Origin of the sequence: Paenibacillus sp. JMULE4, assembly GCF_013337105.1 — a bacterium.
Taxonomy (GTDB): Bacteria; Bacillota; Bacilli; order Paenibacillales; family NBRC-103111; genus Paenibacillus_G; species Paenibacillus_G naphthalenovorans.
In genome coordinates this window covers 288,357-345,241 of sequence record NZ_SGWF01000014.1, presented here as the reverse complement: position 1 = coordinate 345,241, position 56,885 = coordinate 288,357, and the positions used below count along the sequence as shown (strand labels likewise).

General features: G+C 50.3%; 58 protein-coding genes, 1 tRNA gene and 2 CRISPR repeat arrays (2 of these 61 cut by a window edge). Of the genes, 42 read left to right on the top strand and 17 right to left on the bottom strand.

All coding sequences use genetic code 11. The features are described 5' to 3' along the window. Both EXW96_RS14540 and EXW96_RS14535 read left to right on the top strand, forming a co-directional pair. Window positions 1–523: the 3' portion of a pseudouridine synthase gene (locus tag EXW96_RS14540; RefSeq protein WP_062407177.1), read on the top strand. 233 nt of this gene lie to the left of the window's left edge; 523 of the gene's 756 nt are visible here — the last part of the coding sequence; its start codon lies beyond the left edge, outside the window; its stop codon occupies window positions 521–523. A 19-nt stretch (window positions 524–542) separates the two neighbouring features. Further along, window positions 543–1,355 (top strand): Cof-type HAD-IIB family hydrolase, encoded by an 813-nt coding sequence (locus EXW96_RS14535; RefSeq protein WP_054820140.1) that lies wholly within the window; start codon window positions 543–545, stop codon window positions 1,353–1,355. A 97-nt stretch (window positions 1,356–1,452) separates the two neighbouring features. Here the strand turns inward: EXW96_RS14535 and EXW96_RS14530 are convergent, their stop codons facing one another. Continuing rightward, the gene (locus EXW96_RS14530; protein ID WP_082660651.1) at window positions 1,453–1,545 is read right to left on the bottom strand and encodes a sporulation protein YjcZ; all 93 of its coding nucleotides are present in this window, start codon (window positions 1,543–1,545) and stop codon (window positions 1,453–1,455) included. 190 nt (window positions 1,546–1,735) lie between these two features. Between EXW96_RS14530 and EXW96_RS14525 the strand changes: the two genes are divergently transcribed. Continuing rightward, window positions 1,736–2,779, top strand: coding sequence for a hypothetical protein (locus EXW96_RS14525; protein ID WP_174350829.1), 1,044 nt, complete (start codon window positions 1,736–1,738; stop codon window positions 2,777–2,779). A gap of 82 nt (window positions 2,780–2,861) precedes the next feature. On the opposite strand, the gene EXW96_RS14520 is transcribed toward EXW96_RS14525, so the two are convergent. Next, on the bottom strand, window positions 2,862–4,235 hold the full coding sequence (locus EXW96_RS14520; protein WP_062407181.1) for an RsmB/NOP family class I SAM-dependent RNA methyltransferase: 1,374 nt from the start codon (window positions 4,233–4,235) through the stop codon (window positions 2,862–2,864). A 210-nt stretch (window positions 4,236–4,445) separates the two neighbouring features. Here EXW96_RS14520 and queD point away from each other — a divergent pair, with 210 nt between their 5' ends. The 3 genes from queD (at window position 4,446) to queC (ending at window position 6,392) form a co-directional block, all read left to right on the top strand. Beyond that, window positions 4,446–4,922: a 6-carboxytetrahydropterin synthase QueD gene (gene queD, locus EXW96_RS14515; protein ID WP_062407184.1), complete on the top strand. Its 477-nt coding sequence runs from the start codon at window positions 4,446–4,448 to the stop codon at window positions 4,920–4,922. 44 nt (window positions 4,923–4,966) lie between these two features. Further along, window positions 4,967–5,626: a 7-carboxy-7-deazaguanine synthase QueE gene (locus EXW96_RS14510; protein WP_082660972.1), complete on the top strand. Its 660-nt coding sequence runs from the start codon at window positions 4,967–4,969 to the stop codon at window positions 5,624–5,626. Window positions 5,627–5,696: 70 nt separating this feature from the next. Further along, window positions 5,697–6,392 carry a 7-cyano-7-deazaguanine synthase QueC gene (gene queC / locus EXW96_RS14505; protein WP_174350828.1) on the top strand — a complete coding sequence of 232 codons (696 nt, stop codon included), beginning with the start codon at window positions 5,697–5,699 and terminating at the stop codon, window positions 6,390–6,392. Window positions 6,393–6,444: 52 nt separating this feature from the next. On the opposite strand, the gene EXW96_RS14500 is transcribed toward queC, so the two are convergent. Continuing rightward, window positions 6,445–6,702, bottom strand: coding sequence for a DUF1450 domain-containing protein (locus tag EXW96_RS14500; protein ID WP_054820137.1), 258 nt, complete (start codon window positions 6,700–6,702; stop codon window positions 6,445–6,447). A 120-nt stretch (window positions 6,703–6,822) separates the two neighbouring features. Further along, a complete protein-coding gene (locus EXW96_RS14495; protein WP_074727893.1) occupies window positions 6,823–7,275 on the bottom strand; it encodes a helix-turn-helix domain-containing protein in 453 nt (150 codons plus the stop codon). A 961-nt stretch (window positions 7,276–8,236) separates the two neighbouring features. Between EXW96_RS14495 and EXW96_RS14485 the strand changes: the two genes are divergently transcribed. After that, complete coding sequence (locus tag EXW96_RS14485; protein WP_062407187.1) at window positions 8,237–8,854, top strand: rhomboid family intramembrane serine protease; 618 nt, start codon at window positions 8,237–8,239, stop codon at window positions 8,852–8,854. Window positions 8,855–9,042: 188 nt separating this feature from the next. Next, entirely contained in the window at window positions 9,043–9,249 is a 207-nt protein-coding gene (locus EXW96_RS14480; protein WP_054820134.1) for a helix-turn-helix domain-containing protein, read from the top strand. Window positions 9,250–9,380: 131 nt separating this feature from the next. Here EXW96_RS14480 and EXW96_RS14475 read toward each other — a convergent pair whose 3' ends face one another. Further along, entirely contained in the window at window positions 9,381–10,523 is a 1,143-nt protein-coding gene (locus tag EXW96_RS14475) for a GGDEF domain-containing protein (RefSeq protein WP_137669947.1), read from the bottom strand. Window positions 10,524–10,691: 168 nt separating this feature from the next. On the opposite strand from EXW96_RS14475, the gene EXW96_RS14470 reads away from it, so the two are divergent. The 3 genes from EXW96_RS14470 to EXW96_RS14460 are packed head-to-tail and all read left to right on the top strand — an operon-like array spanning window position 10,692 to window position 16,296. Then, entirely contained in the window at window positions 10,692–11,822 is a 1,131-nt protein-coding gene (locus EXW96_RS14470) for a glycosyltransferase family 4 protein (RefSeq protein WP_062407190.1), read from the top strand. Window positions 11,823–11,848: 26 nt separating this feature from the next. Continuing rightward, window positions 11,849–13,126 carry a metallophosphoesterase family protein gene (locus EXW96_RS14465; protein ID WP_137669948.1) on the top strand — a complete coding sequence of 426 codons (1,278 nt, stop codon included), beginning with the start codon at window positions 11,849–11,851 and terminating at the stop codon, window positions 13,124–13,126. After that, a complete protein-coding gene (locus tag EXW96_RS14460) occupies window positions 13,123–16,296 on the top strand; it encodes an ATP-binding protein (protein ID WP_174350826.1) in 3,174 nt (1,057 codons plus the stop codon). Before EXW96_RS14465 ends, EXW96_RS14460 begins: the two co-directional genes overlap by 4 nt. Before the next feature lie 57 nt (window positions 16,297–16,353). Here the strand turns inward: EXW96_RS14460 and EXW96_RS14455 are convergent, their stop codons facing one another. Together EXW96_RS14455 and EXW96_RS14450 are read right to left on the bottom strand one after the other, a co-directional pair. Further along, the gene (locus EXW96_RS14455) at window positions 16,354–17,286 is read right to left on the bottom strand and encodes an EamA family transporter (protein WP_174350825.1); all 933 of its coding nucleotides are present in this window, start codon (window positions 17,284–17,286) and stop codon (window positions 16,354–16,356) included. A gap of 36 nt (window positions 17,287–17,322) precedes the next feature. Continuing rightward, window positions 17,323–18,084 carry an SDR family NAD(P)-dependent oxidoreductase gene (locus EXW96_RS14450; protein WP_054820168.1) on the bottom strand — a complete coding sequence of 254 codons (762 nt, stop codon included), beginning with the start codon at window positions 18,082–18,084 and terminating at the stop codon, window positions 17,323–17,325. A 103-nt stretch (window positions 18,085–18,187) separates the two neighbouring features. Here EXW96_RS14450 and EXW96_RS14445 point away from each other — a divergent pair, with 103 nt between their 5' ends. Then, complete coding sequence (locus tag EXW96_RS14445; protein WP_062407201.1) at window positions 18,188–18,481, top strand: hypothetical protein; 294 nt, start codon at window positions 18,188–18,190, stop codon at window positions 18,479–18,481. A gap of 32 nt (window positions 18,482–18,513) precedes the next feature. Next, complete coding sequence (locus EXW96_RS14440) at window positions 18,514–18,966, top strand: hypothetical protein (RefSeq protein WP_062407203.1); 453 nt, start codon at window positions 18,514–18,516, stop codon at window positions 18,964–18,966. On the opposite strand, the gene EXW96_RS14435 is transcribed toward EXW96_RS14440, so the two are convergent. Then, window positions 18,892–19,938, bottom strand: coding sequence for a YkvI family membrane protein (locus EXW96_RS14435; RefSeq protein ID WP_062407205.1), 1,047 nt, complete (start codon window positions 19,936–19,938; stop codon window positions 18,892–18,894). The genes EXW96_RS14440 and EXW96_RS14435 overlap by 75 nt on opposite strands. A 191-nt stretch (window positions 19,939–20,129) precedes the next feature. Here EXW96_RS14435 and EXW96_RS14430 point away from each other — a divergent pair, with 191 nt between their 5' ends. Continuing rightward, a complete protein-coding gene (locus EXW96_RS14430; protein WP_217437366.1) occupies window positions 20,130–20,732 on the top strand; it encodes a DedA family protein in 603 nt (200 codons plus the stop codon). A gap of 114 nt (window positions 20,733–20,846) precedes the next feature. Here EXW96_RS14430 and EXW96_RS14425 read toward each other — a convergent pair whose 3' ends face one another. Next, the gene (locus tag EXW96_RS14425) at window positions 20,847–21,569 is read right to left on the bottom strand and encodes a DUF4309 domain-containing protein (protein ID WP_054820165.1); all 723 of its coding nucleotides are present in this window, start codon (window positions 21,567–21,569) and stop codon (window positions 20,847–20,849) included. Between the two features lie 304 nt (window positions 21,570–21,873). On the opposite strand from EXW96_RS14425, the gene EXW96_RS14420 reads away from it, so the two are divergent. Both EXW96_RS14420 and EXW96_RS14415 read left to right on the top strand, forming a co-directional pair. Continuing rightward, entirely contained in the window at window positions 21,874–22,443 is a 570-nt protein-coding gene (locus tag EXW96_RS14420) for a xanthine phosphoribosyltransferase (RefSeq protein WP_062407212.1), read from the top strand. Between the two features lie 142 nt (window positions 22,444–22,585). After that, on the top strand, window positions 22,586–22,909 hold the full coding sequence (locus EXW96_RS14415) for a hypothetical protein (protein WP_074727901.1): 324 nt from the start codon (window positions 22,586–22,588) through the stop codon (window positions 22,907–22,909). Between the two features lie 117 nt (window positions 22,910–23,026). On the opposite strand, the gene rpiA is transcribed toward EXW96_RS14415, so the two are convergent. Continuing rightward, window positions 23,027–23,698, bottom strand: coding sequence for a ribose-5-phosphate isomerase RpiA (gene rpiA / locus EXW96_RS14410; protein ID WP_174350823.1), 672 nt, complete (start codon window positions 23,696–23,698; stop codon window positions 23,027–23,029). 86 nt (window positions 23,699–23,784) lie between these two features. Next, a complete protein-coding gene (locus EXW96_RS14405) occupies window positions 23,785–24,426 on the bottom strand; it encodes a substrate-binding domain-containing protein (RefSeq protein ID WP_062407218.1) in 642 nt (213 codons plus the stop codon). Window positions 24,427–24,669: 243 nt separating this feature from the next. Here EXW96_RS14405 and EXW96_RS14400 point away from each other — a divergent pair, with 243 nt between their 5' ends. The 4 genes from EXW96_RS14400 to EXW96_RS14380 all read left to right on the top strand — a co-directional run bounded on the left by EXW96_RS14400 (window position 24,670) and on the right by EXW96_RS14380 (window position 25,909). Next, window positions 24,670–24,813, top strand: coding sequence for a hypothetical protein (locus EXW96_RS14400; protein ID WP_160327339.1), 144 nt, complete (start codon window positions 24,670–24,672; stop codon window positions 24,811–24,813). 64 nt (window positions 24,814–24,877) lie between these two features. Next, window positions 24,878–25,105, top strand: a complete 228-nt coding sequence (locus EXW96_RS14395) for a hypothetical protein (RefSeq protein WP_054820161.1) — start codon at window positions 24,878–24,880, stop codon at window positions 25,103–25,105. A 246-nt stretch (window positions 25,106–25,351) separates the two neighbouring features. Further along, a complete protein-coding gene (locus tag EXW96_RS14385) occupies window positions 25,352–25,573 on the top strand; it encodes a hypothetical protein (protein WP_062407220.1) in 222 nt (73 codons plus the stop codon). A 252-nt stretch (window positions 25,574–25,825) separates the two neighbouring features. Next, window positions 25,826–25,909, top strand: a tRNA-Leu gene (locus EXW96_RS14380). A gap of 114 nt (window positions 25,910–26,023) precedes the next feature. Here EXW96_RS14380 and EXW96_RS14375 read toward each other — a convergent pair. Then, the gene (locus EXW96_RS14375) at window positions 26,024–27,193 is read right to left on the bottom strand and encodes a 2-methylaconitate cis-trans isomerase PrpF family protein (RefSeq protein WP_062407222.1); all 1,170 of its coding nucleotides are present in this window, start codon (window positions 27,191–27,193) and stop codon (window positions 26,024–26,026) included. Between the two features lie 136 nt (window positions 27,194–27,329). Between EXW96_RS14375 and EXW96_RS14370 the strand changes: the two genes are divergently transcribed. From EXW96_RS14370 to cas2, 11 genes are all read left to right on the top strand, one after another. Continuing rightward, entirely contained in the window at window positions 27,330–28,202 is an 873-nt protein-coding gene (locus EXW96_RS14370) for a LysR family transcriptional regulator (protein ID WP_074727946.1), read from the top strand. 190 nt (window positions 28,203–28,392) lie between these two features. After that, window positions 28,393–29,445, top strand: a complete 1,053-nt coding sequence (locus EXW96_RS14365; protein ID WP_062407224.1) for a Bug family tripartite tricarboxylate transporter substrate binding protein — start codon at window positions 28,393–28,395, stop codon at window positions 29,443–29,445. Window positions 29,446–29,528: 83 nt separating this feature from the next. Then, on the top strand, window positions 29,529–29,990 hold the full coding sequence (locus tag EXW96_RS14360) for a tripartite tricarboxylate transporter TctB family protein (protein WP_054820097.1): 462 nt from the start codon (window positions 29,529–29,531) through the stop codon (window positions 29,988–29,990). A gap of 12 nt (window positions 29,991–30,002) precedes the next feature. Continuing rightward, window positions 30,003–31,529: a tripartite tricarboxylate transporter permease gene (locus EXW96_RS14355; RefSeq protein WP_074727910.1), complete on the top strand. Its 1,527-nt coding sequence runs from the start codon at window positions 30,003–30,005 to the stop codon at window positions 31,527–31,529. Window positions 31,530–31,928: 399 nt separating this feature from the next. Further along, on the top strand, window positions 31,929–34,355 hold the full coding sequence (gene cas3 / locus EXW96_RS14350; protein WP_174350822.1) for a CRISPR-associated helicase Cas3': 2,427 nt from the start codon (window positions 31,929–31,931) through the stop codon (window positions 34,353–34,355). A 186-nt stretch (window positions 34,356–34,541) separates the two neighbouring features. Next, complete coding sequence (cas5c, locus tag EXW96_RS14345) at window positions 34,542–35,261, top strand: type I-C CRISPR-associated protein Cas5c (RefSeq protein WP_174350821.1); 720 nt, start codon at window positions 34,542–34,544, stop codon at window positions 35,259–35,261. Next, on the top strand, window positions 35,258–37,150 hold the full coding sequence (gene cas8c / locus EXW96_RS14340; RefSeq protein WP_174350820.1) for a type I-C CRISPR-associated protein Cas8c/Csd1: 1,893 nt from the start codon (window positions 35,258–35,260) through the stop codon (window positions 37,148–37,150). Before cas5c ends, cas8c begins: the two co-directional genes overlap by 4 nt. 15 nt (window positions 37,151–37,165) lie before the next feature. Further along, a complete protein-coding gene (gene cas7c / locus EXW96_RS14335; RefSeq protein ID WP_174350819.1) occupies window positions 37,166–38,026 on the top strand; it encodes a type I-C CRISPR-associated protein Cas7/Csd2 in 861 nt (286 codons plus the stop codon). Beyond that, window positions 38,016–38,675 (top strand): CRISPR-associated protein Cas4, encoded by a 660-nt coding sequence (gene cas4 / locus EXW96_RS14330; RefSeq protein WP_062407234.1) that lies wholly within the window; start codon window positions 38,016–38,018, stop codon window positions 38,673–38,675. Before cas7c ends, cas4 begins: the two co-directional genes overlap by 11 nt. Further along, window positions 38,672–39,703, top strand: coding sequence for a type I-C CRISPR-associated endonuclease Cas1c (cas1c, locus tag EXW96_RS14325; protein WP_174350818.1), 1,032 nt, complete (start codon window positions 38,672–38,674; stop codon window positions 39,701–39,703). Before cas4 ends, cas1c begins: the two co-directional genes overlap by 4 nt. Window positions 39,704–39,783: 80 nt before the next feature. After that, window positions 39,784–40,074, top strand: a complete 291-nt coding sequence (gene cas2, locus EXW96_RS14320; protein WP_054820100.1) for a CRISPR-associated endonuclease Cas2 — start codon at window positions 39,784–39,786, stop codon at window positions 40,072–40,074. 168 nt (window positions 40,075–40,242) lie between these two features. Then, a CRISPR array of direct repeats spans window positions 40,243–42,457; the repeat unit is 32 nt; unit sequence GTCGCATCCCATGCGGATGCGTGGATTGAAAT. A 236-nt stretch (window positions 42,458–42,693) separates the two neighbouring features. On the opposite strand, the gene EXW96_RS14315 is transcribed toward cas2, so the two are convergent. Both EXW96_RS14315 and EXW96_RS14310 read right to left on the bottom strand, forming a co-directional pair. After that, on the bottom strand, window positions 42,694–43,569 hold the full coding sequence (locus tag EXW96_RS14315) for an IS3 family transposase (RefSeq protein WP_164751801.1): 876 nt from the start codon (window positions 43,567–43,569) through the stop codon (window positions 42,694–42,696). Window positions 43,570–43,601: 32 nt separating this feature from the next. Next, the gene (locus EXW96_RS14310) at window positions 43,602–43,931 is read right to left on the bottom strand and encodes a transposase (RefSeq protein WP_127607655.1); all 330 of its coding nucleotides are present in this window, start codon (window positions 43,929–43,931) and stop codon (window positions 43,602–43,604) included. Window positions 43,932–44,030: 99 nt separating this feature from the next. Then, a CRISPR array of direct repeats spans window positions 44,031–44,987; the repeat unit is 32 nt; unit sequence GTCGCATCCCATGCGGATGCGTGGATTGAAAT. 278 nt (window positions 44,988–45,265) lie between these two features. On the opposite strand from EXW96_RS14310, the gene istA reads away from it, so the two are divergent. Next, window positions 45,266–46,819 carry an IS21 family transposase gene (gene istA, locus EXW96_RS14305; RefSeq protein ID WP_035156031.1) on the top strand — a complete coding sequence of 518 codons (1,554 nt, stop codon included), beginning with the start codon at window positions 45,266–45,268 and terminating at the stop codon, window positions 46,817–46,819. Between the two features lie 2 nt (window positions 46,820–46,821). Continuing rightward, window positions 46,822–47,574, top strand: coding sequence for an IS21-like element helper ATPase IstB (gene istB / locus EXW96_RS14300; RefSeq protein ID WP_027092891.1), 753 nt, complete (start codon window positions 46,822–46,824; stop codon window positions 47,572–47,574). A 30-nt stretch (window positions 47,575–47,604) separates the two neighbouring features. Here the strand turns inward: istB and EXW96_RS14295 are convergent, their stop codons facing one another. Continuing rightward, entirely contained in the window at window positions 47,605–47,883 is a 279-nt protein-coding gene (locus EXW96_RS14295; RefSeq protein WP_254611385.1) for a hypothetical protein, read from the bottom strand. Between the two features lie 266 nt (window positions 47,884–48,149). Here EXW96_RS14295 and EXW96_RS14290 point away from each other — a divergent pair, with 266 nt between their 5' ends. The 7 genes from EXW96_RS14290 to EXW96_RS14260 all read left to right on the top strand — a co-directional run bounded on the left by EXW96_RS14290 (window position 48,150) and on the right by EXW96_RS14260 (window position 53,368). Beyond that, on the top strand, window positions 48,150–49,112 hold the full coding sequence (locus tag EXW96_RS14290; RefSeq protein WP_062407240.1) for a VOC family protein: 963 nt from the start codon (window positions 48,150–48,152) through the stop codon (window positions 49,110–49,112). A gap of 50 nt (window positions 49,113–49,162) precedes the next feature. Beyond that, a complete protein-coding gene (locus EXW96_RS14285; RefSeq protein WP_054818009.1) occupies window positions 49,163–50,008 on the top strand; it encodes an alpha/beta fold hydrolase in 846 nt (281 codons plus the stop codon). Beyond that, window positions 49,998–50,696, top strand: coding sequence for a GntR family transcriptional regulator (locus EXW96_RS14280; RefSeq protein WP_062407241.1), 699 nt, complete (start codon window positions 49,998–50,000; stop codon window positions 50,694–50,696). Before EXW96_RS14285 ends, EXW96_RS14280 begins: the two co-directional genes overlap by 11 nt. 58 nt (window positions 50,697–50,754) lie before the next feature. Then, a complete protein-coding gene (locus tag EXW96_RS14275) occupies window positions 50,755–52,041 on the top strand; it encodes an aromatic ring-hydroxylating oxygenase subunit alpha (protein ID WP_375256451.1) in 1,287 nt (428 codons plus the stop codon). Beyond that, on the top strand, window positions 52,034–52,537 hold the full coding sequence (locus EXW96_RS14270) for a 3-phenylpropionate/cinnamic acid dioxygenase subunit beta (protein ID WP_174350816.1): 504 nt from the start codon (window positions 52,034–52,036) through the stop codon (window positions 52,535–52,537). The genes EXW96_RS14275 and EXW96_RS14270 overlap by 8 nt, the downstream gene beginning before the upstream one ends. 31 nt (window positions 52,538–52,568) lie before the next feature. Then, entirely contained in the window at window positions 52,569–52,769 is a 201-nt protein-coding gene (locus EXW96_RS14265) for a hypothetical protein (protein WP_174350815.1), read from the top strand. Window positions 52,770–52,882: 113 nt separating this feature from the next. Then, a complete protein-coding gene (locus EXW96_RS14260) occupies window positions 52,883–53,368 on the top strand; it encodes a GNAT family N-acetyltransferase (protein ID WP_074727921.1) in 486 nt (161 codons plus the stop codon). 56 nt (window positions 53,369–53,424) lie between these two features. On the opposite strand, the gene EXW96_RS14255 is transcribed toward EXW96_RS14260, so the two are convergent. Then, window positions 53,425–53,865 carry an Hsp20/alpha crystallin family protein gene (locus EXW96_RS14255; protein WP_062407254.1) on the bottom strand — a complete coding sequence of 147 codons (441 nt, stop codon included), beginning with the start codon at window positions 53,863–53,865 and terminating at the stop codon, window positions 53,425–53,427. A gap of 290 nt (window positions 53,866–54,155) precedes the next feature. Between EXW96_RS14255 and argS the strand changes: the two genes are divergently transcribed. Then, entirely contained in the window at window positions 54,156–55,871 is a 1,716-nt protein-coding gene (gene argS / locus EXW96_RS14250; RefSeq protein ID WP_174350814.1) for an arginine--tRNA ligase, read from the top strand. A 74-nt stretch (window positions 55,872–55,945) separates the two neighbouring features. Then, window positions 55,946–56,140 (top strand): YqzE family protein, encoded by a 195-nt coding sequence (locus tag EXW96_RS14245; RefSeq protein WP_074727926.1) that lies wholly within the window; start codon window positions 55,946–55,948, stop codon window positions 56,138–56,140. A 225-nt stretch (window positions 56,141–56,365) separates the two neighbouring features. Here EXW96_RS14245 and EXW96_RS14240 read toward each other — a convergent pair whose 3' ends face one another. Continuing rightward, window positions 56,366–56,885, bottom strand: partial view of a hypothetical protein gene (locus EXW96_RS14240; protein WP_174350813.1) — the 3' portion only. It continues 416 nt past the right edge of the window; the window shows 520 of its 936 coding nt (coding positions 417–936); the start codon falls outside the window, past its right edge — the gene reads right to left on this strand; the stop codon is at window positions 56,366–56,368.

Below are 56,885 nucleotides of genomic sequence, written 5' to 3'. Positions count from 1 at the left end.
CACGGAAGACACCCGGGACCGTACTGTTCTGGATCTGATCGATAGTAGGTACGCCCATTTTGATTTGTTTCCCGTCGGACGGCTGGATAAAGATACGGAAGGGCTGCTGCTGCTGACCAATGACGGCAAGCTGGCTCATCAATTGCTGTCTCCCCGCAAGCATGTGCCCAAAACGTATTATGCCGAGGTAGAGGGAGCCGTAGACGAAAGCGATAAGGCTGCGTTTGCCCGCGGCGTCACGTTGGATGACGGGTACGTCACGATGCCGGCGGAGCTTGTCATTCTGCACAGGGGAAACCCGGCGCAATCCGAGCTGTCCCGTATTGAGCTCACCATTATGGAAGGGAAGTTTCATCAGGTAAAACGCATGTTCCAATCGGTTGGAAAACGCATCGTTTTTCTCAAACGGATCGCCATGGGACCGCTGAAGCTTGACCCGAATCTTCCTGCAGGGAAGTACCGGGAGTTGACGGAAAAAGAACGGCTGTCTTTAAAGGAGCATGGCGAATATCATAAGAGCTAGAGAAGGAAGTGGGCAGGAAATGCAATACCAATTAATTGCGCTTGATGTGGACGGAACGCTGTTGAACGACAATTACGAGCTGACAGAGCGTACGGTATCCACACTCCGGCGGGTTCATGAGGCGGGGAGCCGTATCGTGCTGTGTACCGGGAGAGCGCCGGAAAGCTCGGTTCCGATTATGGAGCAAATGGGATTTGAGGGGGTGCTGATTGCGCATAACGGGGCCGCTACGGTCGAGACGCCGGGCTCCCGGCTGCTGCATGAATTTTCTTTTCCGATCGGGCATATTGCGGGGCTTGTCCAATACTGCCGCGCGGAGCATGTGCATTTTGACTTGAACACCTCATGGAAAATGTATGTGGAACACGTAGGCGAAGCGGAAGCGGCGATGTACGAAAAATATATGGCGGTTCCGGAACGGGTCGATGATGTGCTTGCCTTGACGGTACCTATCGTGAAATTTACGATGTTCGGTTCGCAGGAAGCGATGGATCGGGTAGAACGGCAATTGGCTTCATTCGACCTGCCGTCCTCGCTTCAAGCGATCCGGAGCGGAGCGCATTTTATCGACGTCATGCTCAAATCCGTATCCAAGGGACGTGCGCTGAGCAACCTTTCCGGGATGTGGGGGATTGAACCGTCCTCTATTCTGGCCATGGGCAATTATTATAACGATATCGACATGCTCCGCTTTGCCGGGCTTGGCATAGCCATGGGCAATTCTCCGGAGGAGGTCAAGCTGGCTGCGGATGAGGTTGCACTTTCAAATAATGAGGAAGGCGTGGCAGAAGCGCTTATGCGTCATGTGTGCCCGGAGTTGGCGGGCCAATAAGCGTATGTATGAGCTGCCGCGGCCGGCAAAAGAAGGCTTGGAGAATGCTCCGGCCTTCTTTTTGCCGGCAAGCTCTTTCATGGATTACCGCAGCAAATCAATAAATGCCTGCCCTAAGCAAGACCACCAGCAGAATAAACAAAACCAGAATGACACCCGTCGATGTGAAATAACCGTGAGAATGAGACATGGAAATACCTCCTTAACGTGATTGTTTTCATCCAATGCCGCATTGAAATCTTTTATAGGGCAACTGTCTGCTATAGGATATGACATATGACCGTATTGGTTTGGGCGGATGACCCGGGGCGCATAAATTTTGGCCGGGAGAGGACATGCTAATCGTGTAACCATACTGTGCCAGCTTGGAGGGGACCCGAATGAATCATGTCATGCTTAGACCGGATTTGAAAACGGCCGGCGGAGAGGTTTGCGACATTTTGTACAAAAATCGTTTTGTTGGAACGCTGGCGTTAGTCTACCGGGAATCCGACCGAATCGCGGGCACGCTCCAGTTGGAGAAAGAAGTGTTGTCCGAGACCGAAAAAGACGAGGTATCCGATCACGTGCACACTTATGTCTGGGCGCTTGTGGACGCTTTGCGTGCACGTGATTGCGAAGTAATGGTCACTTACAGCAGTTATGATCACGTCATTGCGACAGAAGACGCGCCATCGCCGCAAAACCGCAGTTCCGATGCGGAGGAGGTGCCGGAATACGGTCCCGATTGGGTGGACTACAGTACACGCCTGGAGGATGAGAATCCGGACGAACGGGAAGAGTATACGATGGCCGATTATGAAATGGTCGTTGTTGGTGAGGACGACGATTCGATTGAGTATCATATTTATGACCATGAGGACGATCTGGTAGCTGAAGTTTTCCTCACCATAGAAGACCGTATCGTGACAGGAACGGTCGATTGGCTGTTCGAGCCGTCGGGAAAAGAGCTGAATACCATCGCCGATTTGATCATTCTTGATTTTAACGAGGATGAAGTGGACGGCTTTGTCATTCATATGCAGCACCTCGATGAACTCATCGAAACCATCGAACTGACGCATGAGGATCTGCTGCCGAAAGATGATGCAGACGATGATCCGGACGTTTATTCAAGCCCTTTGCGGAATGAGTATACGATTGTCCTGGCACGCGATGACGGGGGTGTGCTTACGTATGAGATCTATCAGCAATCTCGCGGCGGCTTGCCGATCGGGACGGCTACGGTGGATATCAGTCAGCGGCAGCTTACGGGCTTTATCGATTTCCGGGAGCCGGGAAGCACGGACGATCGCGAGCTGATCGCTACCTTATTGATGGAAGAGCTGGATAAAGAGAAGGACTATGATACCATAAATCTGACGATGATGCACAAAAACCGGCTGATCGAAGAAGTATTGTTCGAGACGGAGCACGTGCATTAATGAGAAAGGCTGTTCCGCAAGATGAGCTCATCCAGCGGGACAGCCTTCATTATATTACCGGCAAGACGCCGATCGCTTGCCTTTAGCGCCTGAGCCCTTTGGGGTAGTGATTCTTAAGCTGGTGCCCCGTTTGCTTGCCCCAGCCGAGGGGGTAACCGTCAACGGTAACCAGGGTCCAGCCGCTGCCTGCCGCGGGACGTTCGATGACTTCTCCTTGAAGATAGCGCTGTACTTGCGAACTGTCCGCTGCGAAGTCCGCCGCATGGCTGACAGTCAAAGCCGAGGGCAGGGCAAGAGCGAGGGCATGGGCAGGCTCAAGCCGTCCCTTCTTCACTTCCCCAAGATGCAGACCCGGTCGCAGCACCTTCATGCCCTGTAGCCATGCGCCGTCAAACGGGCAGTCCATCACGGTCGGCAGCCAGTACAGCTGCCCGCCGAAGAGCAGCGGTTCACCCGGCGGAAGCTCGAAACGGCCGGGGCTCAATGCCTCCGCGGCGAAGTCTTTAAACAGCCGCATGGCGTCCTCTTCGGGACGCTGTTTTCGCCCGCCCCGTTGTGCCCTTTTGCGAGATTGGGAGGCTGCCGCCGTTAGGCTCCCCGATGCTTCCGAGAGCTGCAGGACGGCTACAAAGTGACCTTCCCCGGCCTCAAGATGCGGCCAAATGCGCTCCATCCGCTCGAGCTGAAGCTTCGGGTACCGCTGCAGCAGCGCTTCGACCGTCCGTTCATTCTCCAGCTCATTGAATGTGCAGGTGGAATAGGCCAGCCGTCCGCCCGGCTTCAGCATCGTGACGGCGGCATCCAGGATGTCCTTCTGCCGCGCCGCGCACATCTCCACATGTTCAGGCGACCATTCCTTGATCGTGTCCGGATCCTTCCGGAACATGCCTTCGCCGGAGCAGGGGGCGTCCACCATGATTTTATCGAAAAAGCGGGGAAACCGTTCGGCCAGCTGTCGAGGCGCCGCGCTGACCACAACGGCGTTAGGCACCCCCATCCGTTCGATGTTTTCCGACAAGATTTTGGCCCGCGCAGGATGGATTTCATTCGAAATCAGGAGCCCCCGGCCCGCAAGCTTGCCGGCAATCTGTGTCGACTTGCCTCCCGGAGCGGCGGCAAGATCCAATACGATCTCACCGGGACGCGGATCCAGCAGCTCGACGGCGGACATGGCCGAAGGCTCTTGTATGTAATACACGCCGGCCGCATGGTAAGGATGCTTTCCCGGCTTTGTTTCCTCCCGGTAATAAAATCCGGTGTCGCACCAGGGCACCGATTCAAGACCGAACATCTTTACCAGCGGCTCTAAGGCGAGTCCGTTACTCCTGCTGATTTTGCCCGGGTTCAAACGCAATCCCAGGACCCGGGGAAAAGTATAGCTCAAGAGGAACGCTTCCGCGCCGTCGCCGAGCTGCCGTTTCATTTGTTCGATAAATGCTTCGGGTAATTGCATCATAGGATGCGTTTCTCTCCTTTGTCTGCAAACTATTCTTCATTATACAAGCTTCGCCATATTGTGAGAAGTCTACCCCGCGTGATATAATAGTTCGTTGATTCAGTAAGGTTGTCGCCAAGATTCTATACCCGTATCTGAATCACCTTGACTGACGCTCCGTCCCGAGGGGCCGGCATCGCGTTTATCCTTGGGTAAAGAGGTGAATGACCAATGGAATACGAAATCCCCAAAAAAGTGCAAACGTTAGGGGAAGACATACAGAAGAGCCAGCTCAAGTATCATGACAGAGAAGTGCTCGTATCGAAGGAATTTACATTTGACAGCGCGCACCATCTGCATTGTTATGAGGGCAAGTGCAAAAGCCTCCACGGGCATACGTATAAGCTCCAGGTGATCATGCGGGGCAAGGTGGACGAGCGGGGCATTACGATTGATTTTGCCGACATCAAACGAATAGCGAAAGCCCGCATCCTCGACAGGCTGGATCACCGTTATTTGAATGAAGTCCTGCCGCCGATGAACACCACGGCCGAAAACATGGTCGTCTGGATGTATGAGCAGCTGCGGGACGCTTTGGCAAGCGAAGGGCTGTACCCTGCGGTGCGGGTAGAGGAAGTCCGTTTATGGGAGACACCTACCAGCTACGCTTCGGTGACGGCTAGGTTGATGGGAGATGAACTCTCTTGAGTCAAGCTGCCGAACGTGTAGACATAAACGAGATTAAACTGCCCATGGTTGAAATTTTCGAGACGGTGGAGGGAGAAGGGTCGCGAGCGGGCTTCCCGACGGTATTTATACGTTTGTTCGGATGCAACCTGCGCTGCACCTGGTGTGATACCAAATACAGCTATCCGCCAGCGGAAGCGGAATTCGTGATGACCATAGGCGATATCGTGGCGGAGGCAAGCCGTTATTCATCAAAGCATGTGTGTCTGACGGGCGGCGAGCCGCTGCTCTACGGGGACAGATCGACGGCTCTGATTGAAGCCCTGGCTGCCACCGGGAGATATACGGATCTGCATATCGAGACCAACGGAGCCATTGACCTTACCCCGTACCTGGAAAGGATCAAATCTCCGATTGTAAGGTATATTATGGATTACAAGCTGCCCGATTCCGGTGAAGAGGACAAAATGATTACAGCGAACCTGTCCAAGCTGCGTCCCCAGGACGAGCTGAAATTCGTGATCGGCAGCGACCGCGATTTTCTGGCGGCCAAAACGGTGCTCGAAACGTTCCCGACGGCTGCGCTGCCGCTGTTCAGTCCTGTATGGGAAACGATGCCCCCTGACAAGCTGGTCCGTCTCATGCTGGAACACGGGTTGTCCCAGGTCAAGCTGAATATGCAGATGCACAAAATCATTTGGGACCCGGCGATGCGCGGCGTATGAGTGCGGCCGGGCTTTTCGGTTTGAAGGACCAACCAACGATACGAGAGTAAAGGCAGGGATAGTATTGCATATGAAAAAGGCAGTCGTCATTTTAAGCGGCGGTTTGGACAGTACAACGTGCATGGGAATTGCACAAGAGGCCGGTTACGAACTGTATCCGATTACCTTCGATTACGGGCAGCGTCAAAGAAGAGAAATTGAGAACGCCCGGCAGGTGGCCGAATTTTACGGCGTGTCGGACAGGCATCGGGTGATTTCGCTCGGATTCCTTAAAGAATTCGGCGGCAGCGCGCTGACCGATGAATCGATCGAGGTGCCGCCGGCCGGGGAAAGTGGCGCGGTAGACTCCGAGATTCCGATTACTTATGTACCGGGGCGCAATCTGCTGTTCCTTTCGATCGCCACGTCTTATGCCGAGGTGAGCGGAGCAGAAGCGATCTATATCGGTGTCAATGCCCTAGATTACAGCGGCTATCCAGACTGCCGTCCGGAGTTTATCCGCAAGGTGCAGGAGGTCATGGCTCTTGCTACCCGCGTAGGTGTTGAAGGGGGGCCGATCCGGATTGAGACGCCGCTGATCCAATGGACCAAAGCGGAGATTATCCGGGAAGGGATGCGGCTTGGCGTGCCGTATCAGCTTACGACCTCTTGCTATAACGGGCAGGAGGAGGCCTGCGGCGTATGCGACAGCTGCCGTCTCCGGCTGAAAGGCTTTGCCGATGCGCAAGCAACGGATCCTGTTCCGTATCGGACCGGAAAGGAATAAAAAATCCGGCACTCCAGGTTCAAATGAGCCTCAAGTGCCGGATTTTTTTGCGTTAATGCTTCAATTCCTTTTCGATCTTTTCGATCAGTTGTTCCGAACTGGCGGCTTCCATATATTCCGATTCGTAACCGAACCATTTCTTAGGGCGGTTAACAATGACAAACGGGTTAAGCTTGCATCGTTCGCAGTGGTCCAGACAGCCTCTTACTTTTTGGATAAGATGAGGATGGTTATCTTCCATATGTTCATAGGTTTGTGTATTCTTCAGCCGCAGATTATTGCTGCAATATTCTAAAAAGACGGATCTCAATGACAGCACATCCTTATCCGGGAATCAGCTTAGAGTACTTCACGACGGTTGTAATTATATCGATGTACCCGAGCCTCGTCAACAAAAGGGGGATGTGATGCCGAATATCGCCATCGGAATTTATTTTTCGTGATCATATGTAAACGTGGTTCCAACCTCCGGATCGTGCTCCGGAGAGTGCCGTTCCTGGCCTTGCAGCTTTTTTTGTTTCCAGAAGAGGACGGTAAGCATCCGTTCAATCCATTCCTTATCCGTAGGGGTAAGCTCAATGCCGTCAAAAACAAGATCATTCTCGCGAAGAAACCTCCGCAAGTTAATGTGGGTCTTTTTATAGTTGCGGTTTTCATGCTCTACGGATGATTTGTCCAGGTAGCCGGCGATCTGCATCAGCTCGGTGTAAGGGATATTCAGCCCTTCCGACAGCTTCATCAGCACGTCGGGTGAGGGAACGCCGCGGTTCCCGTTCTCCAATTGGGAGATGTAGGCCGCCGAGACGCCGGACCGGTCCGCCAGCTCGCGTATCGTGAACCCTTTCATTTTGCGCATATCTTTTAACTGATCATAGAAATCCATAGGCAACCTCTCATTAAAAGGATAAAAAACGAACGGGTAAACAAAGGTTAACAATATTATAATATCAGTATACAATAGCAAATACAATGTCGGACCAACGAATCATTGGCCGATGGATGATATTCAAGTTTTTTTGCGAAATTTCGTAACTTTCTGTAGAGTTTTGGATACAAATTGTATATAATTGTCGTATAAGTCAAAAAGGAGTCGGGCATTATGTACTATTGTATTTTATGCGAAGAGATCCATACGTTGAAATATTCCGAATGTGAAACCGTTTTTTCATCCGGATTCCATTACTATAATCTTACCCTTTACAATGCAGGCATGTGCCAGTGTGAGTACTGCCATCTGGAAGAGGAGCATTCGGCTTCAGCCTAAGGCCGGTTGACATCTCGTCGGGATCTCCTGAACCGGCTTTACAGCGGCCGGCCGTTTGGCCTGCGGCAAAAGGTTCTCCCGATCTTGGTTGCAACGCGATATTCCTGCCTAAGGACCGTTTTCGGTGAAAAAAGACCAAGGGACCCTTACGGGTCCCGAAGTTTTAGTTTGGTAAGAGACTCAGATGTCGGAATTCCTTGTAATCCATCGAATTTCTCAGCACCCCGATGATCTGCACGGATCATGCCCCATCCCCCATTAAACCATCTACGGACCAATTCATTTGACCCACGGAGATCTCGTCGTATTTGAAACGAGTGCATTGAGGACGAGTGGATAAACAATGACGAAGCGGTCGAGGACTCGCCCGCCGCTTCAAAAGAACGCGCAGCAGTTTCAGCAACGGATGCTATAAGGAAACCCCGTAGAGTCTACCGGCTGCTGCAAACCTTTTTTTCATTTTATGACCTGCTGATGTCTATCCGGACGTTATCTAATTTTTAGATCGATTTGCTGTTCCGGTACATTTTTCATTACAATTAGATAGAAGAATAAATCGCGGGAGAGGGTGTGGATAACGGTGTTCAGCCGGACAGAGAGCTTAAAACAATATATCAAGTGGTACCCCGTCACTGCGGTTTTGATCTGTATTCATATCATTCTGGTGGGTCTGATGGAATGGTTCGGTTCATCCCAGGATACCGTTACATTGATTCAATTCGGAGCATTATATGACCTGCCGAATCTGGAACCGGAAGCGTGGCGGTATTTTACGGCGATGTTTTTGCATATCGGATTCGCTCATCTGCTCTTTAATTGCTTTGCTTTATACGTGTTTGCGCCGCCGCTGGAGCGAATGCTTGGAAAATGGAGGTATGCGCTGTTTTATCTGGTGTGCGGCTTGGCCGGGAACCTCGTCAGCGCCTGGTTTCATCAAGACTATTTTGTCTCGGCCGGCGCATCGGGCGCGATTTATGGCATTTATGCCGCATATTTATATTTGGCCGTGTTCCGCAAAGATATCATCGACCACCAGACGAAGCAAGTCGTGCTTACGATTATCGGAGTCGGATTCATCTACTCCATCGTTGTTCCGGATATCGATATTTATGCCCATCTGGGAGGCTTTCTCGGAGGGCTGGCGGCGATGGCACTGATCGTGCTTTTTATAAAAAGAAGAACCCGGAGATCAGCTTAGAAAAAGAGGCAAGGCCAAATGCAGGCGCCAAAGGTGAACAACACTTGTTCTCCAGGCGCTTTTTTTGTCGAAGGAAAGACATAAAAATATACAATAGTGAACTTATTTGGTTGCATTAGTAAATTAAAGTGGTATAATTGTAAGTGGTATAATAAAAAGTAGGTTTGTGAAAGTTTGGGGGGCTGAAAATGAAAATTAAAGCCAAAACGAACGCCATCGTAAGAGCGCGGATTGTCAAAGGGATGACACAGCGGGAGCTTGCAAAATTATCGGGCTTAAGCTATGCGTACATCAGCCTGCTGGAGCGTTCGGTCAAACCTGTCGGGCCCGCCACCGCCAAGAAGCTCAGCGAGCTGTTGGAACAGCCGATGGAGGAGCTGTTTAACATCGAGTAAACCTGCGCCGGACGGATGCCGATTGCCGACATGGAGTGCAGCATAGCCGCATCCGGACTTGTTCATAAAATTACGGCAGTCGGAAGCTTTCTGTCTCTGTCTCCGGACTGTCATCACTGCGCTCGCTGAGTCTAAAAGCCTACGACTTTGTTTTTTCCGGTCGTTTTGGCTTGGTACATCGCTTCATCTGCCTGCTTGATCAGTTCCTCCGCTGTTACCCCTTTGGAATAATAGCTGTAGCCCACACTGACGGTAACGTTCGTTTCCTCTTCGACCCTTGAACGTATCCGCTCTGCCAGACTTTCCGCCTTCGTATCCGGATCCGTGATCAGCACGACGATTTCCTCACCGCCGTAGCGCCCGCAAATGCCGGCATCCTCTGTTTCCTCCTTCACGATTTGGGCGACCTTTTTTAATGCCAGATCCCCCATCTGATGGCCTTTCGTATCGTTTAATTTTTTGAAATTGTCAATATCGCTGAAAAGTACGGCTACCGGCACACGCTGCTGTACGTATTGCTTCACCCGGTTTTCAAAATATTTGCGGTTATACAGCCGGGTCAGTCCGTCGGTAATGGACGATATATAAATGGCTTGCATCAGCTCGATGACGCGTTCGAAGATAAACAGAAACAGCACGATATGGAATGCAAAAGGGATGGTTCGTTCCAACAGATCCAGCGCACGCTGACTTCCGTTAAAGAGATAAAGATTGGCCATATGCACGGTATGCATCACGAAATAAACGGTTAGCATCAGCTGGTATTTGCCGTTTTGTCCGATTCTCGGATTCACCAGCATAAAGCTTACAAAAATAAGAATAAACAAATACAGCTCCATGCCGAGCGGGCGCAGAAGCGCATGATGTTCCTCGCTGCTCTGAAGCCAGATTGGAGCATACCAATAGGTTAGTGCTGCCGCAACGCTTAAAGCGCCGGACAAGCAAAAAACGACAATATCTCTTTTGCGCGTGACGTTATACAACTGATACATTCCGATATTCATCATAACAAAGGCGAGCACTTTAAGCACAAGCGCCGTAAATGTCTGCACATCGCCCGTATTGTGCGATAACGTCTGGTGAACTAATTGGCCGTACTGCAGGAGAAAAATACCAAGTGCCACGACCATGGAGAGGTAGCCGATTTTGCGGCGGGTGATCAGAAGGCGGATCGAAACGAACATCGTCATCCCTATAATTACAATCAGCATGGAGTGCAGGAAAACCGGCCCCGCAGGTCCGAAAAACATATCCGATATCGTGAAGTTGTCCATGAAAAGTGGCAGGCCCCCATCATCAAACGGTTACATATGACCCATTATACCAAACATATATTCGAGCAGGGAAGTCTTGTAGTCCTTTTCCATACCTGATAGGATTAGGATGAAGAGATATGCGGGACAGCCGCAACAACAACGGGAAGACCGGAGGTAGGTCTGCTAATGCGCATATTGCAAGCTTTGTTTTTTCCCCCGGAGCAGCCGGGCGGGGTTTCCTCCATGGTTCCCTTCATGCTGGAGCGCTTCAACAAACGGGGCTGGGAAATGGAACTGTTTTCCTTGCCCAAGAGGGTGCGAGGCAAAGGCGGCGAAGAGGTTCATTTCTCTACGTTCGATTGGGAGCCGTACGCCGGAAATCCGGTAGTCGATAAATATATTCAGACGATAAAGGACTATATATGGTGGACAAAGCTTCGCATCAAATCTTCTTACGATCTGATTCATGCCCATCATCCGATTGCCGGTCTCGTCATGAAACGGCTTTTTCCGGATACGCCGCTCATTATGACGATCCATTCCAGCTACGAGCGCGAATTGAAGCTAAACGGAAAAATTAGTGAAGACGGCCCGGAATACCAGTTTCTTACCTCGCTCTACAGGGAGCTTGAGGAGAAGGCGGACCAGCTGATCACCGTATCCAACTCATTCAAGCAGTATTTATCCGATTATGTGCAGGAGCCCGAGAAAATCGGAGTCATTCCCAACGGATTCGACGAGAAAAGGTTTCGCCCGGTACATCATGAGAATCAGGTGCCTCAGCTGATCAGCGTCTGCCGCCTGGTTCCGGCCAAAGGGCTGGATACGCTGCTGTACGCTTGCGCGGAGCTGAAACGCAAGGGGCTGCCGTTCGTGCTTCATTTGATCGGAGACGGACCGATTCGTCCGGAGCTGGAGGCGCTGGCGCAAAAGCTGGGCATTTATGACGATACGATATTTTACGGCTATATGCTTCACCCGGAAGATTTTATGCCGTTTTTCGATGTGTTTGTACTGCCTTCCCGTGCAGAAGCTTTCGGGTCGGTGTTCGCCGAGGCAGCGCTTTGCGGTCTTGCCCTCGTAGGGACGCGGGTCGGAGGAATCGCCGAGCAGATTGAGCACGGCGTCAACGGTCTTCTGGTTCCCGTAGACGATGTGGCTGCGCTCGCGGCGGCGCTGGAGAAAGTGGCCGGCGACCCGATGTACCGGTATCAGCTGTCGAGGGTCGCGCTGGAGAAGGCGCTCAAATCGTATTCGATGACACGGATTGTTCAGCAGCTGCGCAGTGTGTACCGCAGCTACCGGAAAGACGCCTAGATTTCTTATGAAAGGTCGTGAGAAGCATGAGGTCTTTTCGTTTTATTCACGCGGCGGATCTGCACTTGGACAGTCCGTTTCGCGGTTTGGCCGGACTTCCCGAAGCATGGCGGGAGCGGGTGAAGGAGGCGAGCTTCACCGCGCTTTTGCGGCTCACGGATCTGGCGGTCAGCCAGAGGGCTGATTTCGTCGTGTTCAGCGGCGATATATATGATGCCAAAGACCGTTCGCTGCGCGCTCAGCTGCGGTTCCGGCAAGCTTTGGAGACGCTGGCGGGTCATCGGATACCCGCCTTTGTCATCCATGGAAACCACGATCCTCTGCATGACGGATACAGCGCGAAGCTCACATGGCCCGATGAAGTCAAAGTGTTCGGCGCAGGCGGGGTGGAAAGCGAAATCGTCCGGGCTGCGGACGGGGAGGCTTTGGCAAGGGTCTCGGGCATTTCCTTCGGAAAATCTTCGGTGACGGACAATTTGACGCCGGGGTTTCGCGATTGGGGTGACGGTTTGTATCATATCGGAATGCTTCACACCAACGTGGACGGCGACGCAAAGCACGACAACTATGCTCCGTGCCGTCTAGGCGATTTGCTTGCCCGCGGCGTCGATTACTGGGCGCTCGGGCATATACATACGCGGCGCATCCTGCACGAGAAGCCGTGGGTTGTTTATCCGGGCAACGTGCAGGGCCGGCATATTCGCGAGACCGGGCCCAGGGGATGTTATCTCGTCGATGTCTCGGCTTCAGGAGAGACGGAGCTGATGTTTCACGCGCTGGATGATGTGAGATGGCAGGAAGCGGAAGCGGCTATAGACGGCCTGGAAACGGAACAGCAGCTGATGGAAGCGTTGGAGGAAGCCGTCTGGGCAGCCGCCGAGGCAGGCGAAGGACGGGCCGTGATCTTGAGGGTGACGCTGACAGGCCGGGGTCCGATGCATACCGTGCTCAAACGCGGCGGGGTGCTGGCCGAACTTGGATCGGCCCTGAAGGAAAGCCTGGCCAGGCATACCGTTTGGGTGGAGTCGGTAGAAGACCGGACCGGCGCGCCGATAGACCGCGGAGAACTGGAAGGCCGCCCGGGATTTCTCGGGGATCTGCTGCGGCTTTCGGAAGCGGCAGGCGCGGACCCTGCCCGGTTGGCTGCGTTTGCGGCCGAAGCGCTCTCGCCGCTTTCTGCGCAGCCCCGTCTTGCGGCGCTGCTGGCGGAATTGGGCGAGGAGGAGCTTGGGCAATGGCTGCGTGAGGCGGAGGAGCTTGCCATCGACATGCTGGCAGGGACGGAAACGAGGTGGAGCGGATGAGAATCGAGCGGCTGGATATCGGAGCGTTCGGAGGGATCCGGGACCTGAGTTTATCTTTTGAAGGCCCCGTATCTCTTGTGTACGGGCCGAATGAAGCTGGTAAAAGCACGATCTTGAATTTCATCCGTGCGGTGCTGTTCGGCTTTGGGACGAGAGGAGCGGCGGACCGCTACAGCCCGCGGCAGGGAGGTGGCCAAGGCGGTGCGATTACGCTTTCGGACGAGCAGGGCAGACGCATTCGCGTGGAGCGTTGGTCCAGCCCTCAGGGCGGCCGCGGAAGAACGCCGGCAGCTGGCCGGGTCCGCGTGACGTTTCCGGACGGGACGACAGGCGGGGAACCGGAGCTGTCGGCACTGCTTGGCGGCATTACGCCCGAACTGTTTCGCAGCTTGTTCGCTTTCGGCCTGACGGAGCTGCAGGAGCTGGGGACGCTGCAAAGCGATGAGATCAGCGGCTTTTTGTACAGCGCGGGGCTTGGCGCAAGCGGAACGGAGCTTCGCACAGCGGAGAAGAAGCTCGCTCAGGAGCTTGAGCAGCTGTTTCGGCCGCGCGGCCGGACGCCGCTGATCAACCGCGCGCTGCAGGATCTGGATGCGGCAGAAGCGGAGCTGGCCGAAAGCCGGGCTCAGGCGGAGCGGTATAATGCCATGGAAGCGGAAGCGGGGCAGCTGGCCGCCGAGCAGGAAAGGCTGGAAGCGCTGCAGACAGAGCTCGCCATGCAGGCGGACTGGTTGGAGCGCTGCCTTCGGGCGAGACCGCACTGGGTTCGCGCCAAGGAACTGAAGCAGGAGCTCGGCGCGCTTCCGGACGGACTGGAGCGGTTTCCTGAAGACGCGGTCAGTCGGCTTGACGCAATCTTAACCGAACGGGAGCGGCTTGCTGCGGAAAAGGACCGTCTGGAGCTGGCGCAGTCCGAGCTGCGCCGGGGGATAGAGGATTTGCTTTCAATGGAGGGTTCGGACCGGAACGTCCTGGACCGGCAAACCGAGCTTGAAGACCTGCTCGAGCGCCGCCCGGCCTATGAGGAGGCGAAGCGGCTGCTTGCCGAAGCGGAGGCGGAGGAAGAGCAGCTTGCCTCTGAGCTGGAGCGGCTGCTGCGGAGGATTGACCCGCAGTGGACGGCGGAGCATGTGGAAGGGCTCCCGTCGCCCGTCATGCTGCGGGAGCAAGCGTCCGCCTTCAGGGAGGAGTGGCGTGTCTGGCGGCAGGAGGATGCGCTGCTGACGGCGGAACTGGAGCGGATCCGGCAGGAGCTCGGCGATTCGGATGGACGGCTGTCGGAGGACGAGCCGTTCTACGCTGCCGATGAAGAAGCCGTCCGCGAAGGGCTGGAGCGGATCAAATCGGCCCGCCGCCTGCTGTCCGACTGGAAGGATGCGCTGAAGGAAATCCAATTTGCCCAGCAGCGGGAGAAGGATTGGGAGCAGTATCACCGCTCAGGCTCCTCAGGGGGCGGTTCCGGCGCCCCTTTATACGGAGTCTATACCCTTACGCTGTTGATTCCGGGCGCGCTGGCGATCATGCAGGAGTTTGTGGCCGCAGGCGTTACTCTTGTCATTTTGCTTGGCGTTAGCCTGGTTTGGACCGTCACGCGCCGATCGGCGTCGAAGGGCGCGTCACGGCAGCGCCGCCCCTACGCAGGCGGGTTGGCCGCGGATGCTCCGGCGCAGGCGGCCGCGCTGGAGGCGGCGCTGGCTGCGGAGCTGCGCCGGCTGCGGCGTCTCGCGGATGCGGGAGCCGCCGCGGAGACGGCCGCCGCAGCCGAGCCTGCCGACTGGCTCGGCGCCCCGGACCCGGCGCCTGCCGCGCTGCCGCTGCAGCCGGAGGGCATCGAGCCGTGGCTCGATGCCCTCGACCAGCAGCTCCGCACGCGGCAGGCGCAGCTTGCGGCGCGCGCGGCCGCCGGCGAGCGGCTGCTGGCGCTGCGCGCGCAGCGCGAGCGCCACGCCCGGGCGGGCGAGCCGCTGCGTCAGCGCTGGCAAGCCTGGCTGCAGGCGCACGCGCTGCCCGAGAGCGCGAGCGCCGAGGCGGCGCTGGAGCTGCTGCAGCTGGCGGAGCAGGCGCTCGAGCAGCTGCAGCGGCTGCGCCGGCAGGCGGCGCGCTGCGAGGCGATGCGGCGCACGATCGCCGGCTTCACGGCGGAGACGGCGGCGCTGCTCGGCGACGCGGCCGGGCGCGACCCGGGGCCCGCGCTGAGGGCGTGGCAGGCCGCCCGCGACCGAGAGCTTGCCCGGCTGCAGCAGCTGGAGCACGGCCGCCGGCAGCTTGCTGAACTGCAGCAGCAGGCCGCGCTTTTGCAGCAGCAGCTGGAACGGTGCGAAGCCCGCCGTCTGGAGCTGCTCCAGGCGGCGGAGGCGGAAGGGGAAGAAGCGCTGCGCAGGCGCTATGTGGAGTACCGGCGGCGGCTGGAACTGCTCGCCGAGCTGAGGCAGGAGGAGCTTGCGCTCAGAACCCTGGCCGGCGATGAACAGCTGGAACGGTTGAATGAAGAATTGGAGCGGCGGCAGGCCGCAGATTTGGAAGAAACGCTTCAGGCTTTGCAGGAAAACCTGGAGTCAAGCCGCGGATTGCTGGAACATGTCCGGGAGGAGAAGACCCGCCGGCGTTATGAGCTTGATCGGCTGATATCCGGCGGGGACCATGCGGACAAGCTGCAGACGGTGGAGGATCGTCGGGCCGAGCTGCAGCGCTTGATCAGGCGCTGGGCCGTCCATGCGATGTGCAGCTCGCTGTTCGTAAGGACAAAGAAGATGTACGAGCACGAGAAACAGCCCTCCGTCATGCAGAGAGCTTCAGTTTACTTTGAGCGTGTGACCGCCGGACGCTACGTCCGGATGCTCGCCCCGCTGGGCGAGCAGAAAGTGCTCGCGGAAAAAGAAAACGGGGAGCAGCTGGATACGGTTCATTTGAGCCGGGGAACGGCGGAGCAAATGTATTTGTGCATCCGCTTCGCGCTTGCGGACGAATATGCCGCATCCGGTATCCAACTGCCGCTTGTCATCGATGACTTGTTCGTCAATTTTGACGATGAGCGGCTGGGATACGGGCTGGACCTGCTGCGGTCCGTTGCGGAACGGCATCAGCTGCTGCTGTTCACCTGCCACAGGCACGTGCTGGACGCTTATGCATCCCGTTTTCCGGCGGCATCCGTCAGTCGTCTTACGCCATAATCGTTTCAGCTGCCGGTTGGCGTCAGCTTTCTCCCATGGAACGCCGGCATGATGCTTTTAAGCTGACAGCCTCAAAAGAATCATGCCTGTCAATACGCATAACAAGCCGCCCAATTCGAGGCGGCTGAATTTTTCTTTGAGCACGAAACGGGCATATATCAGGATGAGTGCGACATTCATCGAAACGACGGCGCTGACAAGTCCGGTTACTCCGAGCTTGAACGCCTGCATGAGCAGCATCATGCCGATGGCGTTCGTGCTGCCGACCACCATCCCCCACAGCACCGTTCTGCCGGGTGACCACAGCTTTGTCGAATCCGCGGCGGCGGCAGGAGGACTTCCCGCCTCCTCCGCGGCCGCCGCGATTTCCTTCACGGCACGGTCAAGTCCTGCGGCAGCCTGCCGCCTCATATTCAGCAGCCATACGACCCCGAACAAAATCGCGCCGGTCGTAAACATGAGTGTGAGCGTCGGCATTGCCGCCGCTTCAAGCAGGGCGGATTGCTTTCCGGTGAGATCGTTCAAGGCGAAGAACAGCATGGCGAGCGCTCCCCACTGGGCGCCTTGCAGATTGTTCAGAGACAGATCGCTGGAATAACGGATCAGGATAATCCCGGCGATGATAACCAGAAACGAAACCAGCTGCCAGCCGTTCAGCTTTTCGCCCCAGAATAAATAAGCGAGCACTACGACTACTACGGGCGGAAGGCCGGTAAACATCGCCACAAGCGATGTTTTTCCGACGGCGAAGCCTTTATACATCGACGCGTTGGAGGCAAATGAAAACAGCCCCATGAGCACTCCGATCCATACAGGCCTGGTCCAGGCTTGTCCGGTCACCAGGCTGGCGGACAGCGCGGCCAGCGCGCCCATCAGAAAAACGCCGAACAGAAGCGGATCACGGTGGATCGGCCGCTGCGACGTCCATTGATACAGGATGCCTCTCAATCCGAAGCAGATCGATGAGGCAGCCGCAAATACGAACCACATAATGCTAATCTCCTTATTGTCAGACGGATAAGGTGCTTATTCTTCGTAAATCATTTTGACCGTCATGCCCCCGTCGATCACGAGGTTCTGCCCGGTAATAAAGCCAGCCCGGTCATCGGCCAAATAGAGACAGGCGGCTGCGATGTCTTCAGGCGTTCCGACGCGTCCCACCGGGTGCTGCAGCCGGTCACGCTCGGTATGGACCGGATTCCGGCGTTTGGATGCCTTCTGCCAATCACCAACCTCGATCCAGCCGGGACTGATGGCGTTCACACGGATCCCGTAAGGGCCGAGACTGACGGCCATGGCATGGGTGAGCGCCAGTAAGCCGCCTTTGGAGGCAGCATAGCTTTCCGTATCGGCTTCCGACATCAGTCCTCGGGTAGAAGCCATATGAATAATAACACCGGAGCCCTGGCATTTCATAGCTCTGGCGGCATGCTGCGAGCATGCGAACGCTCCGCGCAAATTGACGCCGATGACCCGATCGAATGACGCCAGCGGCAGGTCCAGCATGGACCCGTGAATGCCGATCCCGGCATTGTTGACGAGCACGTCGACCCGGCCAAGCTCTTCGAGCATAGCCTTGAACCATTGTTCAATATCCGTTTCCCTGGACACATCGGCGGGAAAGAACAGGATTTTGCCGCCCAGCTCGCGGATTTCCGCGACTAGCTCGTCTCCTGCTTCCTGGTCCGTATCCGCCACGGACACCTCATAGCCCGCTTTGATGAATTCAAGGGCAACCGCTTTACCGATCCCTTGCGCTCCGCCTGTGACGGCAGCTACTTTACGCATTGAACTACCTCCTGATTGGCATCGAAACATTGCTTTTTTTGAGTATATCGAATACTATAGGGGTAGTACAAGAATAATGTGAAGACGAGGGGAGAGACCGTTCATGAATTCGGAACCATCTGAATCGCCTAACAAGCAGCGTGTCTCCCGCGAGATGACGTATCGTGACGGCCGAAAGCGAAAAACCATCACGGGAACAGGACAGGCCGCCGCCCTCTCATCGGACGAGGCGGGAACGTTGTCCCTGCCGGAATCCGCTTGGCGCCGATGGGGTCTGCTTTGGCGTGAAGCGCCCGTACCCGCAGGCATCTTAAAAGCGTCCATAGCGATTCTTCCCGCTGTGTTGTTTGCTCTTTTTGTGTGGATGGCCTATGAATTGAGCCGATATACCTTTTAATATCCAATAATCGCTTGTGAGGTGCTGCAACCATGATGACGCTGTTAGCTCTGTTCGGCGGTGCGTTGGGACTTGCCGTGACGGGCTCGGCCGTGCTTCTGGCCTGGTCGGTCTTTGCCGGGGCTCAAGCCCGTAAGGGGGAGCCGGACGGGGAGGAGAACGGACCTCCGGGAAACCCTTCCGGCTGGCTTCAAAAAAGTGCCCCGCATTTGCTGAAATGGACTTATTTCGATTATGCGCTGCTCGTTTTGTTTATGGTCGGCAGCATGTTCTTATTCACAGATCTGGTCGCCGTATTGCGGGATGCGGATCAATATCCCCCTTACCATTTCGGGTACTTGCTGTGCGGATTCGTTTTTACCCTGTCCGGTATGCTGATGCTGATCGTCCGTTTAGCGCTGACCTTATCGTTAGTTCGGACGGATCGAAGGAGTCCTGCGCCACATCATCATGACCATCCAGGCCATGCTGAGCATGCCGAGTAAAGGATAAAGCGATGAGATCAGCGCTTTAAAGCCGATCTGACTGATGCCATAGCTGAGCAGGAGAACAACGGGGACGATGGTCTTGTAAGATAAGCGTGTCCGTTGTTCGAGCTGAAGGGATAAGCCGTACACATCGGCCAACAGGGTAGTGAAGATTTCGCCGTAAATGACGAGCACAAACAACAAGGGCAGCAGCGAGCCAAGGCCCAAGACCAGCTGGCCCATGGGAATATCGTAATTCATAATGCCCGGCATTTGCGCGGAGAGGGCAAAATGTCCTGCGATAAGCATCAGGCCGATGCCGACTCCACCCCATAATCCGCCCCAGAACAGTACCGAACGGTCATCGATTTGGGCGCCAAGGGGGACTAATACGGCCTGGGCCATCGTCAGGTTAAAGGCCACGTACAAAAAAGGGGCAAACCAAATGCGCTGCAAGGAGTAACCGGTTTCGAGCAGCAGCCAGTTGGCGGACCCCGGTGAGTTCACAGCGTTCCAAACCACGATGCAGCTGAATATCATCATTAACGGTACGACGATGGAATTAACGGTCATAATGGCGTTCATTCCTTTGATCAGGAGCACATAGGACAACAGCAGCGTAACGGCCAATCCTGCCTGGTAAGGCAGATTCAGATGCTCGGAAAAGACGGAACCGGCGCCTGCCAGCATCACGGTGGATACACCGAACAAAGAAATCAAGGTAAAAAGGCTGATCAGGCTGCCGATGCGCTCCCCAAACAACAGTTTGTTCAGATCTTCATATGATTTGGCTCCTGCAACGTTGGCGAGCAGCATCAGCTTGATCCCGAGCCATACGAACAGCACGCTCGCGATCCCGATGGTCAGCGTGGCCATCCAGCCGTAGCGGGTAAAAAACTGCAATATTTCCTGCCCGGTGGCAAATCCTGCACCGACGACGGTACCTACATAGGTGAAGCTGACCTGCAGGATGCTTCCCCATCTTCTCATTTATGCGATCCTCCCCTTTAACGGCTTGGCTACTATATAACGTATGAAATTCGGTCAAGCCTCATGACTTTTTATTGCCCGGAAGACCGTCAGGAAAGTTGTTCTTGGGTAAATATCAAACATCTGGTACAATGAGACTAGCTTGAGTTTCGACAACTTTTTCGCTGGAGCGTGTCAAGGTGGAGCATCTCTTGCAATTGATAGATCACTACGGTTATTTTGCTCTATATGGTTTATTGGCACTGGGAATCGTCGGTATTCCCGTTCCTGATGAAATTTTAATGACGACTGTCGGTTCTCTTACCGCAGCCGAGGAACCGCTGCTATCGTTCGGCGTTACATTGGCGGTCAGCTTCTGCGGAGCGATGACGGGTATGGTGGTAAGCTATATTCTTGGAAGGAAGGTCGGAAAGCCTTTTCTATATAAATATGGAAAATGGGTCAAGCTTACGCCTGAACGGCTGCATGTGGCGGAGAACTGGTTCAAAAAATACGGCATGTGGGCAGTTGCTTTCGGGTATTACGTTCCCGGGGTGCGCCATTTTACCTGTTATTGGGCAGGCGTCAGCAATGTGGGGATTTGGCGTTATTTGCTTTTTGCGGGGATCGGCGGATTGATCTGGGTGACTACCTTCTTGACGCTCGGGCATGTGATTGGTATGAACGCTCCGCGAATCCTGGAGGCGGCGCATCATTATTTGTGTATGCCTGTGTTTATTATTGTCGCCGTCGCCTGTGTCGGGGCCTATATCTATTGGAGGTACCGCAAGCGGGCGCTGTATGGCTCGAAATAAGTCTTTCATCTGCGGTCATCTGCGCATCGATGAAAACCATTTCAATTCCTTTCGCACAAAACGCGTTAAACACGAAATAACCCGCCCGTTTTTAACCGAACCGGGCGGGTTATTTTATTCTGCAAACAATTTGATCGAATTCACGGTTTGTGTTTTGGGATCGATATCCAGCTTCAGCATGGCGCCATTGGCTTTATAAGAGAGTACATAGGTGGTGTTGACATCCGGCTTGCCGAGCGCCTTTGTCACGTTTGCGACAGGATCGCCCAGCTTCAGGCCCCCCAGTCCGGGATTGATATCCGCGCTTCTGACATCGATAAAAAGCAGTTCGTTCTTTTGGTTAAAGCCCATCAGGAAATCGGTATAGTCGTATACGGTAATCGGATCGGTATCGTCTACCATGACGAACTGCTCCCTCGGTTTGCCGATCCTGCTCACCACTTCCTCCGCACTGGTCTTCAGCGTGAAGCCGAGCAGAGTCGGGTTGGCTTCGGTGTAAGGCGATTCGATTTTGATTTTGGGCTTGGTGCCGCCTCCGGTTTTCGGAGCACTGCCGTTCTTTTCATTGTCTTCTGTACGTGCGCTGGCAAGAGAGACTTGTTCATTCGTATCGGCAGGGGAAGCCGAGTCCGGCGGAGCGTCGGCAGACGGGTCCGTTGCAGGTGTCTGAGGTGACCATGCTTCATCGCCGGGTGCCAGTGTTCCAGAGACGACCGCTTGTGCGCTTCCATCCGGAGTCTCGCCCGGTCCCGCTTGCTCCTTTGTGCATCCTGCAGCGATGAGCGCTATCACCATCATAACGGACAAGAATCCGATGAAACTTTGCCTTTTATTCATCACGAACTTCCTTTCCGTGTAACATTACACCATTGAGCCTACTTCATGATACTCTTTCACAGCCGGCTTCACAAAGACCAAAAAACGCCGAATCCGGTCAAATGGCATGAAAAACAGGGTTACCATTTACAAAGCTTCATTTTTACTCCGGCAGACGATCTTTCTTCCTTATAATGTTATAGACGAAGGAACAAGATAAAAGGTTGCATAAATTTATGGAATCCGCTTAAAGAAGATACTTGAAACCTAGTTTGCCGTTATGATAAGTTATCCAAATAGAGGTTCAGAGACGGAGGCGTGGAGAATGGAATTATTGAAGCAAAAAATAAGGGAAGTGGGCGTTGTTTTATCCGATGAGGTCATTAAGCTGGATGCCATTCTGAATCATGCGGTCGATCCAGCCCTGACAACAGCGATGGGACAGGAATTCGCCAAGCTGTTTCGGGAAGAAGGCGTGACGAAGATTGTTACGATCGAGTCGTCCGGCATTCCGATCGCTTTTGCGGCCGCACAAGAGTTGAACGTCCCGCTTGTATTTGCGCGGAGGAAGAAAACACTGAATACGGATACGGAAACCTACTGCGAACGTGTACCGTCTTTTACCAAAGGGATGGTGACGGATATCATGGTATCTAAAGAATTTTTGAATGAAACGGACCGGGTTGTGCTTATAGACGATTTTATTGCAAACGGGGATGCCGCACGAGGACTTATTCGCATTATCCGACGCTCTGGAGCCACATTGCTCGGTGTGGGAATCGCGGTTGAAAAATCATTCCAGGCCGGCGGCCGGACGATCCGCGAATCCGGCGTTCGTGTAGAGTCTTTGGTGAAAATCTCATCGTTGGCCAACGGGCAGATTCAATTCGAGTAACCGTATCGGAACTTATTTTCGTGCGACAGAAAGCCTTCCATCCAAGCGCATTTTACTATATAATGATGAGTAAGCGAATTAAATGAGCAATGCTTAAAGCCAGTTCATCTGCAACTGACTAACATGGGGAGGTGCTACTTGCATGGGGAAAGAAGTTCCGTCCGATTTTTTCGTAACCAAATTAAGAGAGGCGAAATTACACTTTGAACGTGCCCTTGATTGTAAACATACGGATTTTGACGATCTGTATCCCTATATGATTGAGCATCCTCAATTTTTTTGGTACAAACGGTATGTGGCTTGGTCTGAGCTGTTGACGATCGTAAAGCTTTGCAACGAGCTCCAGATTTCATGGGAGGAGCAATTTTCGCAGCAGCAGGTCGATTACATCAACAAGCGGGTTATGTCCAGCAGAGTACTCGACTACTGGTTCGAAACGAATGATTCAAGAGAACATGTCAGTTAGTTAAATAAATGATCGATTGCTGTTAATGCAGTCTTCCATAAGAACCTGTCCGCCGAAGCATAAACGGCGGCACAGGTTTTTTTTTGAATCACGGGGCTGCCTGTCGTTGAATGGCGTTCATTTTATGATTTCGACCGTGCCGTCGCTGCGGCCGATATAAGCCGCCGAGGCCATCCGCACGAACAGGCCGTTCTCCACGACGCCCGGAATTTGATTGAGCTGCACGGCCAGCCATTCCGGGTCCGCGATGGAACCGAACTGGCAGTCGGCAATGAAGTTCCCGTTGTCTGTCCAGTAAGGCCGGTCGCCGTCAAGACGGACGGCGGGCGTGCAGCCCAGTTCCCGCAGGCGGTTCAGCGTCAGCCGTACCGCAAACGGAACGATCTCCACCGGCAGCGGGAACCGCCCCAGCGTCTCCACACACTTTGATTCGTCGGCTATGATCAGAAGCTTGTCGCTGTTTGCCGCCAGCACCTTTTCCCGCAGAAGCGCGCCGCCCCCGCCTTTGATCAAGCGAAGAAAAGGATCGATTTCGTCCGCCCCGTCGATCGTCACATCGATCCGGTCGATCTCCTCGATGCCGATCAGCGGGATTTCCCACTCCGCTGCAAATTGTTCGGAACGTTCGGAGCTTGGGACCCCCTTGATGTCAAGCCCCTCCCACACGCGCTCCGCGATGCGTTTGATCGCCCAATAAGCGGTCGATCCGGTGCCCAGTCCGACGATCATGCCGCTTTCCAGCGTTTCCACCGCTTTTTCGGCCGCCAGCTTTTTTAAATTCTCATTCATTTCCCGACACCTCGCTGCCGCATTATGCAAAAGTATGGAACGTCGCTCAGCTATTCATCAAGTACGGCCTTGCTTCAGGGTTCAATTTATGGTTCACCAATGCCATGAACCGTTATCGTCTCATTGCGGCTGATCTTCTGAGGATATACCCAGCCAATTTGAAGCGAAGGCTTGTTCATATCCAACTCTAGCACGACAAGATCGCCGTTATCAACCAGCGGGTCCTGCCCAAGGGAAAAATCGAGTCCGATCGCAACCGCATGCTCCTCGATCATGGCCTGATCGAGCGCATCCAAATTATTGGAAACGAACAGCAAATTTATTCGGCCGTATTCGGCCATCAGGCGATCCTTGAACTGCAACAGGTAATTATCGTGATAAAGAACCATGGGATGCTGCAGCAGGACATCCGGCTTGATGCTCCGTAATGACGCAAGCGGAGACGTCCTGCCGGTCACCAATACGAATTCCCCCGGAAGCATAGGCTCAAACAGAAGTCCCTTGGCCGCGTTCATCACGCGTCCGGAATAAACGATTAACCCGATATCCAGACGATCGTTTTGAATTTCGTTGACGACATCCTGCGAAGCCATCTCGATGATACTCGTTTGGATGTTCGGCGCCACCTTTTTTAATTCAACGATGGTTTTCACAAGGATGGGCATGAATCCGGACAGCGCCGCCACTCTGAGCTCTTGGTGAAGCGTCGAATGGCTGCCTTGCGACAAGCGCTTCAGGTCTTCGATGTGACCGAGAACCTCCTCCGCGTTGGCAATGATCGCTTGTCCCGCCGGCGTGTCTGAAGGGAGCTAAAATCGGAATCGCCAAGCGCGACCGCGAATCGGACTTGTCAGTTCGGAATCGACGAAAATGGAAATTCGCGCCATACCCCTCCCGAAGGTTGTCAGGTGCGGGCAGTGCGCGGTACAATCAAGACAACATTCCGACTGCTCCAAAGGGAGACGCCGAACTTGCGGACCCACCGCCAAGCGTTGGACATCGCGCCGCGCAGTATGGCGGAAGATGGGCCGGCCATTGTCATTGTCGCGATTTATCATCGCACGATTGTGGGAAGAAGAGCGACTGCCGGCCTGAAGCCGGTGTCTCCCGCGTAGTCTGATTGAGCAGGTTTATGGCAGCCCCTGGATGGGGTAATCTTAAACCAAAGGAGGGTTATCCGTGATTTCGGATGAACAGCTGGATATTTATAGATTAGAGAGTACCCTGTTGAGAGTTGTCCGTGATGCGGACAGCGCAAACGATGTCAAAGGCATTGTAGTCGCATGGGACGACAACACGGTGATGATTCGTAAACCGAACCGCCGGTTGGTCAAGCTGGACCGGCGCTATCACTATCAGCCGTTTTCCGAACCCAGGGTTTCCTTGTTCTCGATAGAGGAAGAATAATGGCCGAAAAAAGCCCAATATGCGGTACCTTCGTTCCCGCTGGCCGGCTTTCGTTCCGGATTGCGCAGCCGCTTGGGTAAACGCGGTTAAGCTGCAAAAGCAAAAGCGGCTGCATTCCAGGAGTTGAATTTTCGGCTGGAAGAAAGCGATATGACGGTGACGGGTACAACAACCGACGTATGAGGTGACCGCGCTTGGGGCACCATAGGTTATAAAGAACCGGCGCAGATCAAGGAGTGATAACCAATGCAGGAAAGCGGGGGGATGCAGGAGGAGTATATTTTTTTGGAGGAGCATTATGTTCTCAAAATTCGCAAGAGCGGCGAAGGGGTCGAGGGAGAGGTCCTGATGCGGGATTTCACGAGTCCCGGCCACGCGGCCCATTTGTTCGCAGCTCCCCGGCAGGAGACGCCGGAAGCGCTTGAAGCTTGGGCACAGCAGGCGCTCCGCGCATACAGGGAGGGCTAGCCGACGGCGCAGTATAGGTAACGCGGTGAGCAGCAGCAAACCGGGTGTTGCGATCAGAACGACTTCACTTGACGGCACAGGGGGTTGGAAGAAGCTTCGGCTTTAATGGCCTCGGTAAACATACGAATGGCATCATATAGATTTAGAAAAAAAGGGGACACAAATGCTTGACTTCCCTTTTGAACGATGGTATTATACTTCTTGTCTCCTTGGAAGAAGTGCTTTGATAGACTTTCCCGGAGAAATAAATTTGCGGTCGTGGCGGAATTGGCAGACGCGCTAGATTCAGGTTCTAGTGGTGTAACAACCGTGGAGGTTCGAGTCCTCTCGTCCGCATCAAAAGAAACGAATAATCAAGGGTTTGAGCCTCTGGGGTTCAAGCACTTGATTTTTTTGCATGAAATAACGGGGCCTGGAAGCCCTGTAATAAGAAATATATTGCTCGTGGACTCATCTATCATGCGCTGCCAGCACGGAATAAGGGATATAGGCATATCCGTCCATTAATCTTCTCGCGGTTCTTCCGCATGCCGCCCGTTCTACGCTCCAGGAGGATTTATGTTGTTCAACCTTGGCTTCTACATACAGGATTCCGGAGGGATGACCTACCCGTACTCCGGAGCCGCTGGAAGTCGTTAATTGATTAGGAATACTCCCCGGGATTTGACAAGCCGCTGCCAAAGCCATGGCGCCGCTTACCGCATGGGCTTTATGAAGCGTACCCATGGCAAGATACCGGGAAAGAATATCCGTATCTCCAGCCGGAACCATTTGGTTCGATGAAGTGATATAATCTGCCGGGGCAGCGACCATGGCTATCTTGGGCAAGGCATGTGTCGATGGATGGACGATTTCATCCGGTCGAATTAAACCTGTCTTGATTCCTGCCTGTACCCGAATTTGCTCCAATGTATCCAACAATTCCTTGTTGCCGTTGATTTCTTGGTGAAGTTCAGTCCCTTTTGCCCCTACATCGTGCGCTCTGACGAATACCACCGGATTGGAGCAGTCGACGAAACTGATTTCAAATCGTCGTCCATCCTGAAGCCAAACTGTATCGACCGGAGAACCGGTTGGCAAAGTCTTTCCCGTGAACGTTCCCCCGGAATCAAGAAAATTCAGCATGATTTTCGAAGCGACTCCCGGTACGCCTGCAATGGAAAAATCCCCTTCATACTTTATTTGTCCATTCTCAACCGGAATTTCAGCTACGATGATCTTATTGATGTTGGTGTTATAAATGCGGACCTCGGTAACGGGCTCCGTTAATGCCACATAGCCTTCTTCTGCCGCATAAAGTCCTACGGCGGTGATCAGATTACCGCAGGTTACCTTATAATCGATGACGTTTTTCTCCAGACTGACTTGACCGAAGGTATAATCGATATGGGCGCCTGATCTTGAAGGCGGGCCTACCAATGCCAGCTTGCTGGTCAAGCTGGTGCCGCCTCCCAGGCCGTCGATTTGATTGCTGTCCGGGCTGCCGAACAACCGGAGTATCATGTGATCCCGCAATTGCGGATCGGAAGGAAGGTCAACCTTGCGCAATATAAGCCCTTTGCTGGTTCCTCCCCGCATGATAGTTGTCGGTACTTTTACTAATTTTCCGAAATCGAACATGCGCGTCACTCCTTGATTTATTGGAGAAAGTTAGTTTTTGTATTTTTAAATGTAACTTACGAGAAGAAATAAATATAATATTAAAATTCTATATATTATAATAGAAAAAGTTGATTTCTAACGGAGGTTTGTAATGATGGAAGATAAAGACTGGCTGATCCTGGAAACGCTGCATCGGGAGCAAAACATCACAAAGACGGCGGAGCAGCTGTATATTTCACAGCCTGCTTTGACCTATCGATTACAGCAGCTTGAGAAGGAGTTCGGAATCAAGATCGTCAATCGGGGAAGAAGAGGCATTCAATTTACCGCACAAGGCGAGTATCTGGTGAAGTATGCCCGTGAAATGCTTCTTGAGCTGCGCAAAACCAAAGAATATTTATGGAATCTGGACAGCAAGGTAACCGGCATTCTGCGTTTGGGGGCTTCCAGCAGCATTGCATCCTACAGGCTTCCATCGATTTTGAAACAGTTTCTGGAGCAGTACCCCGACGTGGAAGTAAGGGTGGTGACGGACTGGAGCTCTGAGCTCGTTCATTCCGTATATAAGCAAAACGTTCATATCGGCATGATTCGTGGGGATTATGATTGGCCCGATGAAAAGCATTTATTGCTGGAGGAAAGCATTTGCGTCGTTTCCAAAAAGAAAATCGAGCTGAGCGATCTTCCCAATCTTCCCCGAATCAACTACAAAACAGACCAGTCCTTAAGAAATACCGTAGATCATTGGTGGAAGGAACGCTTTTCCCAGCCTCCGAGCATTGCTATGGAAGTGGATAAAATGGAGACGGGAAAAGAAATGGTTCTGAATGGACTGGGCTATGCTATTCTGCCTACGATTGTGCTGGGAGAGCAGGAGGATCTGCACAAAATCAAGCTGACCTCTAAATATGGGGAACCTATCAACCGAAAATCGTGGATGATTTATAAGAAGGAGTCGTTGGATCTTCAGCTGATCAAAGTGTTTGTTGATTTTGTAAGGAACATGGAATTCGGCCAATTGAAATAGACATAAAAGAAATCTATTAATAATAATAGAAAAACGGTATTTAATTTATCTCAAAATCTGAATTACACTAAGCTTACTATCTGATGCAGTCAGAAGAGAGCCGACAAACAGGAAGAGGCGATGAGATACAGGGGATCTTTTCGCACTTTCCTCCGTTGGGCTAAAAATGAATAGCTTGGAGGTACAGATGATGAGAAAATCAAATTGGAAGTTAGGGGCTCTGTCTGCCGTATTGTTAATCAGCTTAACGGGATGCGGAACGGCCAAAGAAGCAGGTACTGCGAATGCAAATGAAACCGCAACCAAAACGGCGGCCAAATCAAATTATCCGGTGAAGCCTATCACTTTCGTGGCTCCTAACGGTGCGGGAGGCGGTTTGGACAAAACAGCGAGACTGATTGTCAAAGGGCTTTCCGAGACCAAGCTGGTCACCGAGACGATGACCGTCGAAAACAAACCGGGCGGCGGCGGATCGGTCTATATGGCTGAGTATGCAACAAAAGAAACCAAAAACCCTTACAAGCTTCTGGTCAATTCACCGCCTGTGATCATCAACAACTTAAAGAAAGAAGGAAATAGTCCCTTCGGCTATAAGGATACGACGCCGTTAGCTCAATTGACCAAGGATTATGGTGCGATTACGGTTCCTGCCGATTCGAAGTACAAGGATTTGAAAGCGCTGTTGGAGGATATCAAAGCGGATCCTGCCAAAGTGATTATTGCCGGCGGCTCTTCGCCGGGCGGTATGGATCACTTGTTTGCCATGCTCCCGGTGTATAAATATGGTCTCGATCCGAAAGCCATCAAATATGTCGCTTACGACGGCGGAGGAGAAGCGATCACGGCGCTGCTCGGTAACCATGCGACCGCTGCCGCTAAGCCGGTGTCGCTGATTCTTCCTTACGTGAAATCCGGACATGTGCGTGTACTGGCCGTCACTTCTCCGGAAAGAATTCATACCGACCTGCTTAAAGATGTCCCAACCTTAAGAGAGCTTGGATTAGACGCAGACTTTACCATTTGGAGAGGCGTGTTAGGCCCTAAGGAAATGGGCAAAGATGAAATCGCTTACTGGGATAAAGTGTTCAAAGAGCTCAGTGAAAAAGAAGAATGGAAAAAGCTGCTGGCGGAAGACGGCGTGGAAAGCGAATATAAAAGCGCTGCAGATTTCAAACCGTTCCTGGATGAGCAGGAAAAGCTGATTAAAGAGATTTTAGACGTGCTTGGCATGTCGAAGAATTAATCGGGATCCATCCGTAAAAAGCAGGAGAAGCCCTTGTCCTTCGCCTGCTTTTTAGTGGAACCGGAATCGGGGAGAGGGCGAATTTGAATAAATCATTTGACAGATGTTCCAGTATCGTTTATTTGGTTACAGGCGCGGCGTTCATGCTGTTAAGCCAAAATATTTCCACAAGCGCTTATGGAAGCGAGGTGGGGCCCAATATTTTCCCGTTTGGACTGGGCTTGATCCTTGTTCTTTTAAGCTTGCGTTTGTTATATGAAACGTTCCGCTACCCTGATGCTGCAAAAGTAAAAAAATCTCTGGATTATAAAAAGTTCGGCATTCTGTTTGTGTCGGCTGTACTTTATGCCTATTTCCTGGAAGACCTCGGATATGTCATCGGAACGTTTTTGTTTTTGTTGATCGGCTTTCAAACGTTGGAAAAAGGGAAGTGGCTGATTTCCATTGCCGTATCGGCTCTTTTATCGATCGGCATTTATTATGTATTCGTTGAAATCTTGCAGGGATCTTTACCAGGCTTTCCTGTTTGGCTCGGATGGGAATAAGGGGGTTTAACCGTGGAAGTTCTTCAGTTTTTAGGCAGCGGTTTTATTACGGCTTTGCAGTGGCATAATCTTGTGTTTGCATTTTTCGGTGTGTTGATCGGAACCGCGGTAGGCGTTCTGCCGGGCATTGGTCCTATTAGCGGCGTGGCCTTATTAATTCCGATTACGGCTTCCATGACATCGGGTTTAAGTCCCGCAGAAGCGGCCACAAGCTCGATTATTTTGTTGGCGGGAGTCTATTACGGCGCAATGTACGGCGGTTCTACGACGTCCATTTTGCTGAATACCCCCGGTGAGGCGTCCTCGGTAGTGACTACGCTCGACGGTCATCAAATGGCCAAGCAAGGCCGGGCCGGCTCTGCTTTATCTATAGCGGCGATCGGCTCCTTTGTCGCAGGCATCGTTTCCCTTTTATTTCTGGTCTGTCTTGCGGGGCCCCTGTCGGATTTAGCGCTGACCTTCGGACCCGCTGAATATTTTTCGCTTATGGCTTTAGGGCTGTGTGCGGTGAGCGGGCTTGCCGGCAAATCGGTTACCAAAGCGCTGATTATGACCATTCTCGGACTGCTGCTGGCAACCGTAGGAATGGATGCGGTTTCCGGTGTGGCCCGCTTTACTTTTGATAACCCTTCTCTTTATCAGGGATTTGAATTTTTGACGGTGGCGGTCGGTTTATTTGCTTTGGGTGAAGTGTTTAAAACCATTTTGGAAAAAGATACGGATGACGGTCCGATCTCCAAAATTAACCGAGTGATACCGACTAAACAGGATCTTAAGGAGAGTGCGGCACCGATTCTCCGCGGTTCGTTGCTGGGATTTTTCATTGGCGTACTGCCGGGCGCCGGAGCAACGATTGCTTCTTTTTTTGCTTACATCATGGAAAAGAAGCTCAGTAAACATCCCGAGAAGTTCGGACAAGGAGCGATTGCGGGCGTAGCCTCCCCTGAATCGGCCAACAATGCGGCCTCGGGAGGAGCGTTAATCCCGATGCTGACCATGGGTATCCCTGGATCGGGTACAACGGCCATCTTGATGGGGGCGCTCATCATGTACAACATTCAACCGGGTCCGCTTTTGTTCAAGGAGCATCCCCAAGTGGTATGGGGTTTGATCGCAAGTATGTTTATCGGAAACGTGATGCTGCTCATTTTGAATATGCCTATGGTTAGAGTGTTTGCCAAAATTATTCAGACGCCAAAAAAGTTTTTGCTGCCCATGATCGTGGTCATTTCCATATTCGGTGTTTATGCGGTACAGGCGAGTATTTTCGATTTAATGCTGCTGATGTTGTGCGGCGTTGCGGGGATTTACTGGACGCGCAATGATTATCCGCTGGCGCCTCTGGTTCTTGGCCTTGTTCTGGGACCGATGATCGAAAATAATTTGCGCCGGGCGCTAACGATTTCGAATGGAGATTTTATCATTTTCGTGCAAAAGCCGGTTTCGGCTGTCTTTTTGCTGGCTGCGGCCTTATGGCTTATCATCCCGGTTGTTTTAAAGATGAAAGGCAAAAATGTATTACAAAGCGAGGAAGGATAAGAGGAGAAAATTTTCCTGCTTCACAGGCGAAATGAAGTAAAGCTAAGTAGTTATCCGCCTTCTTCTCTTTTCGCGGGAATGGAGGTTTTACTGTAATGCCTTGGCGATTTTGCGGGAGGGGTACCATTTCTGCGTGTAGCCTTAAACAATAATCGGCTAGCCCTCAGTCATTTTCATGACTTATGGGCCGGCCTTATTCTTTTCATTCCTTATCCAAAAATAAATTTACTGTGCTGCGCGGACCTTGGTTTGGACTGAGTGACAAGGTATCTTTATAATGCTGGCTGATCCCGCGCTGAGTCGAATCTAATCAGAATATATGTTCCCTGACAACTTTTGAACATAAGATGGTGTATATTTAGTTTGACAAGGCAAAAGTAAAGAACTGGGAGGGATAAAATGAATTACGTCGCTCATATTCGTGAAAGTGACAATCAGATTCAAGGCGTTGAGGAGCATTTGCTTGGAGTAAAAGATTTGGCGGAATCATACGGGGAGAAGATTGGCGTCAAGCATATAGCAGGTCTTGCGGGCATGCTTCATGATATGGGCAAATTTACCCATGAATTTAGAGAGTACATACTAGAGGCGGCGAGAAATCCGGATTCTCCGCCGAAAAGAGGCAGTGTAGACCATTCGACAGCGGGCGGAAAGTTATTATACCAGCTGTTTCATACGGGGAACCCTTCCAGGCTTCAGTGGATTTTGGCTGAAGTTGTAGGTAACGCTATTCTGTCTCACCATTCCTATCTTCACGATTTTCTCAATAAGGATTTGGAGTCGCCTTACTTGAAGCGCGTGCAGGAAAAACAATTAAATGAGTTTGATCGGTCTGTGCAGTGTTTTTTTGACCATGTGATCAGCGAGGCGGAATTTCACCAGTATGTTTCAAAAGCATTAGTAGAATTAGAGGCTTATCTGATGAAACCCTTTGCGGGGAATGATGAAAGCAAGCTGATGTTCCTGACCAAGTTTATTTTTAGCGCATTAATTGATGCCGATCGAACGAACACCAGATTATTTGAAGAAAATAAGACCCACGAACCGGAACAGAACCGCAAGGAGCTGTTCGATGGCTATTATGAGAAACTGATGGCAAAGATTCACTCGTACCAAATTCAAGACGCCGCAAAAACACAAATGAATATCCTTAGAAGGAAAATGTCGGAACAGTGCGACCAGTTTGCCGGGAAGCCGTCGGGGATCTATACCTTATCGATTCCAACCGGAGGCGGCAAGACATTGGCCAGTTTAAGATATGCACTCAAGCATGCCAGTCTGCACGGCAAGAAGCACATCATATATGTAGTTCCATATACAACGATTATTGAGCAAAATGCCGAAGAAATTCGCAAAATCCTGATGGATGGCGGACATATTTTAGAGCATCATTCAAACGTCATCATCGAGGACGGGAATGAGGACGACGAGAACGAGGACGGCCTGATCAATACGCGGCAAAAGCTGAAGCTGGCAAAGGATAACTGGGATTCGCCGATTATTTTTACAACGATGGTGCAGTTTTTGAATGTGTTCTATGCCAAAGGCAGCAGAAATATCCGGAGGCTTCATAATTTAAGCGAGTCGGTGATTATTTTTGACGAGGTGCAAAAGGTTCCCGTTTCATGTGTATCGTTATTTAATCAAGCACTGAATTTTTTGAAAACTTTTGGCCATTCCAGTCTCATTCTTTGCACTGCAACCCAGCCTGCATTGGATTTTGTGGAGCATAAGCTGGCATTGAACGCAGACGCTGAAATGATTGAAAACCTGGATCGCGTGATCGAGGCTTTCAAACGGGTGGAGATTATTGATAAAGCAACGGATGAAACGTTTAACAATAATAAGCTTGCCGATTTTATTGCGGAAAAAATGGACGAAGTTCAAAGTGTGCTTGTTATTTTGAATACGAAGACGGTTGTGAAGAGGTTATACCGTCAAATGGCGGGGAGTCATGTCCCCATTTATTACTTAAGCACATCGATGTGCGCCGCGCACCGAAATCACATATTGGAACAAGTGCGGGAACATCTTGAGAAGCATGAGAAAGTCATATGCATCAGCACACAACTGATTGAAGCAGGGGTAGATGTAAGCTTTGATTGTGTGATTCGTTCTTTGGCGGGTCTCGATTCAATAGCACAAGCTGCCGGAAGATGCAACCGTCATGGGGAGCGGGAGATCCAGCAAGTGTATGTTATTGATCATGAGGAAGAGAAATTGGATTATTTGCCGGAAATAAAGGTTGGGAAAAAACTGTCCAGGAGGATTCTCGTCGATCTTAAGCATGACCGGAACCACCATGGCGGCCATGTTTTATCTGCTCAGGCTATGGACAGGTATTTTAAGGAATTTTATACGGAATTCCGTTCGAGTTTGAACTATTTTATCCCCAAATTAGAGAAGGACATGACCGAGTTATTGGCGTCTAACAGGACACACAATTCGTATAACCAAGCCTATACGCATCACAAGAAAGAAAGCTTGCCATTATTTATTGTCAATAGTTATCGAACGGCAGCAGAACACTTTTATGTAATTGATAACCATACAACCTCTGTTATTGTCCCTTACGACGATGAAGGCAAAGACATGATTGCAAGGCTGAATGGCAATGAGTCGATTGAGGATTTATCACGATTATTGCGCAAAGCTCAGCAGTATACGATTCATCTGTTTCATTACGAACGGGCGCAATTGGCGCAGAACGGGGGGCTGGTAAGCCTGCTCGACGGGAAAATATTCGCGTTGAAGGAAAGTGCTTATAATAAGGAATTTGGCCTTGATCTCGACAATGACAGCCCATTTGAATTGGGGATGTTTTGAAGATGGTCAAGAAACTTATCTGATCGATCGGATAGGTTTCCACATCACACACTATACTTTTCAATCCAGACGCTTTGTTTTTTTATTATATCATGACTTAAAGTTAAATTTACAAGATTAAAGAAATGGAATATTATTAAAATATAGTAAATAAGTACTATATCAAGCTGTGAAGGAGGTGAATCGATGAGGAACTCGATCGAGTTTGTCGTACACGGCGCTTATGCGTTATTCACGGATCCTTTGACTAAGCTTGGCGGGGAGAAACTTTCCTACCAAGTGCCTACCTACCAATCTCTGAAGGGGATTGTTGAATCGATTTACTGGAAACCGACGCTCCTAATGATCGTCGATGCCGTCCGGATCATGAACCCCATCCGTATGGAATCCAAAGGCATTCGTCCGATGGATTATAGCGGAGGGAATACGCTTGCCAACTATACGTATCTGAGAGATGTCCGTTACCAGGTGCGTGCACATTTCGAATTCAACATGAACCGGCCCGATATGGCTTATGACCGTAACGAGTACAAGCATCACAACATTATGAAGCGCTCTCTCCAGGCTGGCGGCCGAAGAGACATTTTCCTCGGTGCCAGGGAATGTCAGGCTTACGTTGAACCTTGCGAATTTGGCGAGGGGGACGGGTTTTATGACGATTATGGCGATATTCATCTGGGCAGCATGGTCCATGGCATCAATTATCCGGATGAAACAGGCCGCAACCAATTGGAAGTGCGTCTATGGAATCCGGTTATAAAGGATGGAATTATCCAATTTATAAGACCTGAACAGTGCACGCAGGTTCGTGTGATTACGGACATGGAACCGAAGCATTTCGATCATGCGAATGTCGAATCGGCAGATGAGCTGTTCGCACAATTGGAAGAGGGGGGGAATCCATGAGCTGGTTATTAAATCTGTATGAAACCTATGAAGCTAATTTGGACCTTGTTGGCAAGATTGAAAAAAAACATAACGATCAAGAGTACACGCTGCTGCCTGTCTCCCATACAACGCAGAATGCACACATCGAAGTGAATATAACCGAGGACGGGGAGTTTCATTCGGCGACAGTGATTGACAAAAACGATGCGAGTACATTAATCCCGTGCACCGAAGACTCCGCGAACCGCGCAGGCTCCAAGATTGCCCCCTATCCGCTGCACGATAAATTAAGTTACGTGGCGGGAGATTATGCAGCCTATGGCGGTGAAATAAAAAAAGAAGAGCCTTTTACATACTACATTAAACAACTGGAAGACTGGGCTAATTCTCCATATGGTACCTCTAAGGTGAAGAGCATCTATCATTATTTGAGCAAGGGGCGGCTTATTCAGGATTTAGTGGAACACAAGATTTTATTTATAGATGCCGATAACCGCCTTATTGACAAATGGGACGACAAGAAATATGAGGCGCTGTATGGCTCAAAGCCGCCTATATTCTCAGTTATTAGCGGCGAGCAAGCAAGCGCATTCGTTCGGTTCAACGTCTATTCGCCTAATAAGATATTAACGGAAGTATGGAAGGATCAGGAGATGTACGATTCTTTCATCCAATTTTACAGCAGTCGGTTAGGCAAAGAGGATCTTTGTTACGTCTCGGGGAGAACGCTTCCGGCCACGGACAAGCATGCCAACAAAATTAGAAATGCAGGAGACAAGGCCAAATTAATTTCGGCCAATGATACCAGCGGTTTTACGTTTCGAGGACGGTTTAATCTAAGCCAAGAAGCGGCAAGCATTAGTTATGACGTATCCCAAAAAGCGCATAATGCATTGAAGTGGCTCATTCTTCGTCAGGGGAAGACCATTGATCAGCGGGTGTTTCTTGTATGGGGTAACGACGATTTGGATGTTCCGGGAGTTAATGAGGATCTTTATTCGATTTCCCCTGCGCCGATTGCCGCTAAAGAGAAAAAATCGTTTACCAATAAAGAGTTCGCCGTAGAAGTTGCCAAGGCGTTGGACGGGTATCGAAATCGGTTGTCGTCTTCGTCTGAAGTGAATATTTTAATTCTGGATTCGGCCACAACAGGGCGCATGGCCGTGCTGTACTACCGGAATTTGAACAAGGAGCTTTATCTGGACAAGCTTACGAAATGGCATTCTACCTGCGTGTGGCTGCACCGGTACCGCAAGGATGGCAATGGCGAATATGTGCAATTTTACGGGGCGCCCGCCACAAAGGATATCGCGCTTGCCGCATACGGGCCAAGTGCGAGCGACAAGACGGTCAAAGGGGTAATGGAGCGGATGCTGCCATGCATTATCGACGGGCGAGATATTCCGTTGGATATTGTAAACAGCGCTTATCACCGCGCGTCAAACCCCGTATCGATGGAAAAATGGGAATGGGAGAAGACGTTGAGTATTGCCTGCGCTCTAATCAACAGACGGGAGGGATACAATGTGGCATTAGACACAGACAATAATGACCGCAGTTATTTATTCGGCCGCTTGTTAGCTGTCGCCGATGTTTTGGAAAGACGCGCGTTAGGCGCTGAAGAAACCCGCGCCACCAATGCCATTCGTTATATGAATTCGTTCTCCAGGCATCCGGCAAGAACCTGGAAAACCATCCAGAATGCCTTGCAGCCGTATCAAGCCAGGCTGGGAACAAAGGGAACCTATCTATCCAAGATCATTGACGAGGTAGCTTCCCGAATTCCGATTGCCGAATTTAATAATAAACCATTGTCCGAAGTATATTTGCTGGGCTTCTATAGTCAACGGCATGAACTTTATCAGAAGAAAGAAAATAATGATGATGCAGCGGCTGCATCTGATTGAATAGGAGAGATGGACATGACTACTTTAGATCATAAAATTGATTTTGCAGTTGTATTGTCTGTAACCAAGGCTAATCCTAACGGGGATCCCCTGAATGGTAATCGGCCGCGGCAAAACTATGATGGTTATGGTGAGATTTCGGATGTCGCGCTTAAACGGAAGATCAGAAATCGTCTGCAGGATATGGGCGAATCTATCTTTGTCCAATCTAATGATCGCAGATCAGATTCTTATAGCAGCTTAAGAGAGCGTGCGGATGCGAATGCCGAGCTGGCGAAAATTCTGAAGTCTAAGACAAGCTCCAGTGATGAGTTTGCCAGAATTGCTTGCCGGGAATGGTTGGACGTCCGAAGCTTTGGCCAAGTATTCGCTTTCAAAGCGGATAAGGGAGCTGGTGTCTCCGTCGGTGTAAGAGGTCCAGTGTCTATTCATACGGCAACGAGTATTGACCCTATTGATATCACCAGCATGCAAATTACCAAAAGCGTCAATTCAGAGCCCGGTGCGGCAAGAGGCTCGGATACGATGGGGATGAAGCATCGCGTAGATTCAGGTGTCTACGTTTTTTATGGCAGCATCAATACGCAGCTGGCCGAGAAAACCGGATTTACGCATCAGGATGCCGAGAAGTTGAAGCAAGCGCTCGTTACCTTGTTTGAGAACGACGCGTCATCCGCCAGACCGGAAGGAAGCATGGAGGTCCACACGGTATATTGGTGGGAGCACAATTCCAAGCTGGGCCAATATTCTTCCGCCAAGGTACATCGGTCCCTAACGATTGAAAAACTTGTCGAAGAACCCAAGTCGTTCACAGATTACAAGTTTACTGTTCAGCCTTTGGAAGGATTAAAAGTAGAGAGCATCCATGGGAAATAATGAAGACGATGATTATTTAATGCTGTCCGGCATACAGCATTTTCAATTTTGCAAACGGCAGTGGGCGTTAATTCATATTGAACAGCAATGGGAAGAGAACGTCAGAACCATTGAAGGGGAGTATCTTCACCAGAATGCAGATCAGCCGTTTGTAAGAGAGAAGCGAGGTGATAAGCTTGTCGTTCGCGCGATGCCTGTGAAGTCGGAGAGCCTTAAAATATCAGGTATTTGCGATGTAGTAGAGTTTATAAGGGACGATAGCGGTGTTGAAATTAATAGCGCTGAAGGGAAATACATCGCCTATCCGGTCGAATATAAACGCGGAAAGCCGAAGCTGAACGATGAGGATATTTTACAGTTGGCTGCACAAGCCATTTGTCTGGAGGAAATGCTGCTGTGCGGCATTGATCAAGGCTATTTGTTTTATAATGAGATCAAACATCGGGTGGAAGTACCGCTAACCGCAGCGATTAAAAACAAAGTGAGGCTTGTTGTTGCTGAAATGCAAGACTACTATAAGCGCAGGCATACGCCTAAAGTAAAAACGGGGTCTTTCTGCCGAAGCTGTTCCCTTCAACATATTTGCTTGCCGGAGCTCATGAGTAAACGGACCGTTAAAAGTTATGTTGAAGGGAGAATCGGTGAATGAAAAAGCTGCTTAATACGCTATTTATTACGCAGCCCGATGTTTATTTGTCACTCGACGGTGATAACATTATTCTGCTTAAGGAACAGGAGAAGCTGGGCAGACTGCCGCTTCACAACCTGGAATCCATTATCGCTTTTGGTTACACAGGTGCAAGTCCGGCACTTATGGGATATTGCGCGGAGCGCAATATCTCATTAGTATTTTTTACTATGAACGGTAGATTCCTTGCCAGAGTGATTGGGGAAAGCAAGGGCAATGTCGTCCTGAGAAAGAAACAATATGCCATATCGGAAGATGAGGTCCTTTCGGCGAAGATTGCGCGTAATTTTATTGTCGGCAAGATTTATAATCACAAATGGATTATTGAGAGAATGACCAGAGATTATCCTTTACGCATCGATGTTGCCCGGTTCAAAGCGATTTCACAGCAGTTATCCGCTATCATGCTGGATGTAAGGGCGTGTGAAGATTTGGAACGATTAAGAGGGTTGGAAGGTCAAGCTGCAGTTAGCTACAATAAACTATTTGACTCGATGATATTGCAGCAAAAAGAGGATTTCTACTTTCACTCGCGTTCCCGCAGGCCACCGTTGGATAACGTGAATGCGATGCTGTCATTCGCCTATTCTCTGTTAGCGATTGATGTGGCATCCGCACTGGAAGGTGTCGGGCTGGATGCATATGTGGGATTTCTGCATCAAGACCGGCCGGGACGCGCTTCCCTGGCGCTGGATGTGATGGAGGAGCTGCGGGGTGTCTATGCCGATAAATTTGTGTTGTCATTAATTAACAAGAAAATGGTTAGTAATGAGGATTTTTTGAAAAAAGAGAACGGTGCTGTTATGATGAGGGATGAGGCGAGAAAGAAGTTTCTAACCGCATGGCAAAGTAAGAAGCATGAGAAGATCACGCACCCCTATCTCGGTGAGAAAATCTCCTGGGGATTGGTACCGCATGCGCAAGCCCTACTATTAGCCCGTTATTTGCGCAATGATTTAGATGAGTACCCGCCTTTCTTATGGAAGTAGATGAGGCATATTTTGAAGCCTGTTTCCGTCGCATCTCAAGCGGACGCATGGATTGAAAATTGTGAAAGTAGGTGATCGGGCTGCTGGTATTGGTTACGTATGATGTAAGCACAGTTAGCAGTTCAGGGCGAAGAAGACTGCGTCAGGTATCGAAAATATGCCAGAATTACGGCCAGCGTGTACAAAATTCAGTATTTGAGTGCGTTGTCGACGCCACTCAATTTGCTGTTTTAAAATTAAAGCTCCTTGATATTATTGATCAAGAACAAGACAGCCTCAGATTCTATCAGTTGGGCCATAATTACAAGAGCAAGGTAGAACATATTGGTGTGAAAGAGTCTTTTGATTTGGAAGGCCTTCTAATTTTATAGTGCGAATGTGTAGTGCACAAGGTTTTCCGGGGACATTCGCACCGGGAAAATGGTTAAAACCCCCATTTTGTTTACAGTTTTATCCATATCATTTCAGAAATTCATTGATTTACGCGTATTTTTGATCATAAAAATGGAGTTTCAGGCATATTTGAATCAAAAATCGCTGTCGCATCCCATGCGGATGCGTGGATTGAAATGTTATACTGCCTGTTAGTTGAGCAGCGACCTTGGGCGTCGCATCCCATGCGGATGCGTGGATTGAAATAATACTGTCTTTGTCGGCGGCGGATTTAACTGGTGTCGCATCCCATGCGGATGCGTGGATTGAAATGTCAAAGCCTTCAAAGTAAAATCCAAATGAAGCTGTCGCATCCCATGCGGATGCGTGGATTGAAATAAGATATCCGTTTGTTGTTCTTAATCTTGACTCGTCGCATCCCATGCGGATGCGTGGATTGAAATATTTGCAGGGATTGAAATAGATTCAGTGCTTTGAAGTCGCATCCCATGCGGATGCGTGGATTGAAATGTTCAAGCGGCTGGCAAACGTTTCGAGCTCCGCGTCGCATCCCATGCGGATGCGTGGATTGAAATAGCGGTTCGTCACGTATCTACGCACGAAAGAAACGAGTCGCATCCCATGCGGATGCGTGGATTGAAATAATTTTATATAGTGTTTTCGGCTTTGTTGGTTCGCGTCGCATCCCATGCGGATGCGTGGATTGAAATCTTTATACCGTCAAGTTTTAATATTTTTATAACCGTCGCATCCCATGCGGATGCGTGGATTGAAATGCTACGCTCTCGGAAAGTTTCAAGTCCCCTGCCTGTCGCATCCCATGCGGATGCGTGGATTGAAATACCTTACGAGGATACCGTTATTTCCGTTATTAGGTCGCATCCCATGCGGATGCGTGGATTGAAATTGTTCGCTGTAATATGGTTTGTATGTGTCTTTACGTCGCATCCCATGCGGATGCGTGGATTGAAATCACCTACGCGTGATATGAGCTGCATGTACCGCTTCGTCGCATCCCATGCGGATGCGTGGATTGAAATGACAAATTGACCTTATACAGCTCATGGAAGATGTAGTCGCATCCCATGCGGATGCGTGGATTGAAATCAGACGCGGTTTCTGTTGCTCCATATCCTGCAACGTCGCATCCCATGCGGATGCGTGGATTGAAATTAAAATTTTAGTGTTATGAGGACTATCGAAAGTCGTCGCATCCCATGCGGATGCGTGGATTGAAATATCCTCTTTGCTCACGGCCAAAATCAGCGGTTCCAGTCGCATCCCATGCGGATGCGTGGATTGAAATTCAGCTTGCGCGTCAATCGCATTGGGCTTGAGGCGTCGCATCCCATGCGGATGCGTGGATTGAAATTCAGCCACCAGCACATCCAACTCTCTCCCAGATGGTCGCATCCCATGCGGATGCGTGGATTGAAATTCACTTATTAAGGCGAAAGAAGCCGCCATCGTACTGTCGCATCCCATGCGGATGCGTGGATTGAAATTTCCGGCTCCTGCACCACTTAATCTGTGAAAACTGTCGCATCCCATGCGGATGCGTGGATTGAAATAAACTGAAACCAATAATGCTCAAACATCAGCAAATGTCGCATCCCATGCGGATGCGTGGATTGAAATATTAGATCAACATTAAAGTATGCGGCAAGTATTGTCGCATCCCATGCGGATGCGTGGATTGAAATGTGACTCACTATAAATCCGAAGAGATTTTTGATCGTCGCATCCCATGCGGATGCGTGGATTGAAATAGTACGCTTGTTTTATGTATTCCTTAACCTTGTACGTCGCATCCCATGCGGATGCGTGGATTGAAATCTCCTGCTTTTGACTGTAACGTGAGTCTTCCTGGTGTCGCATCCCATGCGGATGCGTGGATTGAAATCCTTGATATGATCAACGTATTTGCTAATGTAACGTCGCATCCCATGCGGATGCGTGGATTGAAATATGGCCTCCATATTGTTATGTATTACCTGTTATAGTCGCATCCCATGCGGATGCGTGGATTGAAATTCTTTAAATTGATCAAAAATCTCTTCGGATTTATGTCGCATCCCATGCGGATGCGTGGATTGAAATTATTAATTCTTCGTCAAAACATACCGCTCCGTCGTCGCATCCCATGCGGATGCGTGGATTGAAATTTGCATATTTTCAACCTCGGAAATAGTCTAACGTCGCATCCCATGCGGATGCGTGGATTGAAATTCTGCAGTCGAGCTAGCCCTTGAACAAGCCGAGGAGTCGCATCCCATGCGGATGCGTGGATTGAAATACAGAGCGCTTGTCGGCTACAACAACACCCGCCGTCGCATCCCATGCGGATGCGTGGATTGAAATGAATGTAAAAACCTACCGGATTAACCCCTTAAGTTTGGACAGATGCTCACGAAAATAAGCTCATTCTTCGTTTTTCATTGCTTAAAAAGTTCCACCGCTTGCCATTGACTCGGAGCCTCCGCGGCGGATGGATTCTTTGCGAAAGGGCGAAGCCTACAAGTTTTCGCAAGGCAAATGAGCCTATCATCCGCCGCCACTCCATGTCAATGGTTCGCCTGACGGCCAAGCTCCCTGCATTACAGGTGAATCGATGGAATAATCAGTTCTTTTCTCTTGTAAAATTCATGTGGCGATAGAAAATGGATACCGGAATGAATACGGGTTTCGTTGTAAAAGCGAATAAACTTTGCCACTTCTTCATAAGCTTCGGCATACGTTTCAAATTCGTGCTTGGACAAACATTCGTCTTGCAAGATGCGATGGAAGGCCTCGATATGCGCATTCATGTTGGGCGTTCGGTTCGGAATACGCTCGTGTTCGATGCCGAGCTCTTCACAAGCGCGTTGAAAGGCGTAAGACGTAAACTGAGGACCGTTATCTGTACGGATGACCGGCTTCTGATCGGTCGCATAGTGTTTTCTTTTCCATAAAGCCTGCTTTAACGTTTGAACGGCATCTTTGCCCTCACAGCGTAATCCGATATGGTAATCGATGATGGAACGATCATAGACATCTATAATCGACAAGATGAAGAAAAAACGTTGTTCCCCTGTAATGAAGCCGTACTTCAGATCGGCTTCCCACAACTGGTTGGATGCAGTAACTGTCCGGTTTTGAGCCAGTCGCTTTGGATAATGAATTTTCTTCACGCGCTGAGGACGAAGAACCTTCATCGCCTTGCATAACCGATATACTTTCTTTTTATTAATGATCAGATGATAATAGCGGCGCAATAAAATCGTCAGCTTAAGGTAGCCATAAGAAGCCCCTTCATTTTCGATGAACTGCAAAAGCCAAGCCTGTATTTGCTCATCCGGCACAGGAGTGCCTTGCTTTGTATACGAGTAGCCCGGAATCGGTCTACCCTCACTTACACGTTTCTCAGCTGTTTTGTAACTGGTCTGGTAATAGTACGTTGACCGGGCTACACCCACAATTCGAAGGACTTTCACAATCGGATATCCGAGGTTAATCCATTTGCGGGCTACTTCAATTTTGTCAGCAAGTGAGGGTTTTTCTTTTTTATGAGATCACGTAAAATGGCAATTTCGAGATCCTTTTCGCCTAGTAGTTTTTTGAGTTGCTCATTCTCCTGGGATAACTGCCGATTTTCCATCGTGATTTCCGATACGGAAACGGAATGTTCTTCCGGTATCGAAGAGGTCTTTTTACCCTCTTTATATTTGCGAACCCATCTCCCAAGCATATTGGCATTGATTTCGTATTTACGTGCCACAAGAGTTGGACTGCCGACTTCGATCGCTTCCAAAATGATTTTTTCTTTCAATTCGGGACTGTATTGTTTACGTTGCATATTACATTCCTCCCTAACACTGGACATTGTACTTCAAAGACCTTATTCTGTCCAAGTTCATTAGGGGGCTAAAAAGCTACAGCACGCACATGAATTAGGGTCGCATCCCATGCGGATGCGTGGATTGAAATCTTTTTGATTGCCAGCAAATCAGCCTTTTTCATGTCGCATCCCATGCGGATGCGTGGATTGAAATCAACGTATGATGAGGCATATAACTATTGCATTCAAGTCGCATCCCATGCGGATGCGTGGATTGAAATGTTGACGGCTATGCCTTAATAATACATGATAACGTCGCATCCCATGCGGATGCGTGGATTGAAATCATAAGTTGTTTTTAGCAATCAACCAAGTAGGAAGTCGCATCCCATGCGGATGCGTGGATTGAAATAATCAATCCTCAAGGATCACATCAAGAAGAATCACGTCGCATCCCATGCGGATGCGTGGATTGAAATTTGAGCAAATAAAAAACCACTTGCAAAGCGTTTCGTCGCATCCCATGCGGATGCGTGGATTGAAATGGCACACTCGGCTTCTTGTTTGGCTTTTTGTACTTGTCGCATCCCATGCGGATGCGTGGATTGAAATATGATACGCATAAGCTGCCAGTGATAACTCAATAGTCGCATCCCATGCGGATGCGTGGATTGAAATTGACGATCATTATAAGCTTTATATCAATTTTACGGTCGCATCCCATGCGGATGCGTGGATTGAAATTATGACAGTTACGTAACACGCCAGGCTGATATGGGTCGCATCCCATGCGGATGCGTGGATTGAAATGGTAAAATTGTAGATTTTTATATCTATGCCGACGTCGCATCCCATGCGGATGCGTGGATTGAAATATCCGGAAGAGTTTATGGATCCTGATGGCCGGCGTCGCATCCCATGCGGATGCGTGGATTGAAATAAAAACGAGTCAAGCACTAGCATAAAAACATAAATCGTCGCATCCCATGCGGATGCGTGGATTGAAATTAACCGTGATTGGATCGGATTGAACTTGTCTACCGTCGCATCCCATGCGGATGCGTGAATTGAAATACCGCAGATTAGAAGGGTTATGAAACTATGATTTGCTTCGTTATCCACCCAGTAGCGCGAAGAGCCAAAACTATTCACTTTTTGTATAATTCATGTTACTGCTAACGCGTAGTGTCGGCGGTTGACGGTGTAATTTGTCTTGCTGGTGCCGTAGATCAGACAGTTGTAACCGCTAGAATATAGACATCAGAAATCGCTAGATAATAATGAACACTTTACGCTCCTTCCTCCCCTAACTATCATTCATCTTAGAATAATCATCATGGGTGAGGAAGAGTATGAAGCGCTTAGAAAGGTGGCATATGTTTTTCTCCATTCATCAGATGAAAGAGAAAGGATTAAGGATCTCACAAATTGCTAGAAAACTAAATGTTTCGAGGAACACGGTGTATAAGTACTTGAGCATGAATCCAGATGAATTCAAACAATTCATGGAAGGTATGGAGACCAGGAAAAAGAAATTAGACCCCTATGAGCAGCGAATCATTCAGTGGTTGAGGGAGTACCCCGACCTCTCTGCCGCTCAAATATGGGATTGGCTAAAAGAGCACCATCCAGACATTGAAGTTGGGGAAAGTACCGTGAGAAGCTATGTCCGGATGATGCGGAAGATGTACGGGATCCCAAAGAGGGTACAGCAAAGGCAGTATGAAGCCATTCCCGATCCTCCAATGGGTGAACAAATGCAGGTGGACTTCGGGGAGACGAAAATGAAGAACCTTCAAGGGAATCTAGTCAAGTGCTGGTTCATGACGTTCGTTCTCTCCCATTCCAGGCAGAAATTCGTTCATTGGCAAGATCGGCCATTTGTAACGAAGGATGTGATCGATGCTCATGAATTAGCTTTTGCATATTATGGCGGAATGACGAAAGAAATCGTTTATGATCAGGATCATCTGCTGCTCGTCAGTGAAAATTACGGGAATCTAATCCTGACCCACGAATTTGCGGTTTATGTGCGTCATCGAGGCTTTCATGTCCACATGTGCCGAAAACAAGACCCCGAGAGCAAAGGTCGCATCGAAAATGTCGTGAAATACGTCAAACGAAATTTTGCACGCCATCGGATCTTCATCAGCGTGGATAAGTTGAATGAGGACTGCTTGGCTTGGTTAGACCGGACAGGGAATGCGCTGATCCATCATACGACCAAAAAAATACCAGCCGAAGTGTTCGCCCTTGAGAAGCAACATCTTCGCCCGGTCCCAGAAAAAATGCAAACTCCTAGTACGAGTATAACAAGGACTGTGCGGAAGGACAACACCATTTGGTATGAAGGGAGTCGGTATTCCGTTCCCCTCGGGACGTATGATGGCACCTCGAAAGAAGTTGGGATCCGGGTCAATGAGTCCACGCTTCAAATCCACGATGTGGATACCGGTGAAATCATCGCTGAACATGAACGCTCACAGAGGCGGGGCCAGCTCATCCAGAACACGAATCACCGGCGAGATCGCCAGAAGGGCATTGCTGCTTACTTTGAAAGTGTGAGGAGACAGTTTCCTGATCCTGATCTGGCTTCATCTTATCTGGAAGAGATTCGCCGGCTGCATCCGCGGTATACCCGTGATCAGCTCCAACTCATTCAAAAAACGCTGGATCAGGCATTTCAAGAATCCGTGGATCAGGCTCTCCGTTACTGTGTGGCCAACCGATTATACAGAGCCGTGGATTTTGCTGATGCCGTGAACCACTTCTCAAATTCTTGCGAAAAAACGTCATCGGATCGAAGCCATGTTACACAGCTGAGCGGAGTGGATCCGGCCAAATGGAAAGCCAAGCCTCAAATTCGTGATGTGGAGATCTACCGGCGCATTTTGAGAGGAGGCTAAACATGAACGAGACCATAACACACCTGAAACAAAGCTTAAAAACACTCAACCTCACGGAAGCGGCCCAGATCATTGATGAAAGCTTAATGGAGGCTGAAGAACACCAATGGACATGCAGTGAGTTTTTGCAACGGCTGCTCCGTTATGAATTAGTCCGACGAGAAGAAAAGCAACTCGCCAGACGTTATAAATGGGCGTCCTTCCCTGAAGTGAAGACGCTGGATGAGTTTCGTTTGGAAGAACAACCATCCATAAGCAAACGCCAATTTCAGCAACTACGGGAACTTCTATGGCTTGAGCAGAATTACAATCTCATCTTGCTCGGGCCTCCCGGGGTAGGGAAAACGCACATCGCCATCGGATTGGGCGTAGAGGCATTACATAACGGCTGCAAAGTGAGCTTCGTGCCGATGGATGGCTTAATTCACTTACTGAAGACACAAGAGATTTCCCGATCGTCCCAGCATAAGCTCCGGCGTATTCATAACTCTGATCTGGTCATATTGGATGACTTGATGTTCATGGCCATGGACCGGAATGAAGCAAATTTGTTTTTTCAGTTTGTGAATAAGCTGTACGGTCAAACTTCAATCATCCTCACCTCAAACAAAGGGCCGGAGGATTGGGGTGAACTGTTGGGAGATCAGGCGATCACCACTGCGATCCTGGATCGGATCTTGCATAAGAGCGAGGTCATCCAATTAAGTGGCGACAGCTATCGTCTGAAGTACCGGCAGACTATTTTCGCAAGCTAAAACTGTTCAATATTACTTAGCAATAATTGTTCAAAAGGGCTTGACGGTTACAACAGTGTGTACATACCTTGTTGGCCGGGCGGCACCACTGGAGAAACGATAAATCTCGTCGATCGCACCATCCGAAAAGATATCATGCTCCGCACCGGCGGTAAGCCATATGCCGCTGGATGTAAGCGCCAGCCTGTGCGCGGTCGAGTGCGATAGATTGCACTGCAGTTCAATACGTTGGCGGATCGCAGCGTTAGCTTGAAGCGCAAGACGATCCCACAACTCGCTTTGTCCTCTCGTCCGCATCCATACATACAAATAAGCCCTTCAGACTTTGTCTGGGGGGCTTATTTGCGTACATCCGCATCCAACCCATCTATAAAGGGAAAGCGGTCAACTGGAACTTCATTTTACAGCTTTGCATTCGTCCGGTTATGGCATGCGGAGCATTTTTTCTGTCTTTTTAATTTCTCGCTGCATTCTTCGAGGCATTGGGGGTTAGCTTGACTCCGACAACACGAATAATATCAGGCTGCATCCGCTGGATATATATTTTTACAGGTATTGACATCACCGGTGTTAAAATGTTAGTTCCGGAAATTGCAAAGCTTGGCCATGTTTCATTGGTTACCCCTGATTTGCAAAAGTCATTATGGTTCTTTAAAGAAGTGTTGGGATTGGAAGAGATTGAGCGTGCGGGAGGCGCAGTTTATTTACGGGCTTGCGGGGAATTCGAACATCATAGTCTTGTCTTGAAGCAAGGGGATCGTGCGGTTGTAGACCATATAGGTTGGCGTGCCAAAAGAGCAGAGGATGTAGAGAAATTCGCTGTACAGTTAGAAGCGGCGGGTACAAAGATTCAATGGATTGAGGCGGGGCGGGAAGCCGGACAGGGGAAAGCGATTCAATTTAAACTCCCCAGCCAGCACACGTTTGAGATTTATTATGAAGTGGAGAAACCGAAGGCTCCCCAAGGAGAACGTTCCGGCCTGAAGAATCAAACGCACAAATCATGGGCTCGCGGGATATCGCCGCGCAGAATTGACCATGTGAATCTCTGGACTTCACATGACCCGGGATCGGTTCACCAATGGTTGTCGGAACAGCTCGGTTTTAAGATGCGCGAATACGTAAAGCTGAATAACGGGAAGGTGATCGGAGGCTGGATGAGCGTTACGCAGCTAGTTCATGATGTAGCGATGATGGGGGCGCATGACCCTGAGACTCCGGCTCGATTCCATCATATTGCCTATTGGTTGGATAATGCGCAGGACGTACTTCGAGCGCTCGACATCCTGCGGGAAAACGGGATTCAGATAGACCTTGGTCCGGCAAAGCATGGGATTAGCCAAGCGGTCTGTGCGTATGTGAGAGATCCCGGAAGCGGACACAGGGTGGAATTGTTCAGCAACGGATATTTGATTTTTGATCCGGATTGGGAACCCGTTGAATGGGGACAGGAGGAATTTGGGGTGGCTCTTCAATGGTGGGGGCCGGAATATACTCCGGGTCATGGTCATGCCATGGATGAAACAACGGAGGCTTAAGTTTAATCATTTCCGATGATGACTATTATTGAGGAGAGAGGAAAACGAACATGGTAAACATGAATATACGCAAAATAAAGACGGGTTCATACTCAACTTATCTTTGTGAGTCGGGAGAACAGAACTCCGAGACGGTCATCTTTCTCCATGGCGGAGGTCCAGGAGTAACTGCGGAATCCAACTGGAGGGATGTGCTTCCCGGTTTTTCTGGATCTTATCGCGTTGTCGCTCCTGATTTGGCAGGTTACGGCAATACGGATCATCCAGATCCTGTGCCGCAAGGCGGGTTGATGGGATGGATGCGTCTAAGGGTAGAGCAAATTCTGACATTGATGGATGAACTTGATATTGCCAAGGCACACTTGGTGGGAAATTCCATGGGCGGGGCTCTCGCGCTTCATCTTGTCATGACAGCGCCTGAGCGCTTCCAGAGTGTGGTTTTAATGGGGAGCGCCGGCGCGCCGTCTACTCCGACGCCGGAAGTGATTCGCATGTTGAATTTTTATAAGGATCCGACTCCTGCTGCGCTTGGAAATTTGCTGAAGTGGTTCGTATACGACGAAAATATAATTGGCGACAAATTAAATCAAATCGTTCAGGAGCGTTTTGAAGAAGTCATGCGGCCAGAGGTTCGCAGATCTTATGAATCGATGTTTTCAACGTCGCCTGCTGAGGTTATTGTACCGCCGTCAGCTCTTAGGCGCATGAATATGCCGTTTCTGCTTGTTCATGGCAGGGACGATCGTTTTGTATCCGTAGACTCCAGCGTTTATATGCTGCAGCATTTACCGAACGTACAGCTTCACGTGTTTGATCGTTGCGGTCACTGGGCGCAGTTGGAGCGAAAAGAGAGTTTTACAAAGCTGGTGACGGATTTCTTTAAAGGTGAATTTTAAGCGAGAGCTGGTTGGGTTTGTTATAGCCATGACAATCACTCCCGTTGAAAAAGGAGTGGCAGATCTGAAGAAAGATAATGCCTATATGTATATAAAAAATCGCATTCTTGACCGTGAGTGGGATATAGGCTCTGCGATCAACGTCAACGAGATTTGTCAGGTGCTGAATATGAGCCGTACTCCGGTACTGGAGGCTATCTCACGCCTGGAACGGGAAGGCTTTCTTTCTATTATTCCACAAGTAGGAGCTTTTGTCCGCAGACCTACCTCGAGCGAATTGTTTGAACGACTTTTGATGCGAGGCTCGTTGGAGGCATTAATGGTTGAATGGGCCGCGCGCAAAATCGAGAAGACGCAGCTGGATATGATAGATGCTGTGCTTAGACGCATGGAGGAACCCGGAATATCCATTGTCGATTATGCGAATTTGAATCGGGATTTTCACAGGATCATTCACGAAGCCTCGGGTTTATCTTATATTCAAGGCTTGGTGGAAGAACATTGGGATTTTTTCGAGTACGCAGCCGCCCTGGATAAAGTGTTTAAAGAACATCGGATGGCCCGGTCGTTGCTTGAGCACCGAATGATATTCCATAGTTTGAAAGACGGTAATTCCACCCTGGCCAAACAATTAATGGAGCAGCATGTAGTCAGAGTAGCGTACCTCGTAAAAGAGGAGAGCGGCTGATTTCATGATTCCAATCTGATTCACGCATGAAGAGGAAGGGGAATGGTAAATGAAATTGTTGGATCATTATGTCAATCTGGAAACGGGTTCAATTAGTCGTAAAGTGAATTATGATCCGGAGATTTATCAGGATGAAATGGCGAAGATCTTCACCAAGACATGGCTTTTCGTTGCCCATGAAAGCCAAATTAAACATCCTGGCGATTACATCACCAACTATATGGCTGAAGATCCGGTTATCGTAACCAGGGATGGTACAGGCAAAATCCATGTATTCTTAAATTCCTGTCCCCACCGGGGGATGAAGGTTTGCAGTGTAGATGCAGGAAACTCAAAATTTTTCCGTTGTCCGTATCATGGTTGGACCTTTGAAAACAACGGAAATTTGATCGGCGTACCCGAACTCCAATATGCATATTACGGCGAACTGGATAAATCGAAAAACGGTCTAATCACCGTTCCACGGGTTGAATCGTATAAAGGTTTTATTTTTGCCAATTGGGACCCGAACGCGCTCCCGCTAAAGGAGTACTTTGGTAAAGATCTGCTCTGGTATTTGGACACTGCCTTCGAAAGAGCTTTAGGCGAATTTGAAGTGGCAGGTCCCATCATGAAACAAAAAATTAAAACCAATTGGAAAATTTGCACCGAAAACTTTGGTGACGATTATCACGTGCTGTACACTCATGGATCCGCTTTCAAAATTGGCTTTATGCCGCCTTATGATCAATTGGGAGAGTACAACGCCTATTGTGATCATGGTCATAGCGTAGGCGATATACCCAACTTTGGGGTGGGTCTGGAATTGGATCGGGCCATTGCGAAACAAATTGGACCTGAAGCAGAACAGTACGTTGAACAGATTGACCAAAGACTTAAAGAACGGCTTAGTCCCGAGCAGGCGAATTTACACCAAATCGGGCAAATTCTGATATTCCCGAATCTAACCTTTCTTACCTTTGGCTGCTTCCGAGGTATTCATATTTTCCAATGGCATCCTAAAGGAACAGATGAAGTTGAATTGTGGCAGATCAGTTTGTATGACAGTGAGGCGCCTGATCAAGCCAAACAATTCGCGAGAATTTTCTCACAACGGGAAAATGCTCCGGCCGGTTTATTTGCCGCCGATGACGGATCAAACTTTGAACAAATTACAGAGTCCACCAAGCCGTACGTTTCGAGGCATCATCACTTTAATTATTCGATGGGTATCCGTCATGAGGGGGAAATCAAAGTACCAGGTTTGCCGGGACATCTTGGCCGGCATTATTCCGAACAAAATCAAAGGAATTTTTATCGGTACTGGCTAAAGCTTATGAAGGAGGAAGGGATTTTCCATGAATAACCACTTGGAACTTCATAAGGAGATTGAATTATTTCTTTATCACGAAGCTCACTTGCTGGATCAAAGTGATTTTGAAGGTTGGTTGGATTTATTTACAGATGACGCCCGTTATTGGATGCCAACCACCGAAACAAGGGATGTTGATCAGAAGCACTCACCTTTAAAACAGGAATGGCATCTCATCGAGGACGATAAGCCATTTTTGCATAAACGCTACGAAAGATTGCAAACCCGATTGGCGCATGCGGAACAACCTAGATCGAGGACAAGAAGACTGGTGACGAATATTCTTATTAAAGAGAATCATAACAATCAAAAATTGCTTGTCCTTTCAAACTTTATTATTTTCCAATCCAGGCGCGACAATGAAGAGAGTTTTTTTGTGGGGCGGCGCGAGGATACTTTGAATCGTTATGGCGATAAGTGGAAAATTTCCAATCGTTCCATCTTTCTTGACCAACGAATTTTGCCGCGGGCCATTTCGATTTTTTTCTAGCAGGCTCATTCACAGCTCCAGGGGGTAATCTATGAGAATAACAAACGAGTTTGCAAGCGTTATGGTTGAAATAGATTCCAATGGGAACTCCCATCGTCTGAAAATAAAAGATTGCCGAACAGGCAGAGTGATCTATTTGGATGCCCTGCAGCTGGAAAGCTTAACGCGGCAATCGGATCAGATTTTCCGTGAATTTCTGCAGTACCCCTTTGGTCCGGAAAAGGAAAATTAAATGTAAAAACAGGCTGGAATTCATTCAGAGGGTCATGATATTCTGAGGAGGAATGATTTTATTTAAAAGTTACCTGATGTCAAAAAGCCTTTGAAAGGAAAGGAAAGCTCCAAATGAACATAAGGCAGGCAGTTGCAGCGGATCTCCCATCTATTCTGGACATATACAACGACGCGGTTCTTCATACGGTGGCCACCTTTGATACGGTTCCCAGAACCATGGAACAGCAGGAGCAGTGGTTTGAGCAGCATGGGAAATCTTATCCGGTTCTTGTAGCAGAGGATAACGGTCTGGTAACCGGCTGGGCGTCGCTCAACCGTTACTCAGACCGGCTCGCCTATGCTCGTACGGCCGAGCTTTCCTTATACATTCGGGACGGGTACCGCGGGCATGGGCTTGGCAAGACGATGCTGGAAGCGATTCTGCGGGAAGGGAAGACCGCCGGATTGCATACGGTGCTCTCCCGCATCGCGGAAGGCAACGACAACAGCATTCATATCCACCGCGTGTTCGGATTCGAAATGGTGGGCACCATGCGGGAGGTCGGCTTTAAATTCGGGCGGCTGCTGGATGTGGTGCTGATGCAAAAAATGCTGTAGCTCAACAAACGGACCCCATTCCAATGCATCGGGGTCCGTTTGGTTAACGTCAAGCTTTAGTGAAACTGCACGTCGATCCGGCGGCGCGTTTCCTTTGGCGCTTTGGGCATCCGCACTTCAAGAATGCCGTTCTTGTACGATGCCGTGGTTCCTTCCTCCATCACCTCTGCGGGCAGGGCTATGGACCGGTGGAAGCGTCCGGTGAAACGCTCCTTGCGGTGAAACTGCTCTTCCTTGACTTCATTGAACCTGTTGATGGTCCCGGAAATCGTCAAATTATGAGGCTCGACCTGAATGTCTACGTCTTCTTTTTTGTCCAGGCCGGCAATTTCGCAATGGGCGATAACCTCATTCTCCGTTTCGTGAACGTCAATCCGCGGTGCGCCGAATTCCTGATTAAATCCGAATGCGGCAGGCAGCCCCTCATTAAAAAACCGGTCCATTTCCTTTTTCAAATGATCAATCCGCCGGAACGGCTCAAATGGAACTAAAGCCATGAAATGATTCCTCCTGTAAGTTCAGCATAGGTTCACCATATATTTTGATGAAGAAAATGATTCGATATGCATGGGCAGGCGAGGGAAGTGATGGCAATAAAAGCGCATGCTTTCGCCATAATCGCGCTTGACTCGTATTTTGCGTGCCGATATAATGGATGGTATGCAAAGGCTGGCAATTTTCGCATAATGCCCCGAATGGAGGCACCCCTTAAGGGGTGCTTTGTTGCATCAAGGGGTACCATGCGGTTGCCGCAGCGTTCAACGGAATGAAAGGAGCATGACTTGTCATGAATTATAAACAATGGCTTGCGGAGCAATTGGCCGGTAAGCTTGAGGGCGTATCCCGGGAAACGCTGGCGGAGCTTATCGAATACCCGCCCAATCCGCAAATGGGAGATTTATCGCTGCCGTGCTTTAAGCTGAGCAAGCAGTTGAGAAAGGCGCCCCAGGCGATTGCCGAGGAACTGAAAGCGGGTTGGAGCGGACATGCCTTGGTCAGCCGTATCGATGCGGTATCCGGTTATTTTAACGTATACCTGGATCCGGAGCAGTTCGCTTCGCAGGTCGTAAACGAAGTGCTGACTCAGGGCGACCGGTACGGCGCTCAAGATATCGGGCAAGGCCGCAGCGTCGTCATCGATTTCTCTTCGCCGAATATCGCCAAAACCTTCCATATCGGCCATTTGCGCTCTACCGTGATCGGCAATGCGCTGTATCGCATTTTCAAGTTCATGGGCTACAACAGCGTAGGCGTCAACCATCTGGGCGATTGGGGAACGCAGTTCGGCAAACTGATCGTCGCGTATAAGCTTTGGGGCAACCGGGAGGCGGTAGAAGCCGACGGCATAGGCGAGCTGCAGAGGTTATATGTGAAATTCCACGATGAGGCGGACATCCATCCGGAGCTGGAGGATGAGGCGCGCGGGTGGTTCGTCAAGCTGGAGCAGGGAGACGAAGAGGCGCTGAAGCTTTGGCGCTGGTTCGTGGACATCAGCTTGAAAGAATTTCAGAAGATGTACGATCTGCTCGGCGTTACGTTTGATTCTTATGCGGGCGAGAGCTTCTACAACGACAAGATGGCGGCCGTCCTGGAAGAGCTGAAAGCAAAGCAGCTGCTCGAGGAAGACGATGGGGCTCTCCTGGTCCGTTTGGACGATTATCAGATGCCTCCGGCGCTGATGGTGAAGAAAGACGGAGGCACGCTATACCATACGCGTGACGTTACAGCGGCCATTTATCGTAAAAACACATATGATTTCGACAAAGCGATCTATGTTACGGATGCCGGACAAAGCCTTCACTTCAAGCAGTGGTTCAAGGTGATTGAGCTGATGGGTTATGACTGGGCAAAGCAGCTTGTTCACGTGCCTTTCGGTAAAGTCAGCCTGGAGGGTGCGAAGCTGTCTACACGCAAAGGCAACGTGGTTAATCTTGAGGAGCTTCTGACCAAGGCGATTGAGAAGACGCGCGAGATCATCGATGAGAAAAACCCGGGCATGGAGAACAAAGATGAGGTGGCGCGCGAGGTTGGCGTTGGCGCCATTATTTTCAACGACCTCAGCAACAACCGGATTAAAGATATCGTCTTTTCCTGGGATGAGGCGCTCAATTTTGATGGGGAGACCGGTCCTTACGTTCAGTATACGCATGCGCGGGCTTGCAGTGTGCTGAGAAAAGCGGAAGCGGACGGAGGGGCTGCCGCCGGCGCCGGCGCTCTGGCCGCGGCTCATCTGACGAATGCCGAAGCCCAAGGCGTATTGCGGGAACTGTACCTGTTCAAGGAGCGGATCGAGCAGGCGATGGAACGGTTGGAACCGTCCATTATCAGCCGATATTTGGTGGACCTGGCGCAAAAATTCAATCATTTCTACCATGAATGTCCGATTCTGAAAGTGGAAGACGCGGAACTCCGTCAGGCCCGTCTGGCCCTGGTCCGCTGTGTAAGCATTACATTGAAGAACGGCCTTTCCTTAATCGGACTGAAAGCACCGGAGAAAATATAAATCATCCGTCAAGTAACCGAAGGTTTGCCGCGGCCGCAGCTTGCCCATACTACGGGAAGGAGGCTGATCGAACCATGGAGAAAAAAGAGGAACTGGTCAAATATGTAACCCAGCAGGTCGTAAAATATATGGACACCCCTAAAGAGGTGCGCAAACAAGTCAAAGCCGGCAAAAAGGTTGGCCGGGAACCGTGGCAGTACCGATGGTTTGGCATGCTTCCTTTTGTCCTTCGCATGTGGATGGAGCCGCTGCGGCGAAAGCGCGGATAAGTAAGGATTGCAGCATGGTATCATTTGGGTTGCGCAGTTGAATTGGGCGGCAGGCCTGTCTCCGGGAAGGAGGCAGGCCTATTGCTGTTCTTCTGCGAATGATGGCCTGAACATAAAAAAGAAAGCTTCTGGGTTCCATAGCGGCCTGATACCTGATGCACTGATGCACCATGCCGCCCATGGAGACGGAAGCTTTTCTATATAAGGAAGAGAGGAGAAAAACCGTTAGGGATAAAATCCGCCAAGCGGATTAATCGTATGGAGGGGGAGATAGCGATCGTCATCCTGTCGAACCCCCACGTAGCTCTCGCCGCCGGACCAAGCCTGATAACCGGTTACAGGCAATGGCACGTGGACCCTGCCGCCATATAGCTCGGCTGCGAAAATGGGCTTGCGTCCTTGATCGACCCACTTCTGCAGCAGCTCGAAGCGAACGAGCGTCTCCGGCTTGTTCTTCACCCAGGGAAGCCGTTCATAGGCTTCCGAAGGCTCCGTTTGACCGGCTGCTATTATAGTATTCAAAGCATCCGAATCGGTGACCGGGAGCGGTTTCACCAACAGGCCTGAATCGGCCGCGGGCAGTTGGCTGTCGTTGGTCAACGGCAGCTCTTCGCCGGATTTGGCGTCGATATACCAAACCCGGTCCGCCTGCGGTGCCGTGACCTTCCAGAGCGCCTCAAGAGGATTATAATATATACGTTCCAAGTGATAAGGATATTCGATAATGTCAAGCCGTACCAGACTG

What these genes read in the sequence shown, in the direction of transcription:
- EXW96_RS14435 (WP_062407205.1), bottom strand. Translation starts at nt 19,938, where the DNA reads ATGAGAAGATGGGGAAGCATCCTGCAGGTCAGCTTCACCTATGTAGGT.
- EXW96_RS14255 (WP_062407254.1), bottom strand. Translation starts at nt 53,865, where the DNA reads ATGGCTTTAGTTCCATTTGAGCCGTTCCGGCGGATTGATCATTTGAAA.
- EXW96_RS14455 (WP_174350825.1), bottom strand. Translation starts at nt 17,286, where the DNA reads ATGTGGTTCGTATTTGCGGCTGCCTCATCGATCTGCTTCGGATTGAGA.
- EXW96_RS14465 (WP_137669948.1), top strand. Translation starts at nt 11,849, where the DNA reads ATGAGGTCTTTTCGTTTTATTCACGCGGCGGATCTGCACTTGGACAGT.
- istA (WP_035156031.1), top strand. Translation starts at nt 45,266, where the DNA reads ATGAAGCGCTTAGAAAGGTGGCATATGTTTTTCTCCATTCATCAGATG.
- queD (WP_062407184.1), top strand. Translation starts at nt 4,446, where the DNA reads ATGGAATACGAAATCCCCAAAAAAGTGCAAACGTTAGGGGAAGACATA.
- EXW96_RS14365 (WP_062407224.1), top strand. Translation starts at nt 28,393, where the DNA reads ATGAGAAAATCAAATTGGAAGTTAGGGGCTCTGTCTGCCGTATTGTTA.
- cas4 (WP_062407234.1), top strand. Translation starts at nt 38,016, where the DNA reads ATGGGAAATAATGAAGACGATGATTATTTAATGCTGTCCGGCATACAG.
- EXW96_RS14470 (WP_062407190.1), top strand. Translation starts at nt 10,692, where the DNA reads ATGCGCATATTGCAAGCTTTGTTTTTTCCCCCGGAGCAGCCGGGCGGG.
- queC (WP_174350828.1), top strand. Translation starts at nt 5,697, where the DNA reads ATGAAAAAGGCAGTCGTCATTTTAAGCGGCGGTTTGGACAGTACAACG.
- rpiA (WP_174350823.1), bottom strand. Translation starts at nt 23,698, where the DNA reads ATGAATGAGAATTTAAAAAAGCTGGCGGCCGAAAAAGCGGTGGAAACG.
- EXW96_RS14530 (WP_082660651.1), bottom strand. Translation starts at nt 1,545, where the DNA reads ATGTCTCATTCTCACGGTTATTTCACATCGACGGGTGTCATTCTGGTT.
- EXW96_RS14440 (WP_062407203.1), top strand. Translation starts at nt 18,514, where the DNA reads ATGATGACGCTGTTAGCTCTGTTCGGCGGTGCGTTGGGACTTGCCGTG.
- EXW96_RS14520 (WP_062407181.1), bottom strand. Translation starts at nt 4,235, where the DNA reads ATGATGCAATTACCCGAAGCATTTATCGAACAAATGAAACGGCAGCTC.
- cas8c (WP_174350820.1), top strand. Translation starts at nt 35,258, where the DNA reads ATGAGCTGGTTATTAAATCTGTATGAAACCTATGAAGCTAATTTGGAC.
- EXW96_RS14475 (WP_137669947.1), bottom strand. Translation starts at nt 10,523, where the DNA reads ATGGACAACTTCACGATATCGGATATGTTTTTCGGACCTGCGGGGCCG.
- EXW96_RS14480 (WP_054820134.1), top strand. Translation starts at nt 9,043, where the DNA reads ATGAAAATTAAAGCCAAAACGAACGCCATCGTAAGAGCGCGGATTGTC.
- EXW96_RS14445 (WP_062407201.1), top strand. Translation starts at nt 18,188, where the DNA reads ATGAATTCGGAACCATCTGAATCGCCTAACAAGCAGCGTGTCTCCCGC.
- EXW96_RS14375 (WP_062407222.1), bottom strand. Translation starts at nt 27,193, where the DNA reads ATGTTCGATTTCGGAAAATTAGTAAAAGTACCGACAACTATCATGCGG.
- EXW96_RS14415 (WP_074727901.1), top strand. Translation starts at nt 22,586, where the DNA reads ATGGGGAAAGAAGTTCCGTCCGATTTTTTCGTAACCAAATTAAGAGAG.
- cas5c (WP_174350821.1), top strand. Translation starts at nt 34,542, where the DNA reads ATGAGGAACTCGATCGAGTTTGTCGTACACGGCGCTTATGCGTTATTC.
- EXW96_RS14450 (WP_054820168.1), bottom strand. Translation starts at nt 18,084, where the DNA reads ATGCGTAAAGTAGCTGCCGTCACAGGCGGAGCGCAAGGGATCGGTAAA.
- EXW96_RS14245 (WP_074727926.1), top strand. Translation starts at nt 55,946, where the DNA reads ATGGAGAAAAAAGAGGAACTGGTCAAATATGTAACCCAGCAGGTCGTA.
- istB (WP_027092891.1), top strand. Translation starts at nt 46,822, where the DNA reads ATGAACGAGACCATAACACACCTGAAACAAAGCTTAAAAACACTCAAC.
- EXW96_RS14290 (WP_062407240.1), top strand. Translation starts at nt 48,150, where the DNA reads ATGTTAGTTCCGGAAATTGCAAAGCTTGGCCATGTTTCATTGGTTACC.
- EXW96_RS14260 (WP_074727921.1), top strand. Translation starts at nt 52,883, where the DNA reads ATGAACATAAGGCAGGCAGTTGCAGCGGATCTCCCATCTATTCTGGAC.
- EXW96_RS14270 (WP_174350816.1), top strand. Translation starts at nt 52,034, where the DNA reads ATGAATAACCACTTGGAACTTCATAAGGAGATTGAATTATTTCTTTAT.
- EXW96_RS14385 (WP_062407220.1), top strand. Translation starts at nt 25,352, where the DNA reads ATGCAGGAAAGCGGGGGGATGCAGGAGGAGTATATTTTTTTGGAGGAG.
- EXW96_RS14495 (WP_074727893.1), bottom strand. Translation starts at nt 7,275, where the DNA reads ATGGATTTCTATGATCAGTTAAAAGATATGCGCAAAATGAAAGGGTTC.
- EXW96_RS14525 (WP_174350829.1), top strand. Translation starts at nt 1,736, where the DNA reads ATGAATCATGTCATGCTTAGACCGGATTTGAAAACGGCCGGCGGAGAG.
- EXW96_RS14425 (WP_054820165.1), bottom strand. Translation starts at nt 21,569, where the DNA reads ATGAATAAAAGGCAAAGTTTCATCGGATTCTTGTCCGTTATGATGGTG.
- EXW96_RS14310 (WP_127607655.1), bottom strand. Translation starts at nt 43,931, where the DNA reads ATGCAACGTAAACAATACAGTCCCGAATTGAAAGAAAAAATCATTTTG.
- EXW96_RS14510 (WP_082660972.1), top strand. Translation starts at nt 4,967, where the DNA reads ATGGTTGAAATTTTCGAGACGGTGGAGGGAGAAGGGTCGCGAGCGGGC.
- EXW96_RS14370 (WP_074727946.1), top strand. Translation starts at nt 27,330, where the DNA reads ATGGAAGATAAAGACTGGCTGATCCTGGAAACGCTGCATCGGGAGCAA.
- EXW96_RS14285 (WP_054818009.1), top strand. Translation starts at nt 49,163, where the DNA reads ATGGTAAACATGAATATACGCAAAATAAAGACGGGTTCATACTCAACT.
- EXW96_RS14265 (WP_174350815.1), top strand. Translation starts at nt 52,569, where the DNA reads ATGAGAATAACAAACGAGTTTGCAAGCGTTATGGTTGAAATAGATTCC.
- EXW96_RS14535 (WP_054820140.1), top strand. Translation starts at nt 543, where the DNA reads ATGCAATACCAATTAATTGCGCTTGATGTGGACGGAACGCTGTTGAAC.
- cas1c (WP_174350818.1), top strand. Translation starts at nt 38,672, where the DNA reads ATGAAAAAGCTGCTTAATACGCTATTTATTACGCAGCCCGATGTTTAT.
- EXW96_RS14420 (WP_062407212.1), top strand. Translation starts at nt 21,874, where the DNA reads ATGGAATTATTGAAGCAAAAAATAAGGGAAGTGGGCGTTGTTTTATCC.
- cas7c (WP_174350819.1), top strand. Translation starts at nt 37,166, where the DNA reads ATGACTACTTTAGATCATAAAATTGATTTTGCAGTTGTATTGTCTGTA.
- cas3 (WP_174350822.1), top strand. Translation starts at nt 31,929, where the DNA reads ATGAATTACGTCGCTCATATTCGTGAAAGTGACAATCAGATTCAAGGC.
- argS (WP_174350814.1), top strand. Translation starts at nt 54,156, where the DNA reads ATGAATTATAAACAATGGCTTGCGGAGCAATTGGCCGGTAAGCTTGAG.
- EXW96_RS14460 (WP_174350826.1), top strand. Translation starts at nt 13,123, where the DNA reads ATGAGAATCGAGCGGCTGGATATCGGAGCGTTCGGAGGGATCCGGGAC.